General features: G+C 66.7%; 52 protein-coding genes, 2 tRNA genes and 2 pseudogenes (1 of these 56 running past the window's edge). 26 read left to right on the top strand and 30 right to left on the bottom strand.

Features of this window, described 5'->3' with window-relative positions:
* A protein-coding gene (locus AC5P5R_RS18515; protein ID WP_005411306.1) for an EAL domain-containing protein crosses the window boundary here: on the top strand, positions 1 to 1,734 show its 3' portion. 153 nt of this gene lie to the left of the window's left edge; the window shows 1,734 of its 1,887 coding nt (coding positions 154–1,887); its start codon lies off the left edge, out of view; it ends in the stop codon at positions 1,732 to 1,734.
* Position 1,735: 1 nt separating this feature from the next.
* Positions 1,736 to 3,970 (top strand): ATP-binding protein, encoded by a 2,235-nt coding sequence (locus AC5P5R_RS18510; RefSeq protein WP_100438963.1) that lies wholly within the window; start codon positions 1,736 to 1,738, stop codon positions 3,968 to 3,970.
* Between the two features lies 1 nt (position 3,971).
* On the opposite strand, the gene bfr is transcribed toward AC5P5R_RS18510, so the two are convergent.
* The 3 genes from bfr to AC5P5R_RS18495 all read right to left on the bottom strand — a co-directional run bounded on the left by bfr (position 3,972) and on the right by AC5P5R_RS18495 (position 5,523).
* A complete protein-coding gene (gene bfr, locus AC5P5R_RS18505) occupies positions 3,972 to 4,442 on the bottom strand; it encodes a bacterioferritin (RefSeq protein ID WP_005414691.1) in 471 nt (156 codons plus the stop codon).
* A 142-nt stretch (positions 4,443 to 4,584) separates the two neighbouring features.
* Positions 4,585 to 4,794: a (2Fe-2S)-binding protein gene (locus tag AC5P5R_RS18500; protein ID WP_005411309.1), complete on the bottom strand. Its 210-nt coding sequence runs from the start codon at positions 4,792 to 4,794 to the stop codon at positions 4,585 to 4,587.
* A gap of 108 nt (positions 4,795 to 4,902) precedes the next feature.
* A complete protein-coding gene (locus AC5P5R_RS18495) occupies positions 4,903 to 5,523 on the bottom strand; it encodes an RNA pyrophosphohydrolase (RefSeq protein WP_005411310.1) in 621 nt (206 codons plus the stop codon).
* Positions 5,524 to 5,644: 121 nt separating this feature from the next.
* Between AC5P5R_RS18495 and AC5P5R_RS18490 the strand changes: the two genes are divergently transcribed.
* Together AC5P5R_RS18490 and AC5P5R_RS18485 are read left to right on the top strand one after the other, a co-directional pair.
* Positions 5,645 to 5,721: transfer RNA gene (locus AC5P5R_RS18490), tRNA-Met, on the top strand.
* A 55-nt stretch (positions 5,722 to 5,776) separates the two neighbouring features.
* Positions 5,777 to 5,851: transfer RNA gene (locus tag AC5P5R_RS18485), tRNA-Gln, on the top strand.
* Between the two features lie 323 nt (positions 5,852 to 6,174).
* Here the strand turns inward: AC5P5R_RS18485 and rpsI are convergent.
* A complete protein-coding gene (rpsI, locus tag AC5P5R_RS18480; protein WP_005411311.1) occupies positions 6,175 to 6,567 on the bottom strand; it encodes a 30S ribosomal protein S9 in 393 nt (130 codons plus the stop codon).
* 2 nt (positions 6,568 to 6,569) lie between these two features.
* Complete coding sequence (rplM, locus tag AC5P5R_RS18475; RefSeq protein WP_005414692.1) at positions 6,570 to 6,998, bottom strand: 50S ribosomal protein L13; 429 nt, start codon at positions 6,996 to 6,998, stop codon at positions 6,570 to 6,572.
* A 198-nt stretch (positions 6,999 to 7,196) separates the two neighbouring features.
* On the opposite strand from rplM, the gene coq7 reads away from it, so the two are divergent.
* Complete coding sequence (coq7, locus tag AC5P5R_RS18470; protein WP_043034287.1) at positions 7,197 to 7,841, top strand: 2-polyprenyl-3-methyl-6-methoxy-1,4-benzoquinone monooxygenase; 645 nt, start codon at positions 7,197 to 7,199, stop codon at positions 7,839 to 7,841.
* A gap of 86 nt (positions 7,842 to 7,927) precedes the next feature.
* On the opposite strand, the gene AC5P5R_RS18465 is transcribed toward coq7, so the two are convergent.
* The gene (locus AC5P5R_RS18465) at positions 7,928 to 8,248 is read right to left on the bottom strand and encodes a DMT family transporter (protein ID WP_005411314.1); all 321 of its coding nucleotides are present in this window, start codon (positions 8,246 to 8,248) and stop codon (positions 7,928 to 7,930) included.
* Between the two features lie 171 nt (positions 8,249 to 8,419).
* Positions 8,420 to 9,214, bottom strand: coding sequence for an adenosylmethionine decarboxylase (gene speD / locus AC5P5R_RS18460; protein ID WP_005411315.1), 795 nt, complete (start codon positions 9,212 to 9,214; stop codon positions 8,420 to 8,422).
* A gap of 149 nt (positions 9,215 to 9,363) precedes the next feature.
* Here speD and crp point away from each other — a divergent pair, with 149 nt between their 5' ends.
* Both crp and AC5P5R_RS18450 read left to right on the top strand, forming a co-directional pair.
* Positions 9,364 to 10,053, top strand: a complete 690-nt coding sequence (gene crp, locus AC5P5R_RS18455) for a cAMP-activated global transcriptional regulator CRP (protein ID WP_012481435.1) — start codon at positions 9,364 to 9,366, stop codon at positions 10,051 to 10,053.
* Positions 10,054 to 10,115: 62 nt separating this feature from the next.
* Positions 10,116 to 10,877: a sulfite exporter TauE/SafE family protein gene (locus AC5P5R_RS18450; RefSeq protein ID WP_005411317.1), complete on the top strand. Its 762-nt coding sequence runs from the start codon at positions 10,116 to 10,118 to the stop codon at positions 10,875 to 10,877.
* A gap of 116 nt (positions 10,878 to 10,993) precedes the next feature.
* Here AC5P5R_RS18450 and AC5P5R_RS18445 read toward each other — a convergent pair whose 3' ends face one another.
* The 10 genes from AC5P5R_RS18445 to AC5P5R_RS18400 form a co-directional block, all read right to left on the bottom strand.
* Positions 10,994 to 11,710 (bottom strand): haloacid dehalogenase-like hydrolase, encoded by a 717-nt coding sequence (locus tag AC5P5R_RS18445; protein WP_005411318.1) that lies wholly within the window; start codon positions 11,708 to 11,710, stop codon positions 10,994 to 10,996.
* Entirely contained in the window at positions 11,707 to 12,501 is a 795-nt protein-coding gene (gene trpC / locus AC5P5R_RS18440) for an indole-3-glycerol phosphate synthase TrpC (protein ID WP_005414695.1), read from the bottom strand. Before trpC ends, AC5P5R_RS18445 begins: the two co-directional genes overlap by 4 nt.
* 75 nt (positions 12,502 to 12,576) lie before the next feature.
* Positions 12,577 to 13,608: an anthranilate phosphoribosyltransferase gene (trpD, locus tag AC5P5R_RS18435; protein WP_005414696.1), complete on the bottom strand. Its 1,032-nt coding sequence runs from the start codon at positions 13,606 to 13,608 to the stop codon at positions 12,577 to 12,579.
* A 16-nt stretch (positions 13,609 to 13,624) separates the two neighbouring features.
* Positions 13,625 to 14,212: an anthranilate synthase component II gene (locus AC5P5R_RS18430; RefSeq protein WP_099524627.1), complete on the bottom strand. Its 588-nt coding sequence runs from the start codon at positions 14,210 to 14,212 to the stop codon at positions 13,625 to 13,627.
* A gap of 2 nt (positions 14,213 to 14,214) precedes the next feature.
* A complete protein-coding gene (locus AC5P5R_RS18425; RefSeq protein ID WP_099524630.1) occupies positions 14,215 to 14,994 on the bottom strand; it encodes an SIMPL domain-containing protein in 780 nt (259 codons plus the stop codon).
* A gap of 66 nt (positions 14,995 to 15,060) precedes the next feature.
* On the bottom strand, positions 15,061 to 16,536 hold the full coding sequence (trpE, locus tag AC5P5R_RS18420) for an anthranilate synthase component I (protein WP_049418006.1): 1,476 nt from the start codon (positions 16,534 to 16,536) through the stop codon (positions 15,061 to 15,063).
* A 300-nt stretch (positions 16,537 to 16,836) separates the two neighbouring features.
* A complete protein-coding gene (gene yegS, locus AC5P5R_RS18415; RefSeq protein WP_012481442.1) occupies positions 16,837 to 17,766 on the bottom strand; it encodes a lipid kinase YegS in 930 nt (309 codons plus the stop codon).
* A 324-nt stretch (positions 17,767 to 18,090) separates the two neighbouring features.
* Positions 18,091 to 18,573: a GNAT family N-acetyltransferase gene (locus AC5P5R_RS18410; protein WP_012481443.1), complete on the bottom strand. Its 483-nt coding sequence runs from the start codon at positions 18,571 to 18,573 to the stop codon at positions 18,091 to 18,093.
* Between the two features lie 59 nt (positions 18,574 to 18,632).
* Complete coding sequence (gene rpe, locus AC5P5R_RS18405) at positions 18,633 to 19,307, bottom strand: ribulose-phosphate 3-epimerase (protein WP_005411326.1); 675 nt, start codon at positions 19,305 to 19,307, stop codon at positions 18,633 to 18,635.
* A 29-nt stretch (positions 19,308 to 19,336) separates the two neighbouring features.
* Entirely contained in the window at positions 19,337 to 19,666 is a 330-nt protein-coding gene (locus AC5P5R_RS18400) for a J domain-containing protein (RefSeq protein WP_005411327.1), read from the bottom strand.
* Positions 19,667 to 19,810: 144 nt separating this feature from the next.
* On the opposite strand from AC5P5R_RS18400, the gene AC5P5R_RS18395 reads away from it, so the two are divergent.
* The 8 genes from AC5P5R_RS18395 to AC5P5R_RS18360 all read left to right on the top strand — a co-directional run bounded on the left by AC5P5R_RS18395 (position 19,811) and on the right by AC5P5R_RS18360 (position 27,621).
* Positions 19,811 to 20,737, top strand: coding sequence for a phosphoribosylaminoimidazolesuccinocarboxamide synthase (locus tag AC5P5R_RS18395; protein WP_495226426.1), 927 nt, complete (start codon positions 19,811 to 19,813; stop codon positions 20,735 to 20,737).
* 142 nt (positions 20,738 to 20,879) lie between these two features.
* A complete protein-coding gene (locus AC5P5R_RS18390; protein ID WP_005411329.1) occupies positions 20,880 to 21,365 on the top strand; it encodes an Mpo1 family 2-hydroxy fatty acid dioxygenase in 486 nt (161 codons plus the stop codon).
* A gap of 333 nt (positions 21,366 to 21,698) precedes the next feature.
* Positions 21,699 to 24,527, top strand: coding sequence for a monovalent cation/H+ antiporter subunit A (locus AC5P5R_RS18385; RefSeq protein WP_099524632.1), 2,829 nt, complete (start codon positions 21,699 to 21,701; stop codon positions 24,525 to 24,527).
* Entirely contained in the window at positions 24,527 to 24,919 is a 393-nt protein-coding gene (locus AC5P5R_RS18380; RefSeq protein ID WP_024957677.1) for a Na+/H+ antiporter subunit C, read from the top strand. Before AC5P5R_RS18385 ends, AC5P5R_RS18380 begins: the two co-directional genes overlap by 1 nt.
* The gene (locus AC5P5R_RS18375) at positions 24,916 to 26,451 is read left to right on the top strand and encodes a monovalent cation/H+ antiporter subunit D (RefSeq protein ID WP_005411332.1); all 1,536 of its coding nucleotides are present in this window, start codon (positions 24,916 to 24,918) and stop codon (positions 26,449 to 26,451) included. The genes AC5P5R_RS18380 and AC5P5R_RS18375 overlap by 4 nt, the downstream gene beginning before the upstream one ends.
* Positions 26,448 to 26,954: a Na+/H+ antiporter subunit E gene (locus AC5P5R_RS18370; protein ID WP_005411333.1), complete on the top strand. Its 507-nt coding sequence runs from the start codon at positions 26,448 to 26,450 to the stop codon at positions 26,952 to 26,954. Before AC5P5R_RS18375 ends, AC5P5R_RS18370 begins: the two co-directional genes overlap by 4 nt.
* Positions 26,951 to 27,235, top strand: a complete 285-nt coding sequence (locus AC5P5R_RS18365; protein ID WP_005411334.1) for a K+/H+ antiporter subunit F — start codon at positions 26,951 to 26,953, stop codon at positions 27,233 to 27,235. The genes AC5P5R_RS18370 and AC5P5R_RS18365 overlap by 4 nt, the downstream gene beginning before the upstream one ends.
* Positions 27,232 to 27,621: a Na+/H+ antiporter subunit G gene (locus tag AC5P5R_RS18360; RefSeq protein ID WP_005414707.1), complete on the top strand. Its 390-nt coding sequence runs from the start codon at positions 27,232 to 27,234 to the stop codon at positions 27,619 to 27,621. Before AC5P5R_RS18365 ends, AC5P5R_RS18360 begins: the two co-directional genes overlap by 4 nt.
* Before the next feature lie 74 nt (positions 27,622 to 27,695).
* Here the strand turns inward: AC5P5R_RS18360 and AC5P5R_RS18355 are convergent, their stop codons facing one another.
* Both AC5P5R_RS18355 and AC5P5R_RS18350 read right to left on the bottom strand, forming a co-directional pair.
* Positions 27,696 to 28,655, bottom strand: a complete 960-nt coding sequence (locus tag AC5P5R_RS18355; protein ID WP_049460383.1) for a sodium:calcium antiporter — start codon at positions 28,653 to 28,655, stop codon at positions 27,696 to 27,698.
* 73 nt (positions 28,656 to 28,728) lie between these two features.
* On the bottom strand, positions 28,729 to 29,385 hold the full coding sequence (locus AC5P5R_RS18350) for a hypothetical protein (RefSeq protein ID WP_012481452.1): 657 nt from the start codon (positions 29,383 to 29,385) through the stop codon (positions 28,729 to 28,731).
* Positions 29,386 to 29,510: 125 nt separating this feature from the next.
* On the opposite strand from AC5P5R_RS18350, the gene AC5P5R_RS18345 reads away from it, so the two are divergent.
* Positions 29,511 to 30,047: a hypothetical protein gene (locus AC5P5R_RS18345; protein WP_076739677.1), complete on the top strand. Its 537-nt coding sequence runs from the start codon at positions 29,511 to 29,513 to the stop codon at positions 30,045 to 30,047.
* Positions 30,048 to 30,131: 84 nt separating this feature from the next.
* On the opposite strand, the gene hmgA is transcribed toward AC5P5R_RS18345, so the two are convergent.
* Both hmgA and hppD read right to left on the bottom strand, forming a co-directional pair.
* Positions 30,132 to 31,430, bottom strand: a complete 1,299-nt coding sequence (gene hmgA, locus AC5P5R_RS18340) for a homogentisate 1,2-dioxygenase (RefSeq protein WP_005411339.1) — start codon at positions 31,428 to 31,430, stop codon at positions 30,132 to 30,134.
* A gap of 85 nt (positions 31,431 to 31,515) precedes the next feature.
* Entirely contained in the window at positions 31,516 to 32,628 is a 1,113-nt protein-coding gene (gene hppD / locus AC5P5R_RS18335) for a 4-hydroxyphenylpyruvate dioxygenase (RefSeq protein ID WP_005411340.1), read from the bottom strand.
* A gap of 66 nt (positions 32,629 to 32,694) precedes the next feature.
* Here hppD and AC5P5R_RS18330 point away from each other — a divergent pair, with 66 nt between their 5' ends.
* From AC5P5R_RS18330 to AC5P5R_RS18320, 3 genes and pseudogenes are all read left to right on the top strand, one after another.
* Complete coding sequence (locus AC5P5R_RS18330) at positions 32,695 to 33,252, top strand: MarR family winged helix-turn-helix transcriptional regulator (RefSeq protein WP_005411341.1); 558 nt, start codon at positions 32,695 to 32,697, stop codon at positions 33,250 to 33,252.
* Positions 33,253 to 33,486: 234 nt separating this feature from the next.
* Positions 33,487 to 33,930 carry a DUF1016 N-terminal domain-containing protein gene (locus AC5P5R_RS18325; RefSeq protein WP_425513533.1) on the top strand — a complete coding sequence of 148 codons (444 nt, stop codon included), beginning with the start codon at positions 33,487 to 33,489 and terminating at the stop codon, positions 33,928 to 33,930.
* Positions 33,931 to 34,338: pseudogene (locus AC5P5R_RS18320) on the top strand (PDDEXK nuclease domain-containing protein); the annotation flags it as partial. It abuts the gene before it with no gap.
* A gap of 150 nt (positions 34,339 to 34,488) precedes the next feature.
* Here AC5P5R_RS18320 and AC5P5R_RS18315 read toward each other — a convergent pair.
* From AC5P5R_RS18315 to AC5P5R_RS18300, 4 genes are all read right to left on the bottom strand, one after another.
* Positions 34,489 to 35,628 (bottom strand): hypothetical protein, encoded by a 1,140-nt coding sequence (locus AC5P5R_RS18315; RefSeq protein WP_005411343.1) that lies wholly within the window; start codon positions 35,626 to 35,628, stop codon positions 34,489 to 34,491.
* A gap of 223 nt (positions 35,629 to 35,851) precedes the next feature.
* A complete protein-coding gene (locus tag AC5P5R_RS18310) occupies positions 35,852 to 36,457 on the bottom strand; it encodes a thioredoxin family protein (protein ID WP_164281693.1) in 606 nt (201 codons plus the stop codon).
* Positions 36,458 to 36,476: 19 nt separating this feature from the next.
* Positions 36,477 to 37,976: a peptide MFS transporter gene (locus tag AC5P5R_RS18305; protein ID WP_005411345.1), complete on the bottom strand. Its 1,500-nt coding sequence runs from the start codon at positions 37,974 to 37,976 to the stop codon at positions 36,477 to 36,479.
* A 181-nt stretch (positions 37,977 to 38,157) separates the two neighbouring features.
* Positions 38,158 to 39,033, bottom strand: a complete 876-nt coding sequence (locus AC5P5R_RS18300) for a tryptophan 2,3-dioxygenase (RefSeq protein ID WP_099530250.1) — start codon at positions 39,031 to 39,033, stop codon at positions 38,158 to 38,160.
* Positions 39,034 to 39,368: 335 nt separating this feature from the next.
* Between AC5P5R_RS18300 and pdhA the strand changes: the two genes are divergently transcribed.
* The 4 genes from pdhA to AC5P5R_RS18280 are packed head-to-tail and all read left to right on the top strand — an operon-like array spanning position 39,369 to position 43,260.
* Positions 39,369 to 40,451 carry a pyruvate dehydrogenase (acetyl-transferring) E1 component subunit alpha gene (gene pdhA / locus AC5P5R_RS18295; protein ID WP_005411347.1) on the top strand — a complete coding sequence of 361 codons (1,083 nt, stop codon included), beginning with the start codon at positions 39,369 to 39,371 and terminating at the stop codon, positions 40,449 to 40,451.
* Entirely contained in the window at positions 40,444 to 41,511 is a 1,068-nt protein-coding gene (locus AC5P5R_RS18290) for an alpha-ketoacid dehydrogenase subunit beta (RefSeq protein WP_005414714.1), read from the top strand. The genes pdhA and AC5P5R_RS18290 overlap by 8 nt, the downstream gene beginning before the upstream one ends.
* Position 41,512: 1 nt before the next feature.
* Positions 41,513 to 41,866, top strand: a complete 354-nt coding sequence (locus AC5P5R_RS18285) for an SH3 domain-containing protein (protein ID WP_005411349.1) — start codon at positions 41,513 to 41,515, stop codon at positions 41,864 to 41,866.
* Complete coding sequence (locus AC5P5R_RS18280) at positions 41,863 to 43,260, top strand: dihydrolipoamide acetyltransferase family protein (RefSeq protein WP_012481459.1); 1,398 nt, start codon at positions 41,863 to 41,865, stop codon at positions 43,258 to 43,260. Before AC5P5R_RS18285 ends, AC5P5R_RS18280 begins: the two co-directional genes overlap by 4 nt.
* Positions 43,261 to 43,398: 138 nt before the next feature.
* Here AC5P5R_RS18280 and AC5P5R_RS18275 read toward each other — a convergent pair whose 3' ends face one another.
* From AC5P5R_RS18275 to AC5P5R_RS18265, 3 genes are all read right to left on the bottom strand, one after another.
* On the bottom strand, positions 43,399 to 43,785 hold the full coding sequence (locus AC5P5R_RS18275) for a VOC family protein (protein WP_076739680.1): 387 nt from the start codon (positions 43,783 to 43,785) through the stop codon (positions 43,399 to 43,401).
* Positions 43,786 to 43,972: 187 nt separating this feature from the next.
* A complete protein-coding gene (locus AC5P5R_RS18270) occupies positions 43,973 to 44,680 on the bottom strand; it encodes a helix-turn-helix transcriptional regulator (protein WP_076739681.1) in 708 nt (235 codons plus the stop codon).
* Positions 44,680 to 45,315, bottom strand: a complete 636-nt coding sequence (locus AC5P5R_RS18265) for a Rossmann-fold NAD(P)-binding domain-containing protein (protein WP_172476275.1) — start codon at positions 45,313 to 45,315, stop codon at positions 44,680 to 44,682. Before AC5P5R_RS18265 ends, AC5P5R_RS18270 begins: the two co-directional genes overlap by 1 nt.
* A 106-nt stretch (positions 45,316 to 45,421) precedes the next feature.
* Between AC5P5R_RS18265 and AC5P5R_RS18260 the strand changes: the two genes are divergently transcribed.
* Entirely contained in the window at positions 45,422 to 46,960 is a 1,539-nt protein-coding gene (locus AC5P5R_RS18260) for a GGDEF domain-containing protein (protein WP_100438966.1), read from the top strand.
* A gap of 107 nt (positions 46,961 to 47,067) precedes the next feature.
* On the opposite strand, the gene AC5P5R_RS18255 is transcribed toward AC5P5R_RS18260, so the two are convergent.
* On the bottom strand, positions 47,068 to 47,994 hold the full coding sequence (locus AC5P5R_RS18255) for a DUF808 domain-containing protein (protein ID WP_005411357.1): 927 nt from the start codon (positions 47,992 to 47,994) through the stop codon (positions 47,068 to 47,070).
* A 207-nt stretch (positions 47,995 to 48,201) separates the two neighbouring features.
* Between AC5P5R_RS18255 and AC5P5R_RS18250 the strand changes: the two are divergent.
* Positions 48,202 to 49,848, top strand: a pseudogene (locus tag AC5P5R_RS18250) (ABC1 kinase family protein); the annotation flags it as partial.
* 244 nt (positions 49,849 to 50,092) lie between these two features.
* Positions 50,093 to 52,198: a phosphoglycerol transferase I gene (locus tag AC5P5R_RS18245; RefSeq protein ID WP_032967261.1), complete on the top strand. Its 2,106-nt coding sequence runs from the start codon at positions 50,093 to 50,095 to the stop codon at positions 52,196 to 52,198.
* 34 nt (positions 52,199 to 52,232) lie between these two features.
* Here the strand turns inward: AC5P5R_RS18245 and AC5P5R_RS18240 are convergent, their stop codons facing one another.
* Positions 52,233 to 54,662 (bottom strand): DUF3772 domain-containing protein, encoded by a 2,430-nt coding sequence (locus AC5P5R_RS18240; RefSeq protein WP_100438967.1) that lies wholly within the window; start codon positions 54,660 to 54,662, stop codon positions 52,233 to 52,235.
* Positions 54,663 to 54,986: the final 324 nt, after the last annotated feature.

The following is a 54,986-nucleotide window of genomic DNA, read 5'->3' as shown; positions in this document are numbered from 1 at the left end:
TCGATCGGCAGCGCACCGCCGCCGCTGCCCGGCCCATCCCTGCTGGCCGAGGCCGGCGGCAATGACCCGGCACCGCTGCACTCCGATTCGCCCTACCGCGTGCTGATCGTCGAGGATGATCGCGCCCAGGCACTGTTCGCACAGAGCGTGCTGCATGGCGCCGGCATGCAGGCGATCGTGCACAGCGATGCCGACGGTGCGCTGCAGGCGATCAAGGAACATCGCCCCGACCTGATCCTGATGGACCTGCACCTGCCCGGTCTGGACGGCATGCGCCTGACCGCGCTGATCCGCCAGCAGCCCGGCCTGCAGCTGCTGCCCATCGTGTTCCTCAGCGGCGACCCGGACCCGGAACGCCAGTTCGAGGTGCTCGACAGTGGCGCCGACGACTACCTGAGCAAGCCGATCCGACCGCGCCACCTGATCGCCGCCGTGGCCAACCGCATCCGCCGCGCGCGGGCGCAGGCCGCAACCCTGCCCGGCGTATCCGGCACCCCGGCCACCAGCAATCCGGAAACCGGGCTGCCGACGCGGCATCACGTGCTGCAGCAGCTCAACGCCGCGCTCGCCCACCGCGACCAGGGCGGCGTGCTGTTCGTCGAGATATCCAGCGCACTGGGCCTGCGCGAGCGCTATGGCTATGCCGCCTTCGAGCGCCTGATGGTGCAGGCCGGGCAACGCCTGGCAGAAGCCGGCCACCCGCACCTGCTGGCGCGCCTGAACGACAACAGCTTCCTGCTGCTTGCGCGCAATGTCAGCGAGGACAGCCTGGAAGGCATTGCCGCTGCGCTGCGCGAGCAGTTGTCGGCGCGGGCCTTCGTGATCCGCGATGACGAATCGGTGCATCTGCGGGGCGTGGTCGGCTATGCACCGCTGTCGCCGGGCTTCGACGATGCCAACAGCGCGCTGGAGGCAGTCGAGCGCACCACCCTGCAGGCACGGCTGCTCAGCGCCGGCGTGGCCGGCCACGTGCACCGCGACGTGACCAGCGAGCAGGAACACCTGGCACTGCTGGAAGGCCAGCTTGAGCTGGCCTACCAGCCGATCGTCGCCGTCGCCGGCGGCAACACCGCGCAGTACCAGCTGCTGCTGCGCCTTCGCCAGGCCGACGGTACGCTGCTGGCGGCAGGCCAGGTGATTCCGGCCGCAGAGGCTGCCGGGCGCATCGCCGATCTCGACCAGCAGGTGATGGACCATGCACTGGGCCTTCTCGACCTTTACCGGCACGCGACGCAACCACTGAACCTGTTCGTTTCGCAGTCGCTGCGCACCCTGCAACGCGATGCGTTCGCGGATTGGCTGCTGGAATCGCTGCAGCAGCGCGACCTGCCCGGCAGCGCGCTGGTGATCGACGTCCGCCTGCCCGACGCGCTGATCCATACCGTGCCGCTACAGCAGTTCTGCCAGCGCATGGCCGGCGCCGGCGTGCGCTTCTGCCTGAGCCAGTTCGAACCCGGGGGCGAAGCCGATGCGCTGCTGACCCAGCTGCCGTTGTCGTTCGTGCGCATGGCCGCGCGCTTCTCCAGCAGTCATTCCAATCCGGCCACGCGCGAAGAGCTGCGCCGGGCAATCGAGCGGGCGCACGCCGCCGGGCAGCAGATCATCGGCCAGCAGATCGAAGATCCGCAGGCCGCCGCCGCGATGTGGGTGGGCGGTGTCGACTACATCCAGGGCAACATGGTGCAGTCGGCCGGCAGCGATCTGAACTTCGACTTCCACAACGCGGTGCTCTGACGTGCCGATGTGGGTCGCGCTGCTGGTTGCCCTTGCTGCGGCCTCCATCACCGCGCTGCTGTTGGGCCTGCGGCTGCGCGCGCGCAACCGGGCACTGGCCCAGCTGCAACGCGAGCGCAGCCTGCTGGCCGCCGAACGTGACCAGCTGCGCCGCACCACCGAACGACAGGGGCAGCTGGAACAGCAGCTGCTGCAGGCCAAGCAGGCCGCCGAGGCGGCGGTGCTGGCCAAGGGTGAGTTCCTGGCCACGATGAGCCACGAGATCCGTACGCCGCTCAACGGCATCCTGCCGATGCTGGAGCTGATCGCACGCGGCCCGCTGGGCGAGGACCAGCGGCAGATGCTGGCCACCGCCTCGGCCAGCTCGCAGCAGCTGCTGCGCATCGTCGACGACATCCTCGACTACTCGCGACTGGAAGCGCAGGCGCTGGAACTGGAGATCACCAGCTTCAACCTGCGCGACCTGCTCGATGGCGTGGTGCAGCTGATGCAGCGCGCCGCCGACGCCAAGGGCCTGTCGCTGGGGCTGCAGCTGGACCCGTCGGTGCGCCTGCCGGTGCGTGGCGACCCGGTACGCCTGCGCCAGGTGTTGAGCAACCTGCTGGCCAACGCGATCAAGTTCACCGCGCGCGGCCAGGTACAGCTGCGCGTGCAGCGCCTGGGCGAAGGTCCCGCACAGCACCAGCTGCGCTTCGAGATCATCGACACCGGCATCGGCATCGACGAGGCACTGCAGGCGCGCCTGTTCCAGTCCTTCAGCCAGGCCGATGCCTCAACGACCCGCATCTACGGTGGCACCGGCCTGGGCCTGGCGATCTGCAAGCGCATCATCGACCTGATGCACGGACGCATCGGCGTGCAGTCCACGCCCGGCCAGGGCGCCACGTTCTGGTTCGAGATCCCGTTGTTGAAGGTGCCCGGCGACCTGCCCGCCATGGCGCGCACGCCAGACGCGCTGCTGCTGTTCAGTAGCGATGCCATCCTGCAGGCACGCATCGAGCGCATCGCGGCCCATCATGGACTGCTGGTGCACGCCCTGGCGCAGTTCGATGCCGTGGTCGAGCGCCTGCGCGCGGTGCCGAGGCCGGGGCAACCGGCACCGGCGTGGCTGCTGGTCGATGCACGTGCGCGCCGCATCGGTGAAGCGACGCTGCAACAGGCGTTGGCCGAACGTGGCGAAGACGACGGGCTGCAGGTGCTGTGGCTGCAGGACGATGCCCTTCCGCCACGCCCACGCCAGCGGCAGCTACCCTCGCATTTCGACGACGCTGGGCTGCATGCATTGCTGGCTGCACCGGTTGCGCATGCGCGCCCTGCCGCGCTGCTTGCCAACGCCGGACAGGGCCAGCCCACGCCCACGCTGCCGCCACTGCACCTGCGCGTGCTGCTGGTGGAGGACAACACGGTCAACCGCATGGTGGCCGAGCAGCTGCTGCGCGTGTTCCAGTGCGAAGTGCGCAACGCCGCCGATGGCGAGCAGGCGTTGCTTGCCCTGCGCGAAGGCGACGTGGATGTGGTGCTGATGGATTGCCAGATGCCGGTGCTGGACGGCTATGCCGCCACCCGCCGCTGGCGCGCCGAGGAAGTGGAAAACGGGCGCCCGCGCCTGCCGATCATCGCGATGACCGCCAATGCCATGGCCGGTGACCGCGAGCGCTGCCTGCAGGCCGGCATGGACGACTATCTGTCCAAGCCGATTGCACGCGCCACCCTGCATGCGCTGCTGCAGCGCTGGGGCGGCGGCAAAACCGCATCACCTGCACGGCCTTCGATAGAGCCGAGCCATGCCCGGCTGACGGCCGATAGCCGTCGCGCTCCATCAGCCGGGCATGGCTCGGCTCTACAGGACGATGACAGCCGAGTCGGCTCCAAGCCGCAGCCGGTGCTGGACCGCGAGGTGCTGGACGAACTGCATGCAGTGATCGGGGAGAGCGCCATCCAGATCGTCTCGGTGTTCCTGGAGGATGCGCCGGCAATGGTGCAGCAGCTGCAGCAGGCCGCGCAGAACGGCGACGAGCCTCGCCTGCAGGCCGTCGCGCACAGCCTCAAGTCATCCAGCGCGAACGTGGGCGCACTGTCGCTGTCGTCAGTCGCGCAGCGCATCGAGCACGAAGCCCGCAGCGGCAGCCTGCAGCGCCCCGCAGTAGCGGTGGCGCTGCTGGTTGCGGAATTCGCCCGAGCGCGCGTGGCACTGACGGGCTACCTGGCACAGCATCGCGCCGGCCAGGCCGGCTGACTCACTCTTCCAGCTTGCTCAGCAGGTACTTCGGTTCACCGATGCGCTCGATCAGGTCGAGCTGGGTTTCCAGCCAGTCGATGTGCTCTTCTTCCGAATCGAGGATCTTCACGAACAGCTGGCGGCTGACGTAGTCGCCGACCGAATCGGCATACGCCACGGCCTCGCGCAGGGTGACCACGCCATCGCGTTCCAGCGACAGGTCGCACTGCAGGATCTCGGTCGGGTTCTCACCAATGCGCAGCTTGCCCAGCGCCTGGAAGTTCGGCAGGCCTTCGAGGAACAGGATGCGGTCGGCGAGCATGTCGGCATGCTTCATCTCGTCGATCGATTCCTTGTACTCGTGTTCGGCCAGTTCCTTGATGCCCCAGTTCTTCAGCATCTTGGCATGCAGGAAGTACTGGTTGATCGCGGTCAGCTCGTTGTAGAGGACCTTGTTGAGGAATTCGATGACCTTGGTGTCGCCCTTCATGGGGATGCTCCTGCACGCTGAAAACGCAGGCACTTTAACGCCTTGCCTGCAGCCGTGAAGGAACGCGAATCGTGCGCATTGGCCTGTGCGGCCGCACGTGAAGAATGCGAAAGCGCGCCGTCAACGCGCCGCCAAGAGACGATCAGGCGACCTGGGCCAGACCCAATACCGGCAGCGGCAGATCGTGGGTGGCACGCGCCTTGGCCAGCAGATCGCCGGCCATGTCCAGGCAGGAACCGCAGGTAGCGCCACAGCCGGTACGCATGGTCAGTTCGGCCACCGTACTGACGCCATGGCTGGCGGCTTCGCGGATCTGGTGGTCGGTGACTCCGTTGCAGATGCAGACGTACACAGGCGTGAACCGGGCTGGCAGGCCAGAAGCGGCCTGTTGGCTATTCCAATGGAAACGAGAATGGTTGTCAATCAGAGACCTGAACCATTCTCGATACCGTTCAGCCCGTCAGCTGGCCGGGCCATCGCCCGTGGCCTTCTTCGGCCAGTAGCCGCGGGTCCGAGGGCGCTTGCGTGGGCGGTCATGCCCGGCGGTATGGCCAGGCATCCAGGCTTCGGCGGCGCTCTTGGGCATGGCGGTAACCCCCTGCCCGGCCACCCCGCGGGCCAGCGGCGCCAGATGTCGCAACGCACGCGCATAGACGCCACGCTTGAACATCACCACATGCTCCACCGGGTACCAGAAGTCCACCCAGCGCCAGTGGTCGAACTCGGGCGAGTCGGTGTGGTCCAGCTTCACGTGGGATTCGTCGCCGGTCAGGCGCAGCAGGAACCAGACCTGCTTCTGGCCGATGCAGACCTGCCGCTCATTGCGGCGGATGGCCCGCGCCGGCAGCTTGTAGCGCAGCCAGCCGGGCGTCGCCCCGAGCACTTCCACATGCTCGGGCAGCAGGCCGGTCTCTTCCTGCAGTTCACGATACATGGCCTCGACAGGCGTCTCGTCGGTGTTCATGCCACCCTGCGGGAACTGCCAGCCGTCCCGGCGCACGCGTCGTGCCCAGAACACCTGGCCGTCCTGCCGCATCAGCACGATGCCGACGTTCGGTCGATAGCCGTCCGGATCGATCACGATGCGGACTCCTAAGAAAATCTACTGGCCGGGACTATCCCATGCCCTCTGTCGGCCCACAAGCACGACACAAAAGTGTTGACAGGGGCGGTACACATCCGCAGAATAGCGGGCTCACCAAGGCTATGTAGCTCAGCCGGTTAGAGCACAGCACTCATAATGCTGGGGTCGGTGGTTCGAGTCCACCCATAGCCACCACACTGAAAATCAAGTTGTTTTTCAGCGTGAAAAGTGAGAAAATAGTTGCACGTTTTGCCCCGTCGCCAAGCGGTAAGGCACCTGACTCTGACTCAGGCATTCGGTGGTTCGAATCCATCCGGGGCAGCCAAATTAAAAACAAAAGGCCAGATCGAAAGATCTGGCCTTTTGCTTTTAATCTGGTCGCGCATTCCACCTTGTCCCCGCGCCTGTCGGCACACCCCCTTGAACAACAAGGGGACTCTTCCCCAGAGAGAACCCCGGGGGTCGGATCCTTTTCCGCAGGGAAAGGCCCTGACCCCACCCTCCCGGCACGCGAAACCACGGGTAGTGCCGGCCGCTGGCCGGCAACCAGGAAATCCATGACCCCGGAACGACAAAAGCCCGGCCGAAGCCGGGCTTTTGCTTTTCCATCCAGCGGGCTCCCGAAGGAGCCCAACCAGGCGCGGTAAATCAGCGCTTGGAGAACTGGGTGGCGCGACGGGCCTTGTGCAGACCGACCTTCTTACGCTCGACTTCACGGGCGTCACGGGTCATGAAGCCAGCCTTGCGCAGCTCGGACTTCAGGGTTTCGTCATACTCGACCAGAGCACGGGCGATGCCCAGACGGATCGCACCGGCCTGGCCGGTGGTGCCGCCGCCAGCGGCGGTGACCAGGATGTCGAAGCTTTCGGTGTTCTTGGTCAGCTCGAGCGGCTGGCGCACGATCATGCGCGCGGTCTCACGACCGAAGAACTCGTCCAGCGGACGGCCATTGACGGTGATGTTGCCCGAACCCTTGCGCAGGAACACGCGAGCGGTGGAGGACTTGCGGCGGCCAGTGCCGTAGTTTTGAGTGATAGCCATGATTAGATATCCAGAACCTGCGGCTGCTGTGCGGCGTGCGGATGCTCAGTGCCAGCGTAGACCTTGAGCTTGCGGTACATCTGGCGACCCAGCGGGCCCTTCGGCAGCATGCCCTTCACGGCGATCTCGATCACGCGCTCCGGGTGGCGCTCCAGCGCCTGTGCCAGGGATTCGGTCTTCAGGTTGCCGATGTAACCGGTGAAACGGTGATACATCTTGTCCTGCAGCTTCTTGCCGGTGACGGCAATCTTTTCTGCATTGATGACGACCAGGTAGTCGCCGGTATCAACGTGCGGGGTGTAGACCGGCTTGTGCTTGCCACGCAGACGGCGGGCCAGCTCGGTGGCGAGACGGCCCAGGGTCTTGCCCTCGGCGTCGACGAGGTACCAGTCGCGCTGGACGGTCTCGTTCTTGGCAGTGAAAGTGCTCATGAAGAACTCTAGGTTAGGTCGGGCTCATTGCGGCGAAAGGCTCGCCGGAACTCTGCCACGCGTTGTGAAAAGGTGAAGCGTAAGAGGCGGGATTGTACTCATCCTGCCGCGGGGGCGCAACCCGTCCCCTGGGCCGGGTTGGCAGGGGCGCGGGGCCGGGCGAGAATCGGGGGGTCTTCCGCCCCACCGCGTACTGCCATGACCGTGCTCCGCCAGACCACTCCGCTGGACCACCTGCTGACCGAGGCGCAGCGCGCCCTGGACACAGTGTTCGGCAATCCGCCGGCGGCCCGCCCCTACCCCGCCACGGACACCGGCGAGCCCGGCATGGACAGCGCCGAGCGGCGCCATGCCGCAGGCCTGATGCGGATCAACCACGTCGGCGAGGTCTGCGCGCAGGGCCTGTACTTCGGCCAGGCCGCCGTGGCGCGCGACCCGGCCACGCGGGAACACCTGCTGGAAGCGGCGCAGGAAGAAACCGACCACCTGGCCTGGTGCGCCACCCGGCTGGCCGAACTGGACAGCCGTCCGAGCCTGTTCAACCCGCTCTGGTACGCCGGCAGCTACACCATCGGCACCCTGGCCGGGCTGCGCGGCGACGGCTGGAACCTGGGCTTCGTGGTCGAGACCGAGCGCCAGGTGGAGGCCCACCTGGACGAGCACCTGGTCGACCTGCCGGCCGGCGACCTGCGCAGCCGCGCGGTCATCGCGGTGATGAAGGACGACGAGGCCCGCCATGCGGACCACGCCGAGCAGGCCGGCGCTCGCCGCCTGCCGTTCCCGATCCCGGGCGTGATGGCACTGGCCTCCAGGGTGATGAAGACCATCGCCTACCGCATTTGAAGGGTCGCCCGCACCAACGGTGCGGGCCTACCAGGAGATGCGGGGGGGGGGCGACGGTGGGGCCCGACCGTTGGTCGGGCCATCAATCAGTTCGGCGAGACCAGCTTCAGGCCGATCACACCAGCCACGATCAGGCCCACGCAGGCCAGGCGGGCCGGCGATGCGCTGTCGTTGAACAGGTAGATGCCCAGCACCGCCACGCCCATGGCACCGATACCGGTCCAGATCGCGTAGGCCGTGCCGACCGGGATGCTCTTCATCGCCTGGCTCATCAGGTACAGGCTGATCAGCGCGGATACCACCGTGGCAGCGGTGGGCAGGGGTTTGCTGAAGCCTTCGGAGTACTTCATTCCGAGGGCGAAACCGATCTCGAACAGGCCGGCCAGCAGCAGGTAGATCCAGGGCATGGGTGGGGGCTCCTTACCTTTTTTGAAAAAAAAACGAAACGGCCCGGTGTTTTCACACCGGGCCGTGGGTCGGTACATCACCGTGGAACTGTAACGCGTGCGGGGGCACTGGTTCCACGGGGCGGGTCGTCCCGCCTGGGTGGCGATGCCTGCGGGCATCGCACATGGTGCTTACTCGGACAGGTTGCGGCCGTGGAACAGCTCTTCGATCTCGCGCTTGAGCAGCGCTTCGATCTTCATGCGTTCCTTGAACGACAGGTTCTTGGCCTTTTCCTCGAACAGGTACTGGTCCAGGTCGAAGTCCTTCAGGTGCATCTTCGTGTGGAAGATGTTTTCCTGGTAGACGTTGACGTCGAACATCTCGTAACGCGACTTGATGTTCTTGGCCAGGAAGTTCTGGATCGAGTTGATCTTGTGGTCGATGAAGTGCTTCTTGCCCTTCACATCGCGGGTGAAGCCACGGACGCGGTAGTCCATGATCACGATGTCCGACTCAAGGCTCTCGATCAGGTAGTTCAGCGCCTTCAGCGGGGAAATGACGCCACAGGTGGCCACGTCGATGTCCGCGCGGAACGTCGCGATACCTTCCTGCGGATGGGTTTCCGGGTAGGTGTGGACAGTGATGTGGCTCTTGTCCATGTGCGCGACCACGGCGTCGGAGATCAGCTCCTTGCCGGCCAGCTTCTTGTCGATCACCGGCTCTTCGGAGATCAGGATGGTCACCGAGGCACCCTGCGGGTCGTAGTCCTGGCGGGCCACGTTCAGGATGTTGGCGCCGATGATCTCGGCGACATCGGTCAAGATTTGAGTCAGCCTGTCGGCGTTGTACTCTTCATCGATGTATTCAATGTAACGCTGACGCTCCTCTTCGGTGCGCGCGTAACACACGTCATAGATGTTGAAGCTCAGCGCCTTGGTGAGGTTGTTGAAACCCTGCAGCCTCAGGCGAGGCAACGGCTTGACCACGGCGGTCGATTCCTGTGTAAGAAGGGAAAGGGGGAATTATGGGGCAAACTGCCCCCGGGGGGAACGTGAAGACGCAAGAGTTCTGGCACACTGTTTGCCCTTAACAATTGCGCTGGTTAAGCTCCGCTATCGACCCCGTGAATCCGTTCATGCGCAGAGGGAGCGCCCCTATCGTGTCAACCGTGCGCCTAGCTAGCAGTCCACTGGCCTTGGATATCGCCACCATCGATCGTTTCCTGGCGCACAGCCACCGGCGGCGATATCCCACCCGTACCGACGTCTTCCGACCCGGTGACCCGGCGGGAACCCTGTATTACGTTGTCAGCGGCTCGGTTTCAATCATGGCCGAGGAAGATGACGATCGAGAGCTTGTGCTGGGCTACTTCGGTGCCGGCGAGTTCGTTGGCGAAATGGGCCTGTTCGTCGAATCGGACCGCCGCGAGGTGATCCTGCGGACCCGTACCGCCTGCGAACTGGCCGAAATCAGCTACGAGCGCCTGCACCAGCTGTTCCTCGGCCCGCTGTCGGCCGACGCCCCGCGCCTGCTGTATGCGCTGGGCCAGCAGATCTCCAAGCGCCTGCTCGATACCAGCCGCAAGGCCAGTCGCCTGGCATTCCTGGATGTTACCGATCGGATCGTGCGCACACTGCACGATCTGGCGCAGGAACCAGAAGCGATGAGCCATCCGCAGGGCAGCCAGCTGCGCGTGTCACGCCAGGAACTGGCGCGCCTGGTCGGCTGCTCGCGCGAAATGGCCGGCCGCGTGCTGAAGAAGCTGCAGACCGACGGCCTGCTGCATGCCCGCGGCAAGACCGTGGTGCTGTACGGCACCCGTTGACCGTTGAGCACCCGGTGGGTGCGGACCTTGGTCCGCACTCCTTCGCGCGCTAGGCTCGGTGCATGGAACTGAGCAGCGAATTCTGGTGGTTCATCCTCATCGGCCTTGGCGCGCAGCTGGTTGACGGCGCACTGGGCATGGCCTTCGGCCTGGTGTCCTCGTCGGTGATGCTGAGCATGGGCCTGCCACCGGCGCAGGTCAGCGCCAGCATCCACACCGCTGAAGTGTTCACCACCGGCGCCTCGGGCGTGTCGCACCTCGCCGCCGGGAATGTCGATAAACGCCTGTTCCTGCGGCTGGCCCTGCCCGGTGCGGTGGGCGGCGCCCTGGGCGCGTACGTGCTCACCCAGATCCCCGGCGACATCATCCGCCCCCTCATCTACCTGTACCTGCTGGTGCTGGCGATCATCATCCTGGCGCGCGCCGCGGGGCGCTGGATGCCCAAGGGCGAGATCCGCCGGGTACCGGTGCTGGGCTTCTTCGCGGGCCTGCTCGACGCCAGCGGCGGTGGCGGCTGGGGACCGATCGCCACGTCCACCCTGCTCGCCCGTGGCGGCCAGGCGCGCACCACCATCGGTACGGTCAACGCGGCGGAGTTCGTGGTCACGTTGACCGTGTCAGCGACCTTCCTGTTGTCGATGGGCGTGCAGCACCTGCAGATCGTCGCCGGCCTGCTGATCGGCGGCATGATGGCCGCGCCGGTGGCGGCGATCCTGGTCAAGCGGGTGAAGGAGCGCTGGGTGCTGGTGGCCGTTGGCGTGCTGGTGCTGGGGATCAGCCTGTTCCAGATCGGCCATGCGGTGTACGGGTACCTGGGGCATTGAGCGTTTGCCGGCCAGCGGCCGGCACTACCGGGACGGAGGAGGGTAGTGCCGGCCGCTGGCCGGCAGATCCGTCATCGTGCGATGGGGTCAGGCCCCGGACGGGATCCGGCCCCGGGCTACGCCTTGTCGCCGCCGCGGTCCACGCAGCCCCAGTTGAGGATGCGGGTGCCGGCCGGCAGCACGCGGCGGAAGAAGTCCACCCTGGATCGCTTCGGGTTCACCACCACCGGCGCCTTGGCGGCCAGCAGCAACGGCAGGTCGGCGGTGCTGTCGGAGTAGGCGATGTCGATATTGCCGTAGCCGCGCTCGCGCAGCATGCGCATCTTTTCTTCGTTGTGGCAGTGGCGGGTCGGGCCGACGCCGCCCAGTCGCGGGCCGACCTCGGTGCCGATCACCGGCACGTCCTGGTGGGCAACGAACGCCAGGATGGCGCGGGCCAGTTCCGGCGGCGCGCCGGTGGCGACCACTACACGGTCGCCCTTGGCGCGGTGCGCGGCGAACACCTCCAGCGCCTGCGGCAGCAGCTTGGCGCGCATCTGCGCCTCGTTGCGCAGCACGTAGGCATCGATCACCTTGTTGAAATCGCGCGCACGGTGCAGGCCGAAGCTGCCGATCCACACGTAGACCGAAATACCCGTCCGGCGGGTCGGCAGCATCGCCACCAACGGCCCGGCGATCGGCGTGACCAGCAGCGCGGCCAGCATGCGCAGCGGGTTGCGCTTGATCAGCGAGGCGAACAGATGGGTGCCCGAATCGCCGTCGTAGAGGGTGTGGTCGAAATCGAAGACCACCAGCGGCGCATCGTCGCGCGGCGTCGGATAGTGCGTTGTCATGCCGCGAAGAATAGCTGACGCAGGCCCTCGCCCGGCTCTTCCACGCGCATGAAGGCCTCGCCGACCAGGAATGCATGGATGCCGGCATCGCGCATCAGCGCGACGTCCTGCGGGCCGAGGATGCCACTCTCGGTGACCAGCAGGCGGTCACGCGGCACCGCCTGCTGCATGTCCAGCGTGGTCTGCAGCGACACCTCGAAGGTGCGCAGGTTGCGGTTGTTGATGCCGATCATCGGCGCCGGCACCTGCAGCGCGCGCTCCAGTTCGTCGATGTCATGCACTTCCACCAGCACGTCCATGCCCAGCGACAGCGCCAGCTCGGACAACGTGGCCAGCTGGGTATCGTCCAGCGCGGCGACGATCAGCAGGATGCAGTCGGCGCCCAGCACGCGCGCCTCGTACACCTGGTAGGCGTCGATGACGAAATCCTTGCGCAGCACCGGCAGCGTGCAGGCTTCGCGGGCCTGCTGCAGATAGGCGTCGGCGCCCTGGAAGAAGTCCACGTCGGTCAGCACCGACAGGCAGCTGGCGCCACCGAACTCGTAGCTGACGGCGATGTCGGCCGGGCGGAAATCCGGGCGGATCACGCCCTTGGAGGGGCTGGCCTTCTTCACCTCGGCGATCACCGCCGGGTCGCCATTGGCCACCGCCGCCTGCAGCGCGCGCACGAAGCCACGCACCGGCGGGGCGCTGGCCACGGCGGCCTGCAGCTCCTCGAGCGGGCGCTGGGCGCGGCGCTGGGCCACTTCTTCGGCCTTGCGGGCCAGGATCGTCTGCAGGATGTCGCTCATCGTCTTCGGGTCGGTGCGGGGGGCGGTGAGGACGGCCATTATCGGCCATCGAGAGGGTCAGGCTGAACCGCGCGCTCAGGCAACCAGCGCGCGGGTGGTCTCCACATACTGCTGCAGGCGCTGGCGGGCGCTGCCGTTGGCGATGGCGGCACGGGCGCGGGCCAGGCCATCGCCGATGTCGCTGGCCACACCGGCCACGTACAGGGCGGCACCGGCATTCAGCGCGACGATGTCCAGCGCCGGGCCCGGCTCGTTGTCGAGCACGGCGCGCAGCATCTGGATGGACTGTTCCGGGCCGTCCACGCGCAGGTTGCGGCTGGCCGACATGGCGATGCCGAAGTCCTCCGGGTGGATCTCGTACTCGCGCACCTTGCCGTCGCGCAGTTCGCCGACCAGGGTGCCGGCGCCCAGCGAGATCTCGTCCATGTTGTCACGGCCCCAGACCACCATCGCGCGCTCGGTACCCAGTTCGCGCAGCACGCGCGCCTGGATGCCGACCAGATCGGGATGGAACACGCCCATCAGTACCGACGGCGCACTGGCCGGGTTGGTCAGCGGGCCGAGGATGTTGAAGATGGTGCGCACGCCCATCTCGCGGCGTACCGGCGCGACGACCTTCATCGACGGGTGATGGATCGGCGCGAACATGAAGCCGATGCCGGTCCGGTCGATGGCCGCGGCCACCTGATCAGGCTGCAGCTCGATCACCGCGCCCAGCGCTTCCAGCGCATCGGCACTGCCGGACTTGGACGACACGCTGCGGTTGCCATGCTTGGCCACGCGCGCGCCTGCAGCAGCAGCGACGAACATCGAGCAGGTGGAGATGTTGAAGGTGTGCGAGCCATCGCCACCGGTGCCAACGATGTCAACCAGGTTGGAGGTATCGGCCACCGGCACTGGCCGGGCGAATTCACGCATCACGGTGGCCGCCGCGGCGATTTCGTCCACGGTCTCCTTCTTCACGCGCAGCCCGGTGAGGATGGCGGCGGTCATCATCGGCGAGACATCGCCGCGCATGATCTGCCGCATCAGGTCGACCATTTCGTCGAAGAAGATTTCGCGGTGTTCGATGGTGCGATGCAGGGCTTCCTGGGGGGAGAAGCTCATGGGAATGCTCCTTGGATCAGGCCGCCGGGCGCTGCAGGAAATTGCGCAGCAGGGCGTGGCCGTGTTCGGTGAGGATGGACTCGGGGTGGAACTGCACGCCTTCCACCGGGAACTGGCGGTGGCGCAGACCCATGATCTCTTCGATCGAGCCGTCGTCGTTCTCGGTCCAGGCAGTCACTTCCAGGCAGTCCGGCAGACTGTTCTTGTCCACCACCAGCGAGTGGTAGCGGGTGGCCTGGTAGCGGTCCGGCAGGCCAGCGAACACGCCCTTGCCTTCATGGCGGATCGGCGAGGTCTTGCCGTGCATGATGTTGCCGGCACGGATGACCGTGCCGCCGTAGACCTGGCCGATGCCCTGGTGGCCCAGGCACACGCCGAGGATCGGCGTGGTCGGGCCCAGGCGCTCGATCAGTTCCAGCGACACGCCCGCTTCGTTGGGCGTGCACGGGCCGGGCGAGATGACGATGCGCTCCGGCTTCTGCGCGGCGATCTCGTCCACGCTCATCGCATCGTTGCGCACCACATTCACCTCGGCGCCCAGTGTCTGCAGGTACTGCACGAGGTTGTAGGTGAAGCTGTCGTAGTTGTCGATCATCCACAACATGGTCAGGTTCCGTCGCTTATCAGGAAAATGGCGTACACGTTTTCGGTGTAGGTGATGGGGCCGGCTTCCACCGACTCGCGCAGGCGCGAGCCCGTGGTCTCGATGCTGTTCATCGGTGCCTCGGGCGCGGGCGGCGAGGGCGGCGTCACCAGATCCCCACTGCTGGGCCAATTGCCCGCCTGCACGCCATAGGCGAAGTTCGGCGCCACATCGGAGATGCTGTACAGCCCGCGCAGCTGGGTGCCGTAGGCCTTGGCCAGGCCCTGCGCAGACTCGCGGGTCTGGGCCGCCGCCTCGCCCTTGAGTTCGCGGCGCAGCGCCACTTCGCCCGAGTAGGTCGGGGCCACGCTGCTGACCTGCAGGTTCTCGTTGGCCTTCAGCGCCCCCAGCACGTCCTGCATCTGCTGGACGCTGGCGAAGCTGGCGCGCAGTTGGCGTGACACGCGGGTGCCGATGAAAACCTGCCGGTTCTGCTCATAGCGCGTGGCAGGACCAATCCGCAGGTTGTCCGCGCGCACGCTGCCTTCCACCGCCTTGTGCTGCTTGAACAGTGCCAGCACGCGGGCAACGTTGTCCTGCACGCGGCGGCGCGCGGCGTCGGCGTCCATGTCGGTCTCTTCGATGTTCAACTGCAGGCCGAACCGGTCCGGCATCACCACGCGACGCGCCTCGCCCTTCACCAGCAGGTGCGGCTGCGAGGGAATGGTATTGGCCTGCGCCCACGCAGACGGGGCCATCGTGGCCAGCAGTGACGACCACAGCAATGCGCTCAGCAGCTTCATGCGGTACTCCTTGTCTTCAACGGGAACAGCGGAACGACCACGGCGCGGCGCCGTGGCGAGGCAGGCTTACAGGCCCTTGGCAGCCTGGGCAACGGCGCGGAACAGCGCGCGGCCCTTGTTCATCGTCTCGTCCCATTCCTTGTCCGGGTCCGAGTCGTAGACGATGCCGGCGCCGGCCTGCACGTACAGGCGGCCGTCCTTGATCACCGCGGTGCGGATCGCGATCGCGGTATCGGCATCGCCGTGCCAGCCGATGTAGCCGATGCTGCCTGCGTAGACATTGCGCTTGATCGGTTCCAGCTCGCGGATCACTTCCAGCGCGCGGATCTTCGGCGCGCCGCTGACGGTGCCTGCCGGGAAGGTGGCACGCAGCACGTCGGCGTAGCTCAGGCCCGGCTGCAGCTGCCCGGTCACTTCGCTGACGATGTGCATGACGTGGCTGTAGCGCTCGATCACGAACTGCTCGCCCACTTCCACGGTGCCCGCCCTGGACACACGACCGGCATCGTTGCGGCCGAGGTCGATCAGCATCAGGTGCTCGGCGCGTTCCTTCGGGTCGGCCAGCAGCTCGGCTTCCAGCGCCAGGTCCTGCTCGGGCGTGGCGCCACGCGGGCGGGTACCGGCGATCGGGCGCACGGTGACTTCGCCATCCTGCAGGCGCACCAGGATTTCCGGCGAGGAGCCGACCACCTGCAGGTCGCCGACATCCAGGAAATACATGTACGGCGACGGATTCAGTGCACGCAGCGCGCGGTACACATCCACCGGCCGCGCCTTGAACGGCACGCTCAGGCGCTGGCTCAGCACCACCTGGAAGATGTCACCGGCGCGGATGTATTCCTTGCTGCGCTGGACCGCATCGACGAACCCTTCGCGGGTGAACCCGGAAACGAAATCGGATTCGTCCAGCACATCGCTGTTGAGCGGTGCGGGATAACCGGCGCCCGGTGCACGCAGCTTGGCAGTCAGCGCATCCAGGCGCGCCTGGGCCTGCTCGAAGGCGCCCTCGACCCGGGGGTCGGCGTGCACGATCAGGTACAGGCGGCCCTTGAGGTTGTCGAACACGGCCAGCTCGTTGGAGTCCAGCAGCAGGATGTCCGGCGTGCCCAGCTCATCGCGGCCGGCCGGCGGGGCCAGGCGTGGTTCGATGTAGCCGATGCACTCGAAGCCGAACCAGCCGACCAGGCCACCGGTGAAGCCCGGCAGGCCTTCCAGCTTCGGCACCGAGTGGGCGCTGCGCAGCGCCTCGACTTCGGCGAACGGGTCGGCCACCTCGCGGGTGTCCACCACCTGGCCGTCTTCGCGCACGGTCAGCGTGTGGCCGTGGAAGGCGTACACGCGGCGCGCCGGCAGGCCGATGATCGAGTAACGACCAAAGCGCTCGCCGCCTTCGACGGACTCAAACAGGTAGGTATTGGGGCCGTCCGCGAGCTTCAGATAGACCGAAAGCGGCGTGTCCAGGTCGGACAGCACTTCGCGGACGACGGGAATATGGGTGTGGCCTTCAGCGGCCTGCTGCTGAAACTGAGCGTGCGAGTTCAAGACGACTTTCCTTCCGGGACACAGCGTTATGGGGGCGGACGACGGCAACGGGCCACCATCGCCACCAACGGCGTGCGGAAGAAAGGGTATGCGGGGTCGTCAGGCTGGACACCCCTTGACTGTATCGCAGCTTGGACGGCAGGGGAACCCTGGAAAACTGAACCACGGGACGGGCGGGGCCAGCCACGGGAACCGACGACGCGGACCGGTAGAGTCGACTGTTGGTCGACTTGCGCGCGTAGCGCGGGGTTTTACGCCGTCGGAACGAAGAGCAGTCGACTAACAGTCGACTCTACCTCCCTACCCACCCAGCAACGGGCAGCCAGCCGGAAGATGCATCCGCACCCTGCCCGGCACGCACTCGATGCGGAACTGGCGGGCCTGTACCGGCTCGCCATCCAGATTGAGGGTCAGCGGGCGCTCGGATGCGATCTCCAGCCACGGCAGCCGCGCACGCGTGGCCAGCTGTTCCAGCGCAGCCTGGGTGCCGGACTTCAGCATCTGGCCGAGGGTGGCGGTGACCTCCCCTTCCAGCTCCGGAAGCACCGTCACATCCAGCAACCCATCATCGATCAGTGCCTGCGGGCACAACTGCTGGCCACCACCGGCCTGGCGACCATTGCCGATGCCGAGCGCAATGAAGTCGCCTTCCCACGCGAAGTCCGGACCGGACAACCGTGCGGTGATCGGCTCGATGCGGCCGAGCTTGGCGATGCCGGTGATCACATAGGCCAGCCCGCCCAGCATCTTCTTCAAGCCCGCATCAGTCTCCACCGTCACCTGCGTGCCGAAGCCACCGCTGGCGAGATTGGCGCACCACCATTGGGTGCCATCGGCGTCCACGCGCAACAGGTCAATGGCATGCGGCGTCGCCTGCCCGATCAAGGCGAAGGCCTCCTTCGGTTCGGTCGGTATGCCGGCCGCAGTCGCGAAATCGTTGGCGGTCCCCATCGGGATCAGCGCCAGCGAGGGCAGCGCATCTGCCAGCTCCTCACGATGCGCCAGTGTCTCGGCCACTGCACTGAGCGTGCCATCGCCACCGGCGGCCACGATCACATCCACGCCATGATCGATCGCCTCGGCGACATAGCGCTCGGCGTCACCGTCCTCCCAGGTCACCCGCACTTCCAGCTGCACGCCCTGTCCGCGCCAATGGCCGACGGCGTCGCGCAACTCATCATTGCCGGCGGATTTGCCGTTGAGGATCAGGCGCCAGCGCGGGGTGGTCATGCAGAGCTTCCAGGGATGCGGTGGCACAGGCTAGCAATGCGCTGTTTGCCTGCGGTGAATGTCACGCAGATGTCATTCAGCTACCGGAGAATGGGAGTCCATAGCAGGGACGACGGATGGAGGCAGGATCAGCCTCCCACGCATGCAGCGAGGCCACGCCAGTGATTGGCGTGGCTTTTTTTTGGGGTGTGCAGGGAGTGCGAACCAAGGTTCGCACCCACCAGGTTGCGGTTCGCTCCCCCCAGGTTGCGGTTCGCTCCCCCCGGGTTGCGGTTTGCACCCACCCGGTTGGTAGATCCACGCCATGCGTGGATGCACTTCGCTTCAACCGTTGGCGAAATCGTGCAGCGCCTGGCCCTGCAGCCGGTACACGGTCCACTCGTCCTGCGGCTTCGCACCGGCAGCGGTGTAGAACTCGATGGCCGGGGTGTTCCAGTCCAGCACCGACCATTCGAAGCGACCGCATCCCTCGGCCACGGCCTGGCGTGCGATGTACTTCAGCAGTGCCTTGCCGGCGCCCACGCCGCGCTTTTCCTGGCTGACGTAGAGGTCTTCCAGGTAGATGCCCTTGCGGCCCAGCCAGGTGGAGTAGTTGTAGAAGTACACCGCATAGCCGATGGCCTCGCCGTCGGCTTCGCAGATCAACGCGCGCGCCGTGGCATCGGCGCCGAACAGGCTCTCGGCGATGCCGATCTCATCGGTCTGTACCGAATGCTCGGCCTTCTCGTAGATGGCCAGTTCGCGGATGAAATGCAGGATCAGGCCAGCATCGGCCACGGTGGCCGGACGGATGTTCAACAGTGCCATGCGCAGATAAAGGGGACGGAGGGAATTAAACGAGATTAATCCCCTCCGTCCCCTTTTTGTCAGCGTGCCGCAGCGACGTTCGCGCGCATCTGCGCGATCACGTCCTGGTAGCTGGTCTTGGCGTTGAAGATGGCCGAGCCGGCGACAAAGGTGTCGGCACCGGCAGCCGCGATCTCGCCGATGTTGTCGGCCTTCACGCCGCCGTCGATCTCCAGGCGGATGTCCTTGCCGCTGGCATCGATCATCTTGCGCACCACCTTCAGCTTGTCCAGCGCCGAGGGGATGAAGGCCTGACCACCAAAGCCCGGGTTGACCGACATCAGCAGCACCAGGTCCAGGTCCTCCAGCACCCAGTCGAGGATGTCCACCGGCGTGGCCGGATTGAGCACGATGCCCGGCTTGCAGCCCAGCGAACGGATCAGCTGGATGGTGCGGTGCACGTGGCGGCTCGCCTCCGGGTGGAAGCTGATGTAGGTGGCACCGGCCTCGGCGAAGTCCGGGATGATGCGGTCCACCGGCTCGACCATCAGGTGCACGTCGATCGGCGCGGTCACGCCGTGCTTGCGCAGCGCCTGGCAGACCATCGGGCCGATGGTCAGGTTCGGCACGTAGTGGTTGTCCATCACGTCGAAGTGGACCCAGTCCGCGCCAGCGGCGAGGACGTTGTCGACTTCCTCGCCGAGGCGGGCGAAGTTGGCGGACAGGATGGAGGGGGCGATGAGGCAGTGGGACATGGCCGGGCCTTGCAACGAGGGGAAAGGGGTCAGCGCTTGCGCAGGGTCTTGATGCGGTCGTAGGCGGCGTTGATGCGCCGCGACTTCTGCTCGGCCTGCTGCTGCAGCTCGGGGGCGGCGCCGCCAAGCTTGTCGGGGTGGTACTGCGAGATCAGCTTGCGGTAGGCGCGCTCGACCTCGGCATCGGTGGCCTCGGAGGTCAGCCCCAGCTCCCGGTACGGGTTCTCCTTGTTCAGGCGGAACCAGTCCGAATCAAAGGCATGGCCGATCAGCAGGCCGACCACCGCCCCGAACAGCGGATTGGGCCGGAACAGCAGGGCGCCGGCGATGAATCCGAGCAGTTTTCCGTACCAGCGCATGGCGCTCCGGGGTCGACCGACGAAATGGACGCTCATTTTACGTCACAGCGGGCCCGGACGGCTTTACACTAGGCCGCCCGCTGGTCAGCGGGCCCGCCGGGTCCGTTGGGCAGCAGCCGTATCGACAACGCCCCAGGAGTGCCCGTGCCAACCACGCTGTTGCAATCCGATCTCCCCGGCCTGCCCTTGCGCCATCGCGGCAAGGTGCGTGATGTGTTCGATATCCCGCGCGAGCGGCTGCCAGCCGGAACCCCGCCGGGCGAGTACCTGCTGATGGTGGCCACCGATCGCCTGTCGGCGTTCGACGTGGTCCTGCCCGACCCGATCCCCGGCAAGGGCGAGATGCTCTGCCAGGTCTCCAACTTCTGGTTCGCCAAGACCGCGCACCTGATGCCCAACCACCTGACCGGCATCGACGTGGCCAGCGTGCTGCCCGAAGGCGTGGACCCGGCCCTGTATGCCAAGCGCGCGGTGGTCACCCGCAAGCTGAAGCCGGTGCCGGTGGAAGCGATCGCCCGCGGCTACCTGATCGGCAGCGGCTGGAAGGATTACCAGCGCACCGGCAAGGTCAGCGGCATCGACCTGCCCGACGGCCTGCGCCAGGCCGAGCAGCTGCCCGAGCCGATCTTCACCCCGTCGACCAAGGCCGCTGTCGGCGACCATGACGAGAACATCGATTTCGATGCGATGGTGAAGCAGGTCGGTGCGGAACTGGCCGAGCGCGTGCGCGACGCCACCCTGCGCATCTACAAGTTCGCGGCCGATTACGCCCGCGAGCGCGGCATCATCCTGGCCGATACCAAGTTCGAGTTCGGTACCGACGCCGATGGCCGCCTGTACATCATGGACGAGATGCTGACGCCGGATTCCTCGCGTTACTGGCCGGCCGACGAGTACGAAGTGGGCACCAGCCCGCCGAGCTACGACAAGCAGTTCGTGCGCGATTACCTGGAGACGCTGGACTGGGGCAAGACCGCCCCGGGCCCGACCATCCCGGTCGAGATCATCGAGCGCACCCGCGCCAAGTATGCCGGGGCACTGCAGCGCCTGGCCGGGATCAGCGTCGACTGATGCGCCTGCGCCCCCGGCCGGAAAGGCGGGGGGCGCTCTGAAGGGTAGTGCCGGCCGCTGGCCGGCAACCTCATGAACTCGGCTATGCTCTGGAGTGCCGGCCAGCGGCCGGCACTACCGTTGTCCGAGGAAGCAACGCAGCATGCAGACATCCACCGAGCTTGCGCGGCCGATCGACCGCTATTTCGCCAGCTACTCCGACGACCACCGCAATGTGATCAACCAGCGCATCCACGTGGTGGCGGTCCCGGCGATCCTGTGGTCGGTGGTGGCCCTGCTCTGGTGCCTGCCGCCGCTGATCACCTGGTTCCAGTACGGCATCTGGTCGGCGTTCGCGATGTTCAGCGCCTGGTGCTTCTACAACAAACTGTCGCGCCCGCTGGGCATCGGCATGCTCATCCAGTTCTTCGTGTTCGGCTGCCTGTGCCGCCTGCTGGAGGCCGAAATCGGCCTGCACAACCTGTTCTGGCTGGCGGTGGGCGTGTTCGTGGTGGCCTGGATCGCGCAGTTCATCGGCCACAAGTTCGAGGGCCGCAAGCCCAGCTTCCTGACCGACCTGACCTACCTGCTGATCGGCCCGGCCTGGGTGATGGCCAAGTTCTACCGCAAGCTCGACTGGCGCTACTGACCTGCCCAGGGTCGACGGCGCCCCTCGTTTCCTGAACGGGCAGATTCCATCACCCGCACTCCACGACGGCCCTGCCAGCCTGCGCCGGTGATCCGCTCCCCACTTCCCGCCCGTCGACGGCAGCCCCTGTGCGACAGGGCCTGCGGTCTCCCTGCGTGGGCGTAGGGCGTCCCCCGAGGGCAACCGGGGAGGGACTGCAGGAACGCGATGTTGCGTCGCAGAAAATATGAATCAGCGGACGTTACATGCAATTGATCGCTGTTCGATGGGTTTCAGCGACATTTCGCAGCCTGTTATCCTCCCTGACCTGCTCGTGAATCATGGATTCCCTGCATGCTCCCCAGCCTGCCCCTGCTGCTGGCCCTGCCGTTCCTGATGGCAGCGGCTGTTGCGGCCTTCCCCCGTAGTTCGCGCTCGACTGCTGCCTGGCTGGCGGCGCTGGCGCCGTTGGGCGGACTGGCCATCCTCGGCTGGCTGACCCCGTCCGTACTCGACGGCCAGGTGGTGCGGACGATGGTCCCTTGGCTGCCGCAGATCGGCCTGGACTTCACCCTGCGCCTGGACGGGCTGGCGTGGATGTTCGCCGGGCTGGTGCTGGGCATCGGCGCGCTGGTGGTGCTGTACGCGCGCTACTACCTGAGCCAGCAGGACAACGCGCACCGCTTCTACTGCTACCTGCTGCTGTTCATGGGCGCCATGCTGGGCATGGTGCTGTCGGGCAACCTGCTGTTGCTGATGATCTTCTGGGAAATGACCAGCATCAGCTCGTTCCTGCTGATCGGTTTCTGGTCACATCGCCAGGACGCGCGCGAGGGCGCGCGGATGGCGCTGGTGATCACCGGCGGCGGCGGCCTTGCGCTGCTCGGTGGCGTACTGCTGATCGGGCGCATCGTCGGCAGCTTCGACCTGGACGTGGTGCTGGCCGCCGGCGAGCAGATCCGCGCCAGCGCGCTGTACCCGTACGCGCTGTTCCTGGTGCTGGCGGGCATCTTCACCAAGAGCGCGCAGTTCCCGTTCCATTTCTGGCTGCCGCACGCGATGGCCGCGCCCACTCCGGTCTCTGCCTACCTGCACTCGGCCACCATGGTGAAGGCCGGTGTGTTCCTGCTGGCGCGCCTGCATCCAGCGCTGGCCGGCAGCGACCTGTTCTTCTACACGGTCAGCGGCATCGGTGCGATCACGCTGTTGATCGGCGCCTGGAACGCGATCTTCCAGCACGATCTGAAAGGCCTGCTGGCTTATTCGACCATTTCCCATCTGGGCCTGATCACCCTGCTGTTCGGCCTGTCCACGCCGATGGCGGTGGTGGCCGGTGTATTCCACATCCTCAACCACGCCACCTTCAAGGCCTCGCTGTTCATGGCCGCCGGCATCATCGACCATGAGACCGGCACCCGCGACATGCGCAAGCTGGGCGGCCTGCGCAGGCTGATGCCGTTCACCAGCGCGCTGGCGATCATCGCCTCGCTGGCGATGGCCGGCATCCCGCTGCTCAACGGCTTCCTGTCCAAGGAAATGCTGTTTGCCGAGGCGATCACGGCCGGAGGCCCGGGAATCATGCGCACGGCGGTGTCGATCGCCGCATTGCTGGCTGGCGTGTTCGGGGTGGCCTACAGCCTGCGCTTCGTGCACGACACCTTCTTTGGCCCCGGCCCGCACGACCTGGATCGCGTGCCGCATGAGCCGCCGCGCTGGATGAAGGTACCGGTGGAACTGCTGGTGGTGATCTGCGTGGCAGTTGGCATCGCCCCGGCACTGACCGTGGCACCGGTGCTGCATGCCGCTGCGGCGTCGATCCTCGGCAGCGCCATGCCCGAGTACAGCCTGGCGGTATGGCACGGCTTCAACCTGCCGCTGGCGATGAGCGCGATCGGCGTGATCGGCGGCGTGGCGCTGTACTTCGGCCTGCGCAAGCTGATCAACCTGCATGCCGTGACCAACGTCAGCACTGGCCGCAATGTGTTCCATGCACAGCTGGATGCCGTGTCCGCACTGGCCATGCGCCTGACCAACGGCATCGCCAACGGCAGCCTGCAGCGCATGCTGCTGGGCCTGGTGCTGGTGGCGATCGCAGTTGCCGCCGCGCCATTCGTGGCAGATCCGGCGTCGCCAAACTGGACCGCGCCACAGCCGATGCCGCTGCTGGGCTGGGCGCTGTGGCTGGTGATGATGGCCTGCGCGGTGGCCACCCTGCGCATCTACAAGCAGCGCCTGCTGGCGGTGCTGCTGGTCGGCGGCGTCGGCCTGATGGTGGCGCTGACCTTCGTGTTCCTGTCCGCACCCGACCTGGCCCTGACCCAGCTGCTCGTGGAGATGGTGACCCTGGTGCTGATGCTGCTGGGCATGAACTACCTGCCCGCGCAGTCCGGGCCGGAACGCCCGCGCTGGCGCAAGCGCCGCGATGCGGTGATCGCGATCATCGCCGGCGCCGGCCTGGGTGCGCTGGCCTATTCGGCGATGACCCTGCCGCCGAACACCATGGCCGGCGAACTGCTCGCCCGTGCGTTGCCCGAGGCCTACGGCCAGAACGTGGTCAACGTGATCCTGGTCGACTTCCGCGGCTTCGATACCTTCGGCGAGATCACCGTGTTCGGCATCGCCGCGCTGGTGGTGCATGCCCTGCTGCGGCGCACGCGGATGGCGCCGGAGCAGATCATGCCCGGCCCGCCGATCAAGCTGCCGGTACCGGCCGACCTGGCGCAGATCATGTTCCCGCTGACGCTGACCGTGTCGATCTTCCTGTTCCTGCGCGGCCACAACGCACCGGGCGGCGGCTTCATCGCCGGCCTGGTGCTGGCGGTGCCGCTGCTGATCCAGTACGTGATCCAGGGCACCGCGTCGGTGGAATCGCGCTTCGGCTTCGACTACATCCGCTGCATCGGCATGGGCCTGCTGATCGCCCTGCTCAGCGGCAGCGCTTCGATGCTGTTCGGCGTACCGTTCCTCACCAGCGGCCACCTCGACCTGCACCTGCCGCTGATCGGCGACGTGCCGCTGGCCAGCGCGATTGGCTTTGACATCGGCGTGTATCTGGTGGTGTTCGGCGGTGCCATGCTGATGCTGTCGATGATGGGCACGATCAAGCCGTCGCGTACCCGCACTGCCCGCAAGGGTGAGATCGACCTGCAACGCCGTTCGGCCCGCACCGGGGAGATGCACTGATGGAACTGGCCCTGGCTACCGCGATCGGCGTGCTGACCGCCATCGGCATCTACCTGCTGCTGCGTGCGCGCAGCTTCGACGTGATCCTCGGCATGACCTTCCTGTCCTACGCCACCAACCTGCTGATCTTCGCCGGTGGCCGCGTGGTGCTGGGCAAGGCGCCGGTGCTGCAGGAGGGCGTGGACAGCCACCTGGGCAACTACACCGACCCGCTGCCGCAGGCACTGGTGCTGACCGCGATCGTGATCGCCTTCGCGATGACCGCAGTGAGCATCGTGCTGGCCATGCGCAGCCGCAGCGACAACCACAGCGACCATGTGGACGCCCACGAGCCCGACGACGACCTGCAGGATGAGAACGCATCGGCGCGCCAGGGCGAGGATCGCGCATGAACCATCTGGTGATCCTGCCGATCCTGATTCCGCTGCTCGGCGCCGCGCTGTCGCTGTTCGTCGAACACCGCCGCTACGGCCCCAGGGTGCAGCGCGCGGTGGCCTGGACCGCACTGTCGGCGCTGGCGCTGGCGGTGGGCCTGCTGTTCGCGTCGACCGCGGGCGGTGATATCAACGTCTACCTGCTGGGCGACTGGCCGTCGCGGCTGGGCATCGCGCTGGTGGCCGACCGGCTGTCGGCATGGATGCTGCTGACCACCCTGCTGCTGGCCATTCCCTGCCTGCTGCACGCCTGCTCGGGTTGGGACCGCCGCGCACCGCACTTCCATGCACTGTTCCAGTTCCAGCTGGTCGGCCTCAACGGCGCGTTCCTGACCGGCGACATCTTCAACCTGTTCGTGTTCTTCGAGGTGATGCTGATCGCCTCCTACGGCCTGCTGCTCAGCGGTGGCCGCGGCCTGCGCATGCGCATCGGCCTGCACTACGTGGTGTTCAACGTCACCGCCTCGACCCTGTTCCTGATCGCGCTGGGCCTGCTGTACGCCACGCTGGGTTCGCTGAACATGGCCGAGCTGTCGCAGCGCATTGCCGCGGTGCCGCCGACGCAGCTGACCCTGGTGAAGGCCACGATGGGCCTGTTGCTGCTGGTGTTCTGCGCCAAGGCCGCGCTGATGCCGCTGTACCTGTGGCTGCCGGAAGCCTATTCGCGCGCGCCGGCCGCAGTGGCGGCGCTGTTCGCGATCATGACCAAGGTCGGCCTGTATTCGGTGCTGCGCATCCAGATGCTGTGGTTCGGCGACGATGCCGGCGCGATGGCCGGCTATGGCCGCGACTGGCTGCTGTGGGCCGGCGTGGCGACGCTGGTGCTGGGCGGGCTCGGCGCCCTGGCCGCGACCCGCCTGCGCGTACTGATTTCCTACCTGGTCATCGTGTCGGCAGCCACGCTGTTCATCGCCTTCTCGGTGGGCACGCCGCAGGTGCTCTCGGCCGGCCTGTACTACCTGCCGCACAGCAGCTTCGTGGCCGCTGCGCTGTTCCTGGTTGCCGACCTGATCCGCCGCCGCCGTGGTGGCGCCAGCGACCGCAAGGAGGTGGTGGCGCCGATGCCGGGCAAGGAAACGCCGGCGGTGCTGTTCCTGATCGGGGCAGTGTCGGTGGCCGGCCTGCCGCCTCTGTCCGGCTTCCTGGCCAAGGCCGCGCTGCTGGCCGGCATGCCGGCGCAGTACACCGGCCCGGTCTGGACCGCCGTGCTGGTCAGCAGCCTGCTGGTGATCATGGGCCTGACCCGCGGCGGCATCCGCCTGTTCTGGCGCGTTCCGCCGGTCGATCCGGAGGCACCGAAGCCGCGCAAGGCTCCCCTGCGCCGGGTAGAACTCTACGCCGCCTGCCTGCTGCTGGCCTACGGCATCGGCATGACCCTGGCTGCGGCACCGTTGATGCGCTACACCGACGCCACCGCCGCACAGCTGCTGCAACCCAGCGAGTACGTGCAGCAACTGCGTGCGACCACGCCGGAGATCCGCCAGCCATGACCGCCCAGCGCTCCCTGTTCCGTCGCCTGATTCCCTCGCCGATGCTCAGCATCATGGTGGTGGCGTTCTGGCTGCTGATGTCCGACAGCTTCACCCTCGGCCAGATCGTGCTGGGGCTGCTGCTGGGCGTGGTGGTGCCGCTGTTCGCCGCGCGCCTGGACCGCGAGTTCGCCCGTATCGGCACCCTGCGGCCACTGCCCAGGCTGGTGTGCGTGACCCTGTGGGACATCCTGATGTCCAACATCCGCGTCGCCCTGCAGGTGCTGGGCCCGGAAAAGAACATCCACCCGGGTTTCATCTGGCTGCCGCTGGACATCGCCAACATCCACGGCATCGCCGCGCTGACCAGCATGATCACCCTGACCCCGGGCACGGTCTCGGCCGCGCTCAGCGACGACCGCAAGTTCCTGCTGGTGCATGTGCTGCACCTGGAGGACCCACAGGACCTGATCGATACGATCAAGCGCCGTTACGAGGCGCCGTTGATGGAGATCTTCCCATGACCGGTTTTGAAGTCATCCAGACCACCCTGGTGGTGTGCATGCACGTGGTCGGCCTGGCCATGCTGCTGGCCACCTGGCGCCTGCTGCGCGGGCCGACCGTGCCCGACCGCATCCTTGCGCTGGATACCCTGTCGGTGACCGCGATCGCCGAGCTGATGCTGTTCGGCATGTACCTCAATTCGCCGATCTACTTCGAGGCGGCGCTGATCATTGCCATGCTCGGCTTTGGCAGCACCGTGGTGCTGAGCAAGTTCGTGCTGCGCCGGGACATCGTCGAATGATCACCGCGATCCAGATCGGCCTGTCGATCCTGCTGCTGTTCGGCTGCTTCTTCATCCTGGTCGGCGCACTGGGCCTGGTGAAGCTGTCGACCTTCTTCAAGCGCCTGCACGCGCCGACCAAGGCCAGCACGCTGGGCGTGGGCTGCGTGCTGGTGTGCTCGGTCTGCTACCACATCTTCCTCGGCCAGGACCCGCAGCCGCGCGAGCTGCTGATCACCGTGTTCCTGTTCATCACCGCACCAATCAGCGCGCACATGATGGCCAAGGCCGCGCTGTCGCTGCTGATGGAGACCCGCCCCACCCTGCCAGGCAACGAACGTGCCGCCGAGGAGCAGCTGCCGCCGCCGGAGCCGGTGCGGGAAGAGGAAGCCACGCAGAACCGGTAGTGCCGGCCGCTGGCCGGCTGCCGCAAGGGCTCCGTCGAAGGCCATGGGGTTGCCGGCCAGCGGCCGGCACTACCTCATGCCGCGCCGACCAGCAGCAGCTCCAGCACGAACCAGCCGACAAACGCGACCAGCAGGATCACACCTTCGCCGCGGCTGATCTTCAGGTCGCCACGCAGCATCGGGTACAGCACCAGCGCGAACGCCAGCAGCGCCGGCAGTTCCAGGCGCACGAACGAGGCCGGCAGCGCCAGCGGCTGCAGCACGGCCATCGCACCGATCACCAGCAGCAGGTTGACCACGCTGGAACCCAGCACGTGGCCCAGCACCATGTCGCCATGCCCGCGACGCGCGGCGGCGATGGCGGTGGCCACCTCCGGCAGTGCGGTACCGATCGCCACCGGCAGCAGGCCGACCAGCAGCGGCGTCCAACCCAGGGCGACGCCAAAGTCGGCGGCGGCGCCCACCACCAGGCGCGCGCCCCAGTACAGCGCCAACGCGGCAATCAGCACGCGCAGCACGTTCAACGGCAGGCTGGTGCGGCTCAGTGCGGACTCGGCGATGGCCACCTGCACCTCGGCGCTCTCGCTACGACCACGGCGCAGCAGCAGCACCTGCACCACGATGAAGCCGGCCAGCAGTATGCCGCCCTCCCAGCGTGCCAGGCCGCCATCAAGCCCGAACAGGATCAGCAGCACACCCGCCGCCAGCAGCGACCACCACAGCACCGTCTGCAGGCGCGCGCGCAGCAGCAGGGGCGCAGCCATGGCCGCCACGGCCAGGGTCACGCCCAGGTTGACGATGCTGCTGCCCACTGCGTTGCCCAGTGCCAGCTCCGGTTGGCCCACCGCCAAGGCGCGCGCGTTGACTGCCAGTTCCGGCAACGAGGTGGTCACCCCGAGCAGCAACAGCCCGGCAGTGAATGGGCTGGCGCCGAAACGCTGGGCCAGGCCGGACACGGCCTTGATGATGGAGTCCCCGCCCAGCGCCAGCAGCAGCAGGCCGAGCAGGAACCAGGCAATGGCAATGGCGATCATCGAGCACTCCCCCAGCGGTCGTGGCGCGATTCTACGCCTGGCCCGTACGCGCGGCTGGGCCGTGGATCAAGGATCAGCCACAGCCTTCCGCATAATCGACCTGCGGGGTCTGTCCGACGCGCCAGGCACCCACCCGGCCATCGGCACCGAGTGCGAAGTCGATCACCGCCCCGCCCTCCTGCGCCGGGCGCACGCGCAGGTGCTGGGCCTTCTCGTCATACTTGTCGGGGCCGACGTCCGCGCGCTCGGGATACAGCACCTGCAGCTCACCCAGGGTCATGCCGACCTTGCCACCGCCCGGTGCGGTGATGGCGGCGCTGCGCACGTCGTAGCGCACCAGCTTGCGGCCCTCGATCATCAGGCGCGGATCTTCGGCATCCTGCGGGCGCAGGAAGTAGCAGCCGTCGTTGCTGTCGTCAGCCGGCAGTGGCTTGCCGGCCGCATCGGTGCCCAGACCCTGCAGCGGCGTGCCGAAGCCGGCACGGACCTCGGCGATGCCGGCACCCAGCTTCGCCCCAGCGAAGCCATCCAGGCGCGCGGGACTGTCCTCGCGACGGTCATTGGCTGGACGGGTGGCCAGGTCGGGATCCGTCGACTGCGCGGGTCCGGTCGCCGAGGCGGTTTCCGCCGGGGTGTCGCTGCCGCTGCCGGCCGCCCCCTGCTTGTCGGGGCCAGCACTGCAGGCGGTGAGCGAAAGGAGCAACAGACCAGCAAGCGGAAGGTGCTTCATCGGTGCGGTTCCCTGGCACAAGGATGGCTGCACGCTAGCCCATCCGGTGTGCAGGCGCTGCATTGTCATCGCGGTTTCATCGCCTTCGTTCAGGCTCGGCGAGCACCGACCTGGCCGTCCCTTCCATGCAACCGCGCAAGACCGATCTCGCCCGAACCGCGCTGCAGGCCCACCGCGCGCCGCTGGACATGCGCCAGCGCCGGCTGCTGATCCTGTGCGACGGCCAGCGTACCGTCGCCGACCTGACCGGTCTGCTCGGCCAGGAAGCACCGGCGATGGTCATCCAGCTGGTACAGGCGGGGTACCTGAGCACCGGCACAGGCGCCACGACCCCAGCACCGTCGACCGCAGCCGCGGTGGCGCCGGTGCCCACGCCGCCGGCAGCCACACCTGCTGCACCCGCGGTCGAACGCCGGCGCTCACTGGTGGCAGCGCGCATCTACGTGCTGGGCATCCTGGAAATGCAGCGGCATCCACAGGCGGCGGTGCTGTTCCGCGACCTGCAGCAGGCGCGTGCGGAGGATGAGGTGCTGCAGCGACTGCAGTCGGCGATGCTGATGCTGCCCGGGCTGGCCTCGGAGGGCTATTGCCAGCGTGTACGCCAGCGCCTGCTGGAAGCGCTGCCGTTGGAGCACTGCGACGCGTTCGCCGAGCCCGCCTGAAGAAAAAGGGGACGGAGGGGATTAAGTCGTTTCAGGCACACGTGTGCTGATTGCGGCTTAATCCCCTCCGTCCCCTTTTTAGGGTCAGCGGAAGTTATTGCGCAGGCCGTTCCAGCACTGCTGGTAATCGCCCTGGCGGTGGCCGGCGGCCAGCGCCTGTGCGGTCGGGCGGATCACTGCGCGGGTCTCGAACATGAAGGCCATCGTGTCCTTGATCACATCGGCCTTGGACAGATCGGCATTGGACGCCTTGTCGAAGGTCGGCGCGTCCGGGCCGTGACCACTCATGCAGTTGTGCAGCGAGGCGCCACCCGGGACGAAGCCTTCGGCCTTGGCATCGTAGGCGCCATGCACCAGGCCCATGAACTCGCTGGCGATGTTGCGGTGGAACCACGGCGGACGGAACGTGTTCTGCGCCACCAGCCAGCGCGGCGGGAAGATCGCAAAGTCCATGTTGCTGGTGCCCGGGGTGTCGCTGGGCGAATGCAGCACCAGGAAGATCGACGGATCCGGGTGGTCGTAGCTGATCGAACCGATGGTGTTGAAGCGACGCAGGTCGTAACGGTACGGCGCGTAGTTGCCGTGCCAGGCCACCACGTCCAGCGGCGAATGGTCGATCGGTGCACGCCACAGGCGACCCTCGAACTTCGCGATCAGCTCGAAATCGCCATCGACGTCCTCGAACGCCGCATGCGGGGTCTCGAAGTCGCGCGGATTGGCCAGGCCGTTGGATCCGATCGGGCCAAGGTCGGGCAGCTTCAGCAGCGCACCGTAGTTCTCGCAGATATAGCCGCGGCTGGGGCCATCGGGCAGTTCAACGCGGAAGCGCACGCCGCGCGGGATCACCGCGATCTGCTGCGGCTCGATCTCGATCACGCCCAGCTCGGTCAGCAGGCGCAGCGCGCCCAGCTGCGGCACGATCAGCAGCTCGCCGTCGGCGTCGTAGAAGTAGCGGCCGACCATGTCGCGGTTGGCAGCGTATAAGTGGATGCCCACGCCGGCATGCGCATCGGGCGAGCCGTTGCCACCCATCGTGTACAGGCCTTCGACAAAATCGGTCGGCAGCTCCGGCAGCGGCAGCGGGCTCCAGCGCAGCTGGTTCGGTGAAGCCGGCTGTGCGCCGAAATCACACTGCAGCTGCGACTGCGCGAACGGGGTGAACTCGCCATGGGTCACCGCCGGGCGGATCCGGTACAGCCAGCTGCGGCGGTTGCTGCCACGCGGCGCGGTGAAGGCGGTGCCGGTCAACTGTTCGGCGTACAGGCCGTGGGCCACCTTCTGCGGTGAGTTCTGCCCGACCGGCAGCGCGCCGGCAACGGCCTCGGTGGCGAATTCGTTGCCGAAGCCGGACTGGTAGCCGCGGGCGGTGATGGCGGGGGACATGGGAACTCCAGAGATTGCCGGCCAGCGGCCGGCACGACCATTCGGACAGGCAATGCCGGCGGGACGCCGACATTGCCTGCAGACCTTACAGCACGCCGCGGCGGATCTGGTCGCGCTCGATGCTCTCGAACAGTGCGGTGAAGTTGCCTTCGCCGAAGCCTTCGTTGCCCTTGCGCTGGATGATCTCGAAGAAGATCGGGCCGATGCAGTTCTGGGTGAAGATCTGCAGCAGCTTGCGCTGGTGGGTTTCCGGATCGGCATCGATCAGGATCTTGTTCTTCGCCAGGCGCGGCACGTCTTCACCGTGGTTCGGCACGCGCTGGTCGATCACGTCGAAGTAGGTCTCCGGCGTATCGAGGAAGTCCACGCCCTGCGCGCGCATCGCTTCGACGGTCTCGTAGATGTTCTCGGTGAAGCAGGCGATGTGCTGGATGCCCTCGCCCTTGTACGCGTCCAGGTACTCGTTGATCTGGCTCTTCGGGTCGGACGATTCGTTCAGCGGGATGCGCACGATGCCATCCGGCGCGGTCATCGCCTTGGACACCAGGCCGGTCTTCAGGCCCTTGATGTCGAAGTAGCGGATCTCGCGGAAGTTGAACAGGCGCTCGTAGTAGTCCGACCACTGCTGCATGTTGCCGAAATACAGGTTGTGGGTCAGGTGGTCGATGAAGGTCAGGCCGAAGCCCACCGGGTGCAGGTCGGCACCGGCGATCGGCTCGTAGTCGCCGTCATAGATGCTGCCAGCGCTGCCGTAGCGATCGACCAGGTACAGCATGCAGTCGCCGATGCCCTTGATGACCGGCGCGCTGACCGCCTTGCTGTCCGGCTTGAAGGCGATGGCTTCGGCGCCGTTGCCCAGCGCGGTCTGGTAGACCTCCTGGCCCGGCTTCTTGAAGCGGATGGCGAAGCCGCAGGCGCACGGACCGTGCTTCTCGGCGAAGTCGGCGGCGAACGAATCGGGGTCCTCATTGACCAGGAAGTTGACGTCGCCCTGGCGATAGACGGTAATCGGACGCTGCTTGTGCTTGAGCACCGCGCTGAAGCCCATCTTCCGGAAGTACTCGTGCAGCTCCTGGCCACGGCCGGCCGGGGCGGCGAATTCGACGAACTCGAAGCCGTCGATGCCCATCGGGTTCTCGAAGGTGGTGACCTGCATGCCGGGGTTGGGATGCGAGGCGGTCGGGACTGCGGTATTCATGGCGTGGCTCCGAATCGGTACCGCATCGGTACAAACCAGGTGCGGGCAGGTAGGGACCCGGCGAGAATGCAGGGTCTGGACCTACCCCTTATAGTTACACTTGAAACCACCAGCAAGGTGCACCGCAACATGAGCCCCGCCGATCCCGTTTCGACCCGCCTGCGTTCCTCGCACGTCCTGCTCGACCTGGAACAGTTCCTGCCGTACCGGCTGAGCGTGCTGTCCAACCGGGTCAGCGGCAACATCGCCAAGCTATACGGCGATCGTTACGGTCTGGCGATTCCCGAATGGCGGGTGATCACCATCCTGGCGCTGTACCCGGGCTCCTCGGCCAGCGAGGTCTCCGACCGCACGGCGATGGACAAGGTGGCGGTCAGCCGCGCCGTGGCCCGCCTGCTGGAGCGCGGCTTCATCAAGCGCGAGACCCACGGCGACGACCGCCGCCGCTCGGTGCTGGCGCTGTCGGCAGCCGGCTTCGAGGTGTACGAGACCATCGCGCCGATGGTGATCGAGATCACCCGCAAGCTGATGTCGGTGCTGAGCGAAGAGGAAGAGCAGGTGCTGGAGAAGCTGATCCTGCGCCTGGCCGGCGAAGGCCTGGAACGGATGGGCGAAGGGGTCTGAAAGAAAAAGGGGACGGAGGGGATTAAGTCGTTTTGGGCCCCAAGTCGCGGGTGCCGACCCCGGCCGGTAGCGGAACAGTGGCTGGGCGATTGTCGTCCGCTCCCTTTGATCTGACGGGACCCGCTCTTTGGCGGACTGCGGACCGACCGCAAACGATGCCATCGGACGCATTCACCTTCCGCAGATCCCGCCCTGAAGTGTCTCAGAGAGCTGATCTGCGCGGCGCGCAACAGGATGCACAGGACCATCAACGCCGAGCTCACTCTGTTGTACTGGCGAATCGGGCGTCGCATCCATGTGGACCAGATGGCTGGGCGACGTGCGCGCTACGGAGAGGTTCTCTTCACCCGGATCGCCAAGGCGCTGTCTGCCGAGTTCGGCACATCCTTCGGTGAGAAGAGCCTGCGCCGGATGGTGCAGTTCTCCATCGCATTTGCAGACGAGCAGATTGTCGTATCGCTGATACGACAATTGAGCTGGACCCATTTCATCGCGCTGATCCCACTGGCGGACCCACTCAAGCGCGACTTCTATGCACAGATGGCCGCCACCGAGGGCTGGAGTGTACGTACGCTGCGCCAGCGCGTCGATTCGATGCTGTATGAGCGCACGGCACTCTCCAGTCAGCCAGAGCAGACCATCGCCGAAGAGTTGGCGGCACTGCGCGGCAACCAGTAGCTGTCTCCAGGGCTGGTACTGCGTGATCCCTACGTACTGGACTTTCTTGGCCTCAAGGACAGCTGGGACGAGCAGGACCTTGAAACCGCGATCCTTCGCGAGATGCAGGGCTTCCTCCTTGAACTTGGCACGGGCTTCAGTTTCGTCGCCCGCCAGAAGCGCATCCAGATCGACGGCGATGACTTCCACCTGGACCTGCTGTTCTACAACCGGCGCCTGCGCAGACTAATTGCCATCGAGTTGAAGATCGGCGAGTTCAAGCCGGCCTACAAGGGACAGATGGAACTCTATCTGCGCTGGCTGGACCGGTACGAACGTGAGGACGGCGAGCAGACGCCGTTGGGCATCATCCTCTGCACAGGGAAGAAGGCGGGCCAGATTGAATTGCTGGAGCTGGACCGCTCAGGCATCCATGTTGCGGAGTACCTGACCTCGCTGCCCTCCCGTGAGGTCCTCAAGCAAAGATTGCAGACTGCCATGGAGCGGGCGCGGCAGCAGCTGCAGACCGCGGGCCCGGCCTCCCGTAGATCTACGCCACGCGCGGATGGCGTTCATGCTTCAACTCAGATGCTTGCGCCGTGCATGGATCCACGGCACCGCGAGCGCCGCGATGGCACCACCGGCGAAGCCGAGCGAGGCCGCAACCGTGGCTGCTTCGACCGCCCCCGGCAGCGCCAGCGCCGCCGCCACGAGCAGCAGCGACGGCAGGCCGACGAAGGTGCCCAGGAAGAAATGCCAACGCGGTGACCAGGTATTGAGCTGCAGCAGGCTGACCGGTTGCCAGGCTTCCGAGGCAGCGTCCTCGGCGATCTTCGCCACCGCCTTGGCCAGGTCCACTTCCGGCAGCGCGCGCCCCTGCCGTGCGGTCGCCAGCAGCTCGGCCACGGCCTCCACCGGCGGGAAACTGGACGGCCACGCGACCGGCGCCGGCACGCCATACGCGGTCAGCACCGGCACGCTCAGCCACGGCGCCACCAGCGGGCGCATGCGACGACGGCCATGCACGCACCAGATCTGTTGCTGCCCATGCGCGGTGACGCTGTACAGCGCCAGTTCGTTGGCCGGCGGGTAGCCGAGCATGGTCACCCGCGCGGCCAGGCTGTCCTGCCCCATCGCGCGCAGGAAGCCGGGGCGGCTGCGCCCTTCCTGCATCCACGCCAGTCCCAACGCACCCACCAGATAGGCCTCGGCCACGTCCTTGCTGCCAGCGGTGGCGCGTTCGTCGCTGGCCAGGTACCAGGCCAGCGATTTCGGTTCGGCGACATCGTCCAGGCCCCAGCGGCTGTCGTCTCCCAGAACGTGGCGCACCGGCAGGCGCGCGGGCGCGGTTTCGCCACGTTCGCCAGGTTGCAGGAACGGCAGCACGCCCTGGATGAAGGTGGACAGCTCGATCGCACGCACGCCGTGCCCCTGCCACTCTGGTGGCAGCAGCCCGGCCAGCTGGCCGTCGGCGGCCAGCGCATCAAGCCGGGACTTCTGCTCGACCAGCTTCTGCACCGCCCCCTTCAGCACCACGTTGTCGGGCAGCGCGATCTGCGGCAGGCGATGGCGCGGCGGTGCCAGGTCGACGGTGGCCTCGCCGGTTCCGGTGTCATCCAGCAGCGCCTCCTGCGGCGGCAAGGTTACGCCCTCGCCTGCTCCACCCTCGGCCAACTCACTGGCGGGTTCGGGCAGTCGTTCGGCGTGGTCGCTGTGCATGGGCGTTCCGGAAGGTTGCATCGACGGGATGTCGACTGAGGTCCTTGCCGGTAACGGCGAGCGCGTTGCGATATTGAGATGCCGATTCCGGGAATGTGACCGCAACCACAGTAGATCCATGCCATGCGTGGATGCACTTCTGTGCCGACCAACGGTCGGCACCCACCCGGGATGGCGGTCAGCGGTCGGCCCACCCCCTGCCGGCCAGCGGCCGGCACTACCCCTATTCCGTTTTGTCAGGTGCCCATTGTTTCAGGAACGCGCTCACCCGTGCCGGCTGGAAGGCTTCGCCCCTGCGCAGTTCGCCGGTGGCCTGCGACACCAGCAGTCCGCCATCGGCATCGAGCACCAGCAGGTGCGGGTAGTCGCGCTCCATCACCGGGAACTGGGCGAAGAAGGCGGTGTTGGGCTGCTCGTCGCTGGCGTTGGCCTTCACCCACACGTAGTGGGCATCGCGGAAGCGACGCAGGTCGCCGTTGCCTTCCACCACATCGTCCAGCGCGCGGCAGCGCTCGCAGGCGGCGTTGCCGACCTCCAGCAGGATGCGCTTCTTGCCCCGCTGGGCTTCCACCTTGGCGGTGGCCAGGTCATCGGCGGGGTTGCGGGCCGGGTCGAACTGCGCACCGAGCCCGGCGATGGCGGCGATGTCTGCCGCCACCGGGGTGTTGCCCGAGGCCACCGGTTCGCTGGGGTCAGCGACCGGTGGCTCGGTGGGTCGGGTATCCAGGGGCTGCGTGGGCTCGGCGGTGGCAGGCGGTTGCGGTTGGGAACAGGCGCCGATCAGCGCCGCACAGACCACCACTGCCGCAGTACCGAGCTTGCTACGCATGCCTTCTACCCTCTCATCATTACTTGACGCCGTGCATCAGCTTGTTGATCAGCGGGGCGATCAGGAACAGCACCACGCCGGAGCCGATCAGGGCCCAGAACCCGAAGGTATACCCCTTCAGGGCCGACTCGACCGTCATGCCGCCTTCACCACTGACCACGCCAGCGAAGATGCCCGACAGGTTGTTGCCGATGCCGGTGGACAGGAACCAGCCGCCCATGCCGAAGCCAACCAGGCGCACCGGGGCCAGCTTGGTCACCATCGACAGGCCGATCGGCGACAGGCACAGCTCACCCACCGACTGGATGACGTAGACCATGAACAGGGTCCAGAACGGGATCTTGCCGTCCACGACCATCTGCGACAGGGCGAACATCAGCAGCGCGAAGGCGGCGCCGTTGAACAGCAGGCCCAGGCCGAACTTGCGCGGGATGGACGGATTGGCGCGGCCCATGGCCACCCAGATCCAGGCGATCACCGGGGCCAGGGTGATGATCGCCACCGAGTTGACCGACTGGAACCACGCGGTCGGGAAGGTCCAGTCACCGAACTGGCGGTTGACGATGTTCTCGGCCAGGAAGGTGAACGAGCTGCCGGCCTGTTCGAAGAACATCCAGAACATCACGTTGAAGGCGAAGATGATCAGCATGGCGATCACGCGGTCGCGCTGCACCTTGCCTTCGCGGATGCCCTCGACCAGCAGCAGGACGGCCAGCGCGGTGAACATCGCACCCAGGATCCAGGCCAGCGCGGTGGCGCCGGTGGCCAGCAGGAAGTACGCGACCGGGATGGCGACCACGGCACCGGCCAGCACCATGATGATGCGGCCGAAACCTTCGGCGCCGGCCGGCGGTGCACCGATGCCCTTCAGGCCGGCACGACCGATGTAGAACCACACCAGCGAGATCAGCATGCCCACGCCCGAGGCGATGAACACGACCTTGTAGGACGGCATCGCATCGGTACCGAACACCTTGCGGGCCAGGTACTCGGTCAGCACCGGGGCGATCATCGCGCCGATGTTGATGCCCATGTAGAAGATGGTGAAGCCCGAATCGCGGCGCTCGTCCTTCAGCCCGTACAGCTTGCCGACCATGGTCGAGATGTTGGGCTTGAACAGGCCGTTGCCGACGATGATCGTGGCCAGGCCGAGCTTGAAGATGTGCTCCTGCGGCAGCGAGATCATGAACAGGCCGGCGGCCATGATGATCGCGCCGGTCAGGATCGAGCGCTGGTAGCCCAGTACCCGGTCGGCCACGTAGCCACCGAAGATCGCCGCGGCGTACACCAGGGCCAGGTAGGCGCCGTAGATGCGGCTGGCGTCGCCTTCACCGGCAGCGCTGCCGTTGTAGAACTGGGCGACGATGTACAGCACCAAGGCCCAGCGGATGCCGTAGAACGCAAAGCGTTCCCAGAACTCGGTCATGAACAGCATCCACAACGGGCGCGGGTGGCCCAGCGTGGTCTTGAAGTCCGGCAGCGCCGGCTCTGGGGTGTTCGCAGTGGCGTTTACGCTCATGCGGATTTCCTGGTTCGGTGGATGACGAGCACGTCCGGTGTGCAGTTGGAGCAACGCGCGAGGATCACCGACTTCTGGCGTTCACGTCAAATACACGCCGTTTGAGGCAGGTGCCAGCCTGCTCGCTGAACTTGCATCTGAAACGATCCAGCCGCCGGCCGGGATCCAAGCTGAATACGGATCAGGTCTGTTCGGCCGGGGGCGCGGCCTGCAGGCTGGTGCGCACCTGGAACAGCTCGGGGAAGAAGGTCAGCTCCAGTGCCTTGGCCAGGAAGCCCACGCCGGACGAGCCACCGGTGCCGCGCTTGAAGCCGATCACCCGCATCACCGTGCGCATGTGGCGGAAGCGCCACAGCTGGAAGGCGGTCTCCAGGTCCACCAGGTCCTCGCACAGCGCGTACTCGCGCCAGTAGCGGTCGGTGTCCTGGTAGATGCGTTCGAAGACCGGCTGCAGGGCGTCGTCGGCTACGTGCGGCTGGGTCCAGTCGTGGGCCTCGTAGACCGCCGGCACGGCATGGCCGAAGCGGGCCAGGTACTTCAGGAATTCCTCGTACAGACTGGGCGCCTCCAGCACGGTGCGCAGCTGCGCCTGCCCGGCCGGGTCGTGCTCGAACACCTGCAGCATCTGCGCGTTCTTGTTGCCCAGCAGGAACTCGATGTAGCGGTACTGCAGCGACTGGAAGCCCGACGACGGGCCCAGCACGTCGCGGAAGCCCATGTATTCGGAAGGGGTCAGTGTTTCCAGCACCGACCACTGCTCGGTCAGCTGGCGCAGCACCTGCTTGCTGCGCGCCAGCACCTTGCGGCACTGCCAGACTTCATCGCGCTGCAGGAAGCCGATTGCGGCACGCAGCTCATGGCCCAGCAGCTTCAGCCACAGCTCCGAGGTCTGGTGCTGGATGATGAAGAGCATCTCGTCATGGTGCGGCGGGCTGGACAGCGGCTGCTGCGCGCTGAGCAGCTGGTCCAGCCGCAGGTAGCCGCCGTAGGTGAGGCGTCCCTGCAGGTCGGTGTGGATGCCGGCTTCGAGATCGCGTTGGTTGTTGTCGACGGACATGGGCGGGACCAGATCGGGGGCGGCAAGGGTAGCGCGTTGCCGCCGCGCTGGCAGCCGCCGGGTCCATACCGGGGCGTGCGGTTGGCCGTGGAGCATCGGCCGATCCTAGGCCTGCGCGTGGAACCGTCCAGGCCGTTGTACTGGCGGTCAGCCAGAGGCGTATTCTGATGCTTTGCAGCAACGACTGAATACGTTGTTGTTATTGGCCCCCCACCCGCCGGCAGGGGTAAAACGGGGAATTCCCGTGTTGCGGCGCAGGAAGGCTATTCCGTACGCGTTCCTTAACATGGCGATTCATATCATTTGTAACTTCTCTGTCGAAGGTGCAGTACGCAATGACGGTTGCCGCTGAATTCAAGATCGAATACCTGCAGTACCTGGATACGGACGGCAAACTCGTCCGCGATGACCTGCCTGCGTCGCTGCGCGACCCCAAGGTCCTGGTACCGCTGTTCAAGCAGATGCTGTTCGTACGTACGTTCGACAGCAAATCCATCGCACTGCAGCGCACCGGCAAGCTCGGCACCTATGCCGCCTGCCTGGGCCACGAAGCCGCGCACGTGGGTATCGGCGCGGCGATGCAGAAGGACGACGTGTTCGCGCCTTCGTACCGCGAGTATGGCGCGATGTTCATGCGTGGCGTGCGCCCGCACGACGTGCTGATGTACTGGGGCGGCGACGAACGCGGCAACGATTACGGCGGCAACGCGGCCAAGGACTTCCCGTTCTGCGTGCCGATTTCCACCCAGTGCCTGCATGCCGCAGGCGCGGCGCTGAAGTTCAAGCTCAACAAGGAACCGCAGATCGCGGTGGCGGTGTGCGGCGACGGCGGCAGTTCCAAGACCGACTTCTACGCAGCACTGAATTCGGCCGGCGCCTACAAGCTCCCGCTGATCCTGTGCATCGTCAACAACGGTTGGGCCATCTCGGTTCCGCGTTCGGCCCAGACCGGTGCCGAAACACTGGCGCAGAAGGGCCTGGCCGGTGGCCTGCACTGCCTGCAGGTGGACGGCAACGACCTGATCGCGGTGCTGGCGGCCATGGAGCAGGCGCGCGAACGTGCGCTGGCCGGCGACGGCGGCACCGTGCTGGAACTGATGACCTACCGCCTGTCCGACCACACCACCGCCGATGACGCGCGCCGCTACCGCGACGACGCCGAAGTGAAGGATGCCTGGCAGCGCGAGCCGATGCTGCGCCTGCGCAAGTACCTGATCAATGCCGGTGTGTGGAGCGAAGAAGAGGAAACCGCTTGGGTCGCCGAGTGCGGCACGCGCGTGGACGAGGAAGTGAACCTGTACCTCAACACGCCGGTGCAGCCGGTCGAGGCGATGTTCGACTTCCTGTATGCCGATCCGCCGCCGGACCTGCTGGCCCAGCGTGCCCAGGCGATCGCCCTGGAGAAGCGCCATGGATGAGATCAAGAACGGCGCGCCCGGCGCGCACACCAACGCCGCCGACAGCGCTGCGGTCGCGCGCGGAGAAGAGAGCATGACCACCACCCCGATCACCCTCATCGAAGCCATCACCCAGGCGCTGGCCTGGGAGCTGGAACACGACCCGTCGGTGCTGGTGCTGGGCGAAGACGTGGGCGTCAACGGCGGCGTGTTCCGCGCCACTGCCGGTCTGCAGCAGCGCTTCGGCTCGGACCGCATCCTCGACACCCCGCTGGATGAAACCACCATCGCCGGCCTGACGATTGGTCTTGCCGCGCAGGGCATGAAGCCGGTCGCCGAAGCCCAGTTCGATGGCTTCATGTACCCGATGGTCGATCATATCGTCTGCCACGCCGCCCGCCTGCGTTACCGCACGCGTGGCCGCCTGCACTGCCCGATGGTGCTGCGCGTGCCGTGGGGCGGTGGCATCCGCGCGCCGGAACACCACAGCGAAGCCAACGAGGCGATCTTCACCAACGTGCCGGGCCTGCGCGTGGTGCTGCCGTCGTCGCCGCAGCGTGCCTATGGCCTGCTGCTGGCCGCGATCCGCGAACCGGATCCGGTGATCTACATGGAGCCCAAGCGCATCTACCGCCAGTACAAGGAAGTGGTCGTCAACGACGGCGAAGCCTTGCCGCTGGACGTCTGCTTCGTGCTGCGCGACGGCACCGACGTGACCCTGGTGACCTGGGGCGCGCAGGTGAAGGAAGCGCTGGAAGCGGCCGACAAGCTGGCCGGCGAAGGCATCAGTGCCGAAGTCATCGACGTGGCCACGCTGCGTCCGCTGGACTTCGCCACCATCGCCGAATCGGTGGCCAAGACCGGCCGCTGCGTGATCGTGCAGGAGGCCCCGAAAACCGCGGGCTTCGGCGCCGAGATCGCCGCGCGCCTGGCCGAGGAATCGATCTACGACCTGCTGGCCCCGGTCGAGCGCGTCACTGGCTACGACACCCACATTCCGCTTTTCCGCCTGGAAATGAAGTACCTGCCGAGCGTTGAGCGGATCGTGGCTGCGGCCAAGCGCGCGGTGGCGGCTGGCTGACATGCGGGCCCGCCTTCTGGGGGCTTACCGCAGCCAGTATCCCAACCCGCTCCGGTTCCACACCGGCCAGATCGTCGAAGTAGGTGTCCGTGACGAGGAATGGCCGGCGTTTGCCTGGGTACGCACCAACGATGGGCGCGCTGGATGGGCGCCCATCGCCTGGTTGCAGCTGCTGGACGAGGGTCGCGCCGAAGCCTTGTGCGACTACGACGCCCGCGAGCTGGATGTGGAAAGCGGCGAGATGGTGAAGCTTCATCACGAACACGGCGGGTGGTGGTGGTCCGAGCGCGCCAATGGCGCGACGGGTTGGCTGCCGGCCCGCGAACTGGAACTGCTGGAAGAGAACTGCAAATGAGCCAGACCAAGAACTTCAACCTGCCCGACCTGGGCGAAGGCCTGCCGGACGCGACCATCGTCGAGTGGTTCGTCAAGGAAGGCGATGTGATCAAGCTGGACGAGCCGCTGGTCTCGATGGAGACCGCCAAGGCCGTGGTGGAAGTGCCCTCGCCGTTCTCCGGCAAGGTGCTGAAGCTGTCCGGCGGTGCCGGCGACATCATCCCCACCGGCTCGGTGCTGGCCAGCTTCGAACTGGACCCGAACCTGCCGCAGCGTGCCGATGGCCAGGACACCGGCCACAGCCATGGTCATGCCGCACCGGCCGCGCCGGCTGCCGCACCGACCCCGCCGCCGCTTCCCGCTGCTGCCGCACCGGTGGCCGCAGAAGAAGCCAAGCCCGCCGCTGCCGAGCGTGATGACGCCGGTACCGTGGTCGGTGCGATGCAGAGCTCCAATGCCGTGCATGCCGAACAGGCGCTGGCCGTCGGTGGCGTCAAGGCCGTGCCGGCCGTGCGTGCGATGGCGCGCAAGCTGGGCGTGGACCTGAGCCGCGTGGCCGCTACCGGCACCGATGGCGCGGTCACCATGGCCGACGTCAAGCAGGCTGCCGCCAACGGCACCGCCAAGCTCGGCGCTGCTCCGGCACCGGTTGCCGCTGCTGCCTATGCCGCGCCGGCCCCGGCGCAGGTGTCTGCCCCGGTGCAGAGCGAAGCCCGCACCCCGCTGTCCGCCGCCGGCAAGCCGATGCGCACCCAGCCGCCGGGCGTGGTCGCCAAGGGCCAGCCGGAACCGCTGAAGGGCGTGCGCCGCAACATGGCCCGCGTGATGGCCGATGCGCACAGCAAGGTGGTGCCGACCACGCTGAACGACGACGCCGACATCCATGCCTGGCTGCCGGGCAACGACGTCACCGCGCGCCTGGTGCGTTCGATCGTGGTCGCTGCACAGAAGGTGCCGGCGATGAACGCCTGGTTCGACGGTGAAGCGCTGACCCGTACCCTGCACGCGCAGGTGGACATCGGCATCGCCGTGGACACCGACGACGGCCTGTTCGTGCCGGCCCTGCGCAATGCCGACATGCTGGATGCACGTGGCATCCGCGAAGGCGTCAACCGCCTGCGCGAGCAGGTGGAATCGCGTTCGATCGCCGCCTCGGAACTGAGCGGCTACACCATCTCGCTGTCCAACTTCGGCATGTTCGCCGGCCGCTACGCGACCCCGGTCGTGGTGCCGCCGTGCGTGGCCATCGTCGGTGCCGGCCGTGCCCGCCACCAGATGACCCCGGTGATGGGCGGCGTGGAAGCGCACAAGGTGATCCCGCTGTCGGTCACCTTCGACCACCGCGCGGCCACCGGCGGCGAAGCGGCGCGCTTCCTGCGCGCAATGATGGACGACCTGGCGCTGGCCAGCTGATCGGCCACCTGATCGGTGGGTGCCAACCGTTGGTTGGCACATGACTTGGAGAAAACGCCGGGCATTGCGCGGCGTTTTTTTGTGCCTGCTCCGTCGCGCTCCATCCACGCATGGCGTGGATCTACACAATGCGGGCGATCAATCGCGCGCGACCAGGCCCTCGGCGCGGCTGTACACACGCAGGCGGTGGCCATCAGGATCTGCCCCGACAAAAGTATGGCCGAACTCCAGCGTCACCGGCGCCTGCAGGATCTCCACACCAAGAGCGCGCCACGCATCGTGCATCTGCTGCACGGCGTCGGGGTTGGCCACCACCATTGCCAGTTCGGCGGCGCCTGCCTGCGCGGACACCGGAGGCTGCACGTCGTCGCGTTGCCACAGGCCGAGTGCGGCGCCATCGCCGAGCAGGAACAGGGCGAAGCCGGGCGACTGCTCGACCGGCGGCTTGCCGAGGATGCCGCTGTAGAAGGTGGCGCTGGCGGCGACGTCGCGCACGTACTGCAGCAGGGTGCTGGGCGTGAACATGGGGAAGCTCCGTTGTTGGGAGCGCTCATGGTGGTACGGCCCTGCTGACAGATTCTGTCAGTAGAGTCGACTGTTGGTAGAGTCGACTGTTAGTCGACTGCTCTTCCCTCAACCTGCCTAAAACTCCGCGCTGCGCGCGATAGTCGACTAACAGTCGACTCTACCCCCGCTCCCGGCTGTTGCTCTGTTATGAACGGTCCAGCCAGTCCGGCGCGATGCCCTGCGCCTTCTGCCAGCGTCGCAGCAGGGTGGCGCGTGGCACGAGGTAGTGATCCTCCAGCACGCGCACCTGGCGGATGCGGTCCAGCCTGAAATGCCTGAAGTCCTCGCGGCGCTCACACCACGCCGCCAGCATCGGCACCTCATCGAAGTAGCCCAGTGCGAACGGCCAGACGATCCGCTCGCTGCGCTGACCGTGCGCGTCCTCGTAGCCGAACTTCAGGCGCTGCTGTGAACCGACAGCCTCTCGCACGGCCTGCAGACGAGCTGGGGGAACCTTGGCCGCCGCACGCGAAGGGCCCACCCGCAGGCCACTGTCACGCAGGGCCTCGCGCCGCGCTGCGGGCAACACATGGGCGATACGCGCCAGGGCATCGCGTGCGGCTTCGGCCAACGCGGGTTCGGTACGGGCCGCAACCCAGCGCAGGCCCAGCACCAGTGCGTCGATCTCGGCCGGTGGCAGGGTCATCGGCGGCAGGGTGTCGCTGGGCGTCAGCTGGTAGCCGACGCCGGCCTCGCCGCGCAGGTCGGCGCCCTGCTCGCGCAGGGTTTCGATATCGCGGTACAGCGTGCGCAGGCTGATACCCAGCGCGTCGGCCAGCACCTGCCCGGCCACCGGCCGCCGATGGCGGCGCAGCAGCTGTTGAAGCTGGGTCAGGCGCAGCGCACGTGACATCAGCCGGCCAGTGCGCTCGATGCCACCACGTGCTCACCCGGTTGCGGGGCCAGCGCGGCCTCGACCAGCGCCTTGGCGATCTCGCTGGCCGGGTTGATCCGCCACGCCCGCGGCAGTACCGGCCCCAGCACGCCCAGCACCTTCAGCGCGAGACGCTCACCGCGCCGCACCTCGTTGCGCTCGCCACCGATCAACCCTGGGCGGACCAGGGTCAACGAGGTGAAGCCCAGCGCGCGCAGATCGCGCTCCAATTCACCCTTTACCCGGCTGTAGAAGATCGACGACCGCGGATCGGCACCGGCTGCGGAATTCAGCACATAGGTCTGCGCACCCTGTGCCTGCGCCAGACGGGCGAACGCCAGCGGGTAATCATGGTCGATGCGATGGAAGGCCTCGCGGCTGCCAGCCTGGGCAATGGTGCTGCCGAGCGCGCAGATGACCGCGTCCACGCCCGCCCACCCGGCTGCGGCGGGCAGCGCATCGAAGGCCAGTACCGGGTTCTCCAGCTTCCCGTGGGCTGCGCCCAACGGACGACGGGTCGGGGCGATCACGGCGCTGCAGCGCAGGTCGTCCAGCAGCCTGGGCAGAGTCAGCCCACCGACCAGGCCGGTCGCCCCCAGCAACATCACGCGCATCACCACCTCCACTGCGGCATCCTGTCGCCCATCCTAGCCGTTCAAGCCGTCGGCGGACGCGCCGATATGCTGGAACCAGTCCCTGCCAGCCCCCAGGATTCGCTCCATGACGGACCAGCCCGACCACCGCCCTGCCCCCGGTACCGCCCTTGGGCCGCCGGCACGCGTGCGCGCGGTGGTGGACGATGGGCTGGGCGACCGCGTGGTACTGCAGGGCGGTGGTGGCGTGGCACTGCAGCAGCTGTTCGCCGGCGCCGACGCGCCGGAACCGCTGCTGGCCGCCTTCGCCAACGGCATGGCCACCCTGCCCGGCGAACTGGGTGACATGGGCGACCGCCTGCAGTCGGCGCAGGCCAGTGCCGACTGGCCGCGCTACGGGCGCGCGATGCGGCAGTTGATCGACAAGTACATCCGCACCATCGAACAGCATTCGCCGGACGGACAGCCGGAAAGCCTGCGCCTGTCCGAGCAGCTGCGGCTGCTGCTGGGTGGCGCCGTGGTGGCCCTGCTGCAGCACGACCCGGATCTGCGCGAACAAGCGCAGGCGCTGGCCACGCGCCTGCGCCAGTGGCAGCCGGGTACCGCACTGGAGCCGATCGAACAGGGCGTGCGCGAACTCGGGCACCAGGTCGGCGTGCGTGCCGAGAGCTGGCAGGAGCAGCAGGCGCTGCTGCTGGAACTGTTCGCGCTGCTGTTGGAAAACGTGAGCGAGCTGCTGGACGACCGCAGTTGGCTGCAGGGCCAGATCGCGGCGGTGCGCCAGCTGCTGGACGGGCCGCTGGAAGCCGAGGCAGTCGAGCGCACCCGTGCCGAACTGCGCGAAGTGATCTACAAGCAGGGCCTGCTGCGCCAGGGCATCGACGATTCAAAGGCAGCCATGCGCGGGTTGATGGGCGAGTTCATCGAGCGCATGGATGGCATGGCCACCAGCACCGGCGAGTACCACGACCGCATCGGCAGCTACGCACTGCAGCTGCGCGAGGCGCGTAGCATCGCCGACCTCAACCAGCTGCTGCAGGACGTGATGCGCGACACCGGCAAGGTGCAGCAACAGGCCGCGCAGGCCCGCGATCACCTGGCCAATGCGCGGCAGGAAGTGGAACGCGCCGAACAGCGCATTGCCGAGCTGGAGCAGGAACTGCGTGCCGCCGGTGACCTGGCGCGCATCGATCCGCTGACCCAGGCGCTGAACCGCCGCGGCCTGGACGAACTGCTGCAGCGTGAACTGGCGCGTGCTGCGCGCAACGACTCACCGCTGGGCGTGGCGGTGATCGACCTGGATGACTTCCACCTGACCAACGAGGCGCACGGCCACGCCGGCGGCGATGCGTTACTGCAGCACCTGGTGGCCGTTTGCAGGCTGCTGCTGCGCGCTACCGACGGCATCGCACGGCTGGGTGGCGACGAGTTCGTGCTGGTGCTGCCAGAAACCCAGGGTGCCGACAGCATGGCTACCGTGCAGCGCCTGCAACGCTCACTGGCGCACCGCGTGCTGACCGTGCAGGACCGGCGCGTGCCGGTGCACTTCAGCGCCGGGCTGGCGCAATGGCAGCCGGGCGACGATACCGAGGCTTTGCTGCGCCGTGCGGATGACGCGTTGTATGCGGCCAAGCGACAGGGCAAGAACCGGGTGCAGGCGGGCTGACCGTCCGGCCCGTCGCGAACCGCTTTGGTAGGTGCCAACCTTGGTTGGCACGCGCGCCAAACGAAGCGCCGACCAAGGTCGGCCTCTACCTCGCGACCCGCCGGTGATTACTTGCCGCGCAGCTTCTGGAACCCGGTCACCGCCGCGAGCACGATGGCACCGGCGATGATGCCGACCACCATGTTACCCACCGCGCTGACCAGCCAGCCCCACTGCCCCTCGCCGCCCATCGCCTGTACTGCGTGGTGCAGCGCCGGCACGTTGTGCACCAGGATGCCTCCGCCCACCAGGAACATGGCAATGGTGCCGGCCACCGACAGGAACTTCATCAGCCACGGCGCCGAGGCCACCAGGCCGCGACCGAAGGCGGCCACGGCCCCACCCTTGCGCGACAGGTACAGGCCGACGTCATCGAGCTTCACGATGCCCGCTACCAGCCCATAGACGAAGACCGTCATCGCCAGTGCAACCACGGCCAGCGTGACCAGCTGGTTGGTGAACGATGCGGTGGCGACCACGCCCAGGGTCAGTACGATGATCTCGGCCGAGAGGATGAAGTCGGTGCGGATCGCGCCTTTTACCTTGTCCTTCTCCCACGCCACCATGTCCACCTGCGCGTCGGCCAGCGCCTTGCGCCGCTCGGCCTGATGCTCGGCGTCGTCCTCGGCTGAGTGCAGGAACCGGTGTGCCAGCTTCTCAACGCCCTCAAAGCACAGGAACGCGCCGCCGATCATCATCAACGGCACGATCAGCGGCACGTTCCAGCCGCGGCTGTGCAGCCAGGCCTCCAGCGCACTGATCGCCAATGCTGCGGGCACCAGGATCACCTTGTTGACCAGCGAGCCCTTGGCCACCGCCCACACCACCGGCAGTTCGCGGTTGGCGTTGACCCCGGTGACCTGCTGCGCGTTCAGCGCCAGGTCGTCGCCCAGCACGCCGGCGGTTTTCTTCGCCGCGACCTTGGTCAGGACCGAGACATCGTCGAGGAGGGTGGCGATATCGTCGAGCAGGGCGAACAGGCTGGCACCGGCCATGGGAAGTCCAGAGAGGGAATGAGCGGATTCTGACCGATCCGGTGTGGACTGCGGAAGACGTCGGATTCACCGCGTGCCCACCGCCCCCCGGCGACACTGCGGAATCCGGACATCGCCGGCCCGTGGCCGGCGCTACCTGTCTTCGTCGCATGGGAGTTCCGCTTGAGCAATCCGCCCACCGCCAATGGCAATCCTCCGCTGGTCAAAGGCATGAACCGGCGCAGCCAGATCCTGCGCCTGCTGATGCGCTATCGCCATTCAGGGGTGTTCTCGGGCATGAACCTGGATGCCGCAGGCAATCCAGCCGACGTTCCCGCGGACGGCAACCCGGAACAGTTCGTCAGCGATCTGGAAGCGCTGGGCCCGACCTTCGTCAAGCTGGGCCAGATGCTGTCCACGCGCCCGGACATGGTGCCGGTGGAGTTCGCCACAGCCCTGGAGCGCATGCAGGAAAAGGTGGCCGAGATTCCGGTCGAGCGCATCCATGCGATCGTCGAGCAGGAGCTGGGCGCACCGGTGAACAAGCTGTTCGCCTCATTCGATCCCGAACCGCTGGGCTGTGCCTCGATCGCGCAGGTGCATCGCGCGGTGCTGCACGACGGACGCCAGGTGGCAGTGAAAGTGCAGAAGCCTGAAGTGGCTGCACAACTTCGCTCGGACCTGGAGGCGCTGCGCAGCTTCGCGCTGGCCGCCGACCACCTGACCCAGGTAGGCCGCCGCGTGCGCCTGCGCGACTGGCTCAACGAGTTCGCAAAGACCCTGATGCAGGAGCTGGACTACCACGCCGAGGCCGAGAACCTGGCCCGTTTCGGCCGACACCTGAAGCCGTTCCGCCGCCTGTGGATTCCGCAGCCGCTGTGGGACTACAGCAGCCAGCGCGTGCTGACCATGGAACTGGCCACCGGCGTGCGCGTGGATGCGATTCCCGATGTGCGCCGCACCGAACAATCGATGGACCCGCTGGCGGCGGCGCTGATCCGCGGCTACCTGGACCAGATCTTCGTGCACGGCGAGATCCACGCCGACCCGCACCCCGGCAACCTGCGGGTGATGCCCGATGGACGGCTGGCGATCTTCGACCTGGGCATGGTCGCGCACATGCCGCCACGCCTGCGCGAGCGGCTGCTGAAGATTCTGTTCGCCGCAGTCGATGGCCGTGGCGAGGAAGTTGCCGACGATCTGATCAGCATCAGCACGCGGCTGGAGGCCTTCGACGAAGAGCGCTACCTGCGCGAGACCGGCCAGCTGATCGCGCGCTACGCCGCCAGCGGCAGTTTCTCCGAAGGCCGCGTGGTGCTGGACATGGTGCGCATCGCCACCGCCTGCGGCCTGCGCACACCGCCGGAACTGAGTCTGCTCGGCAAGGCGCTGCTCAACCTGGAAACCGTATGCCGGTTGCTGGCACCGGACCTGGATACCCGCCGTATCGTCGAACGCCAGCTGCAGCACGTGATGCGTGCGCGCCTGAAAAAATCACTGTCCGCAGCCAACATCGCCAGCGAGGCGATGGAGCTGCAGCAGCTGCTGCGCGATGGGCCGCGCAAGCTGTCGGACATCATGGCGCTGCTGGCCGAGAACCGTCTGCAGATGAAGGTGACGGGCCTGGAAGAATCGCGGCTGATGGAGAACCTGCAGAAGATCGCCAACCGCGTGGCGGCCGGCATCATCAGCGCGGCATTGATCATGGCCGCCGCGATGATGATGAAGATCGACACCGGCTGGCATCTGTTCGGCTACCCGCTCATCGCCCTGATTCTGTTGTTCATCGGCGTAGTGCTCGGCCTTGGCATCGTGACCAGTGCATTGCTGTTCGATCGTCGCGCGCGGGCACGCGAAGAGCGCGGGCATCGCTAGCGAATCTACGAAAACACCCGTATTCATGCGGTTTTTAATGCAATCCAACGAAGCCTTTCACGCTCGTTTTACCTTCTGAGCGCGATTTCGCGCGCGTCATTTCAACAAACATTTCAGTCAGGTTCGTGCATGCACTATCGGGTCATCGGTCTGTCACATGCATGTGCTTGCGGCAGCGCCGGTCGGATGGACACGCGTCGGTACGACGTCCATCACCACCACCCCGTCACTGCCGAAGCTGCCTATGCTCTGGATACTGCTGCTGTCGTTGTTGCTGCTGTGCTGGTTGTTCCTCGCGTCCGGCAAATGGGTGTGGTGGAAGGCCAGTGCGTTCTCGCTGCTGCTGCTCACGCTCAGCGCATGGTGGCTGATCGACAAGCTGTCCGGTGATGGGCTCAACGCCGCCACGCTGTACCACCTCGGCGCCGACATGGAAGGCGCCGGAGTCTCCGACTTCAAGGGCTACATCGCCGGCTTCATCGTGCTGGCGCTGGTCTCGCTGCTGCCGCTGTTCGCCACGCGGGTGAAGCGCTGGCGCCGGCCCGGCCACGGTGGCGCGCTGTTCGCGGGCTTCGCGGCCGTGTGGGTGGCCACGATCATGATCAGCCCGCTGGCCCGCGACGGCCAACGCCTGTACCAGCAGCTGCGCCCGGTCGACTTCGCCCGCATCGCCCCCGAATACCAGGTACCGACGCAGCCGCTGCAGCGCCCGCGCAACATCGTCTGGATCTACGGCGAGAGCCTGGAGCGCACCTACCTGGACGAAAACGTATTCCCGGGCCTGATGCCCAATCTCAACCGGCTGGCGTCCGAGTCGCTGGACGTGCGCAACCTGGCCTCGGCCGAGGGCAGCGGCTGGACCATTGCCGGCCTGGTGTCGTCGATGTGCGGCGTGCCGCTGACCACCTCGCAGGGCGATGAGAACAGCATGGACCGGATGGGCAGCTTCCTGCCTAAGGCAGTGTGCCTGGGCGACTACCTGAAGCAGCAGGGCTATACCAACCATTACCTGGGCGGGGCCAACGGCCAGTTCGCCGGCAAGGGCCAGTTCCTGGCCAGCCACGGTTTTGACGAAGTGCATGACCTCGCCTGGTTCAAGCAGCAGAAAAAGATCGGACGCATCCACTACTCCGCCTGGGGCGTGCACGACGACGTGCTGCTGGATACCGCCTACCAGCGCTTCGAACAGCTCTCGCGCGCCGGCTCGCCGTTCATGCTCACCACGCTCACCATGGACACCCACCACCCGGCGGGCCACCTGCCGGTGTCGTGCAAGGGCGAGCGCTACCAGAGCCAGTACGGCAACATCAACATGCTCAACGCGCTCAAGTGCAGTGACCGGCTGATCTCGCAGCTGGTCGAACGCATCCAGGCCAGCCCGTACGGCAAGGACACGCTGATCGTGATCGCCTCCGACCACCTGGCGATGCCCAACGATCTGACCCACATCCTGACCCGGCAGAAGCGCGAGAACCTGCTGCTTTTCCTGGGCGATGGCATTGCCCCGCAGCAGCTCAGCGCCGACGCCGGCACCACCCTGGATTCGGGTGCGACCCTGCTCAGCCTGCTGGACCCGAACCTGAAGACGATGGGCTTTGGCCGTTCACTGATCGATACCCAGCGCGCGCCCAGCGCCAGCGTGGCCACCCAGCGTGATGGCGGCCGAGATTACCCGCAGTACCTCGCCTTCGCCCGCTCGCTGTGGCTGGGTGAGCCGACCCGCGAGCTGAGGATCGATGGCGATGACCAGGTGGTGGTGGGCCTGCAGCACGTGCAGCCGCCGGTGCTGCTGGAGTACGACAAGGACTGGGGCCTGAAGTCCGTGTATCTGGAGAACACCTCGCGCCAGTTTGATGATGCCGACCCGGACAACACCCTGGCCTATGTCGACCGCTGCACCGCGTTCGAGGACGGCTCGGCCGACGGCGACTGGTGCGCCCTGCTGGTCAACCGTGACAACGGCATCAAGCTGTACCGCGACAACGACCTGCGTGGCGGCATTGCCGTGGACGCACCGCTGGACGCATTCCAGGGCCCGCGCCCGAGCGTGCGCCAGGCGCACATGATCACCCAGAAGGGGCGCCGCACCCGCGCCGGCCAGTACATGCTGCAGCTGGTGGCGAGCACGCGGCCGGATCGTGGTTTCTGGATCGAGGCGGTGTCCTCGCAGCGCAAGGTGGTGCTGGCCCAGCAGTGGGTGCAGCCCGATGCCAACGGCAAGATCAACGTGTCGTTCGGGCTGGACCACGAAGTGGATGATCTGGAGATCCGCGCGTGGTTGAACCATGCCGAGAAGCTGGCAGTGGATACGTTCGCACTGGTGCCCTCGCGCGGCCGACCGCGGGGGTAGGGCTCTTTGCGGGGCTGCGCCCTGCAAAAACCCCCTACTCCTGCGGATCGCGGGTGATGTGGATATCGGTCGGGGTCGACAGCGGAATGTTCCGCTCCGCCAGTATCTGCAGCAGGCTGAAGTACAGATCGCTGCGGGTGGCGTAGACCTGCCGCGGGCTGGCGACGTACGCGAAGCTGTTGATGGTGATCTGGCCACCGGCAATGCTGTCGATGTAGACCGTCGGCGCCGGCTGCTTCAGCACGTTGGTATGCGCGGTGTACGCATCCAGCAACGCCTGCCGCAGGTTGCCGACATCGGTGCTGGGCGGCACCGCGAACTGGATCTGGATGCGGCCTTGGTTGTTGCCCATCGTCATGTTGCGCACGGTCTTGGTGACCAGCTCGGAGTTGGGCACGATCAGCGTCGACTTGTCGCCCACCTGGATCTCGGTCGAACGCAGGCTGATGCGGCGGATGTCGCCCTCCTGGTCGCCCAGCTTCACCCAGTCGCCGATCTTCACCGGGCGCTCGGCCAGCAGGATCAGGCCGGAGACGAAGTTCTGGGTAATCACCTGCAGGCCGAAACCGATACCCACTGACAGCGCACTGACCAGCAACGCCAGCTTGCTCAGCTGCAGGCCCATCGCGCTCAGCGCCCAGATCACCGCGATGATGATGCCCACGTAACGGGCAACGGTACTGACCGAGTTGCGTGCGCCCAGGTCCAGTTCGGTCTTGGGCAGGTAGGTGTCGGTCAGCCAGCGCTGCACCAGCTGGGTGATCGCCAGGCCGGCCAGTAGCGCCAGTACCGCCAACACGATCCCCGCCGGTGCCAGCTTGGTGCCACCGATATCGAATCCGGTCGTGAACAGTGAAGTGAAGCGCTCCACCACCGCGCCGATGTTGCCGAACGGTGCCACCAGGGCCAGCAGCGCGATCAGTACGACGATGGTACGCAACGCCGCCGACAGCAGCACGCCGGCCTGCTCCAGCCGCGATACGCTCAGGCCGGTGCTGAGCAGGATGGTCTGGCCAACCTTGCTGTCGGCGTTGAGCATCCAGGTGCTCAGGTCATCGACGAACTTGAACAGCAGGGACGCGGCCAGCACTACGATGCTGCCGCCGATCAGCTGCTGGTTCACGAACTTGGCGAAGTTCAGGTAGCCCAGCAATGTGGCGATGATGGCCGCCACCACCGCGATGTTGCCCGCTACCCGGGCCAGTACCAGCCAGCTGCTGCGACGCACCGGCGTGGCCGCGCCCACGCCATCGGCCTGTGCCTCCAGCTTGGCCTCGGCCTCGGCGGTCTGCCGGCGATGCAGGCGTGCCAGGGTCACCAGCATGGCCATGATCAGGCCGAGGTAGGTCAGCGCAATCAGGCCGTCCAGCGCCACCGTGGTGACGTCGCTGGTACGCGTGGCCTGATCGAGGGCGACCAGCACCGTGCTCAGCCAGGCCAGCGCCGCCGCGCCCCACGCGTACTTGCGCAGCTTGAGTGCGGCGGTGTCATCCAGATTCAGCAACCGCCACGACGGACGCTTGGGTACCAGCATGCACGCGCTGAGCGCCGCAATGAAGGCGGCGCGGAAGGTGGCCGTCTCCAGGCCGTCGGCCACCACCTGCAGGCGCGGCGCAATCGCATCGATCGCATCGAGCGCTGCCATCAGCACCACCACGGCATAGCCGGGCAGCAGCGTACCGACCAGCAGCAGCCACATGGCCAGGCCGGATCGCCGCAGGCGACCGTCCGGCGCACGCTCGGACGCCGCAAAGCGCCGCCCCAGCCTGCGCAGCCACAGCCGCAGCGGGAACATCATCACCAGCGCGGCCAGCAGGCCCAGCAACGGCGTGCCCCAGCCATTGGCCCGGACACCAGCAACAAACGTATCGCGCCCCTGCTCGGCCAACGGCGCAACGCGTGCGATATCGATCGGCAGGCGCTCGGCCACCTTGCTCCACAGCGCCGGAGACAACGGCGAGGCGACCTTCTTCCCCATGTCTTCGGCGCGTTGCGCAGTGCGCTGCTGGTCGATGTCGGCTGCCAGCTGCTGAGCACGCACGGCACTGGCCTTGGCCTGCGCTACCGACGCGGCCAGGCCGTCGCGCTGTTTGGTGATGGTGCGTCGTTGCGCGGCCAGTTCCGGCGGTTCGGTGGTGCCTTCCGCAGGCGTGCCCAGCTGCGCCAGCTGTTCGCTGATCCGATCCAGCTGCGGCTGCAACGCCTTCTCCAGCGCTTCGGCATCGCGCCGGGCCTGCGAGGCATTCTCGGACAGCATCGCCAGTGTCTCGATGGCCTCTGCATCGCCCCGCTTGCGCTCGACCTCCTTCAGCCTGGAATCGATGTCCGCCAGTTGCTGCTTCGGCGTGGGGTCCTCATCCTGGGCCAGCACCGGTGCGGACAGCAGGAAGGCAGTGCACAGCAGCAGGGCCAGCCAAGGCCCCCGTGCACGGATCGATCGCAGGAAAGAAGACACGCCAGCCACACCGTTTCGCGCGGACCACCGCGCCTGCGCGCGACTATACGGCACAGGCGGTAAAGGCCGGATGGTGGGGCAGAGGACCACAGCCACCGTGATGGGAGCTTCGACGGGGTGATGGCGCGGGGTGGTCACGACGGGGCGATAACGGCCTGGCGATTGCGGCGGGGTGATCGTGGCCGGGCGAATCGACGGGGTAGAGTCGACTGTTAGTTGTGATCTCTCTGTACGTTGTTCATCCGGGACATCTTTGGAAAATGGTGGTTACCACACCTCTCCAGACCCCAAAGAGCCCGGATGAACCACCATAAAAATGCCCGTTTGACCGTC

Source organism: Stenotrophomonas sp. YJH_SMC_19, assembly GCF_059367915.1.
This window is presented reverse-complemented; position numbering and strand designations above follow the sequence as displayed.

Excerpts from the sequence above, each read along its gene's own strand:
- AC5P5R_RS18380 (WP_024957677.1), top strand. The coding sequence starts at position 24,527 with ATGGAACTGGCCCTGGCTACCGCGATCGGCGTGCTGACCGCCATCGGC.
- trpD (WP_005414696.1), bottom strand. The coding sequence starts at position 13,608 with ATGAGCTTCTCCCCCCAGGAAGCCCTGCATCGCACCATCGAACACCGC.
- rpe (WP_005411326.1), bottom strand. The coding sequence starts at position 19,307 with ATGTCCCACTGCCTCATCGCCCCCTCCATCCTGTCCGCCAACTTCGCC.
- AC5P5R_RS18365 (WP_005411334.1), top strand. The coding sequence starts at position 26,951 with ATGACCGGTTTTGAAGTCATCCAGACCACCCTGGTGGTGTGCATGCAC.
- AC5P5R_RS18315 (WP_005411343.1), bottom strand. The coding sequence starts at position 35,628 with ATGCACAGCGACCACGCCGAACGACTGCCCGAACCCGCCAGTGAGTTG.
- AC5P5R_RS18465 (WP_005411314.1), bottom strand. The coding sequence starts at position 8,248 with ATGCCCTGGATCTACCTGCTGCTGGCCGGCCTGTTCGAGATCGGTTTC.
- trpC (WP_005414695.1), bottom strand. The coding sequence starts at position 12,501 with ATGAGCGACATCCTGCAGACGATCCTGGCCCGCAAGGCCGAAGAAGTG.
- AC5P5R_RS18355 (WP_049460383.1), bottom strand. The coding sequence starts at position 28,655 with ATGATCGCCATTGCCATTGCCTGGTTCCTGCTCGGCCTGCTGCTGCTG.
- AC5P5R_RS18400 (WP_005411327.1), bottom strand. The coding sequence starts at position 19,666 with ATGCGCTGGTACGGAAAACTGCTCGGATTCATCGCCGGCGCCCTGCTG.
- AC5P5R_RS18245 (WP_032967261.1), top strand. The coding sequence starts at position 50,093 with ATGCTCTGGATACTGCTGCTGTCGTTGTTGCTGCTGTGCTGGTTGTTC.
- AC5P5R_RS18305 (WP_005411345.1), bottom strand. The coding sequence starts at position 37,976 with ATGAGCGTAAACGCCACTGCGAACACCCCAGAGCCGGCGCTGCCGGAC.
- AC5P5R_RS18330 (WP_005411341.1), top strand. The coding sequence starts at position 32,695 with ATGCAGGGTCTGGACCTACCCCTTATAGTTACACTTGAAACCACCAGC.
- AC5P5R_RS18375 (WP_005411332.1), top strand. The coding sequence starts at position 24,916 with ATGAACCATCTGGTGATCCTGCCGATCCTGATTCCGCTGCTCGGCGCC.
- AC5P5R_RS18350 (WP_012481452.1), bottom strand. The coding sequence starts at position 29,385 with ATGAAGCACCTTCCGCTTGCTGGTCTGTTGCTCCTTTCGCTCACCGCC.
- AC5P5R_RS18270 (WP_076739681.1), bottom strand. The coding sequence starts at position 44,680 with ATGTCACGTGCGCTGCGCCTGACCCAGCTTCAACAGCTGCTGCGCCGC.
- AC5P5R_RS18280 (WP_012481459.1), top strand. The coding sequence starts at position 41,863 with ATGAGCCAGACCAAGAACTTCAACCTGCCCGACCTGGGCGAAGGCCTG.
- AC5P5R_RS18360 (WP_005414707.1), top strand. The coding sequence starts at position 27,232 with ATGATCACCGCGATCCAGATCGGCCTGTCGATCCTGCTGCTGTTCGGC.
- AC5P5R_RS18285 (WP_005411349.1), top strand. The coding sequence starts at position 41,513 with ATGCGGGCCCGCCTTCTGGGGGCTTACCGCAGCCAGTATCCCAACCCG.
- AC5P5R_RS18290 (WP_005414714.1), top strand. The coding sequence starts at position 40,444 with ATGGATGAGATCAAGAACGGCGCGCCCGGCGCGCACACCAACGCCGCC.
- yegS (WP_012481442.1), bottom strand. The coding sequence starts at position 17,766 with ATGACCACCCCGCGCTGGCGCCTGATCCTCAACGGCAAATCCGCCGGC.
- AC5P5R_RS18345 (WP_076739677.1), top strand. The coding sequence starts at position 29,511 with ATGCAACCGCGCAAGACCGATCTCGCCCGAACCGCGCTGCAGGCCCAC.
- AC5P5R_RS18370 (WP_005411333.1), top strand. The coding sequence starts at position 26,448 with ATGACCGCCCAGCGCTCCCTGTTCCGTCGCCTGATTCCCTCGCCGATG.
- AC5P5R_RS18265 (WP_172476275.1), bottom strand. The coding sequence starts at position 45,315 with ATGCGCGTGATGTTGCTGGGGGCGACCGGCCTGGTCGGTGGGCTGACT.
- rpsI (WP_005411311.1), bottom strand. The coding sequence starts at position 6,567 with ATGGCTATCACTCAAAACTACGGCACTGGCCGCCGCAAGTCCTCCACC.
- hmgA (WP_005411339.1), bottom strand. The coding sequence starts at position 31,430 with ATGTCCCCCGCCATCACCGCCCGCGGCTACCAGTCCGGCTTCGGCAAC.
- AC5P5R_RS18325 (WP_425513533.1), top strand. The coding sequence starts at position 33,487 with ATGCACAGGACCATCAACGCCGAGCTCACTCTGTTGTACTGGCGAATC.
- AC5P5R_RS18275 (WP_076739680.1), bottom strand. The coding sequence starts at position 43,785 with ATGTTCACGCCCAGCACCCTGCTGCAGTACGTGCGCGACGTCGCCGCC.
- AC5P5R_RS18410 (WP_012481443.1), bottom strand. The coding sequence starts at position 18,573 with ATGGCACTGTTGAACATCCGTCCGGCCACCGTGGCCGATGCTGGCCTG.
- AC5P5R_RS18300 (WP_099530250.1), bottom strand. The coding sequence starts at position 39,033 with ATGTCCGTCGACAACAACCAACGCGATCTCGAAGCCGGCATCCACACC.
- AC5P5R_RS18390 (WP_005411329.1), top strand. The coding sequence starts at position 20,880 with ATGCAGACATCCACCGAGCTTGCGCGGCCGATCGACCGCTATTTCGCC.
- coq7 (WP_043034287.1), top strand. The coding sequence starts at position 7,197 with ATGACCGTGCTCCGCCAGACCACTCCGCTGGACCACCTGCTGACCGAG.
- hppD (WP_005411340.1), bottom strand. The coding sequence starts at position 32,628 with ATGAATACCGCAGTCCCGACCGCCTCGCATCCCAACCCCGGCATGCAG.
- AC5P5R_RS18450 (WP_005411317.1), top strand. The coding sequence starts at position 10,116 with ATGGAACTGAGCAGCGAATTCTGGTGGTTCATCCTCATCGGCCTTGGC.
- crp (WP_012481435.1), top strand. The coding sequence starts at position 9,364 with ATGCGCAGAGGGAGCGCCCCTATCGTGTCAACCGTGCGCCTAGCTAGC.
- AC5P5R_RS18260 (WP_100438966.1), top strand. The coding sequence starts at position 45,422 with ATGACGGACCAGCCCGACCACCGCCCTGCCCCCGGTACCGCCCTTGGG.
- AC5P5R_RS18385 (WP_099524632.1), top strand. The coding sequence starts at position 21,699 with ATGCTCCCCAGCCTGCCCCTGCTGCTGGCCCTGCCGTTCCTGATGGCA.
- rplM (WP_005414692.1), bottom strand. The coding sequence starts at position 6,998 with ATGAGCACTTTCACTGCCAAGAACGAGACCGTCCAGCGCGACTGGTAC.
- AC5P5R_RS18445 (WP_005411318.1), bottom strand. The coding sequence starts at position 11,710 with ATGACAACGCACTATCCGACGCCGCGCGACGATGCGCCGCTGGTGGTC.
- AC5P5R_RS18425 (WP_099524630.1), bottom strand. The coding sequence starts at position 14,994 with ATGAAGCTGCTGAGCGCATTGCTGTGGTCGTCACTGCTGGCCACGATG.
- AC5P5R_RS18255 (WP_005411357.1), bottom strand. The coding sequence starts at position 47,994 with ATGGCCGGTGCCAGCCTGTTCGCCCTGCTCGACGATATCGCCACCCTC.
- pdhA (WP_005411347.1), top strand. The coding sequence starts at position 39,369 with ATGACGGTTGCCGCTGAATTCAAGATCGAATACCTGCAGTACCTGGAT.
- AC5P5R_RS18430 (WP_099524627.1), bottom strand. The coding sequence starts at position 14,212 with ATGTTGTGGATGATCGACAACTACGACAGCTTCACCTACAACCTCGTG.
- AC5P5R_RS18310 (WP_164281693.1), bottom strand. The coding sequence starts at position 36,457 with ATGCGTAGCAAGCTCGGTACTGCGGCAGTGGTGGTCTGTGCGGCGCTG.
- bfr (WP_005414691.1), bottom strand. The coding sequence starts at position 4,442 with ATGAAGGGCGACACCAAGGTCATCGAATTCCTCAACAAGGTCCTCTAC.